At 42.3% G+C, this 57,671-nt stretch carries 53 protein-coding genes and 4 pseudogenes (2 of these 57 only partly in view); 21 read left to right on the plus strand and 36 right to left on the minus strand.

Annotated elements, in window-relative coordinates; genetic code table 11:
• The 5 genes from E7X56_RS05545 to E7X56_RS05565 all read left to right on the plus strand — a co-directional run.
• Positions 1–343, plus strand: the end of a protein-coding gene (locus E7X56_RS05545; RefSeq protein ID WP_135605638.1) for a serpin family protein. 938 nt of this gene lie to the left of the window's left edge; the window shows 343 of its 1,281 coding nt (coding positions 939–1,281); its start codon lies beyond the left edge, outside the window; its stop codon occupies positions 341–343.
• A 273-nt stretch (positions 344–616) separates the two neighbouring features.
• The gene (gene modA / locus E7X56_RS05550; protein WP_167879454.1) at positions 617–1,468 is read left to right on the plus strand and encodes a molybdate ABC transporter substrate-binding protein; all 852 of its coding nucleotides are present in this window, start codon (positions 617–619) and stop codon (positions 1,466–1,468) included.
• Between the two features lie 48 nt (positions 1,469–1,516).
• Positions 1,517–2,305, plus strand: coding sequence for an ABC transporter permease (locus E7X56_RS05555; protein ID WP_135605642.1), 789 nt, complete (start codon positions 1,517–1,519; stop codon positions 2,303–2,305).
• Between the two features lie 19 nt (positions 2,306–2,324).
• Positions 2,325–3,368: a tungstate ABC transporter ATP-binding protein WtpC gene (gene wtpC, locus E7X56_RS05560; RefSeq protein WP_135605644.1), complete on the plus strand. Its 1,044-nt coding sequence runs from the start codon at positions 2,325–2,327 to the stop codon at positions 3,366–3,368.
• Between the two features lie 137 nt (positions 3,369–3,505).
• The gene (locus tag E7X56_RS05565; protein WP_167879455.1) at positions 3,506–4,210 is read left to right on the plus strand and encodes a phosphoribosyltransferase; all 705 of its coding nucleotides are present in this window, start codon (positions 3,506–3,508) and stop codon (positions 4,208–4,210) included.
• A 103-nt stretch (positions 4,211–4,313) separates the two neighbouring features.
• On the opposite strand, the gene E7X56_RS12305 is transcribed toward E7X56_RS05565, so the two are convergent.
• Positions 4,314–4,499 carry a B12-binding domain-containing protein gene (locus E7X56_RS12305; protein WP_135605769.1) on the minus strand — a complete coding sequence of 62 codons (186 nt, stop codon included), beginning with the start codon at positions 4,497–4,499 and terminating at the stop codon, positions 4,314–4,316.
• A 347-nt stretch (positions 4,500–4,846) separates the two neighbouring features.
• Here E7X56_RS12305 and E7X56_RS05575 point away from each other — a divergent pair, with 347 nt between their 5' ends.
• Positions 4,847–5,296, plus strand: coding sequence for a universal stress protein (locus E7X56_RS05575; protein ID WP_135605646.1), 450 nt, complete (start codon positions 4,847–4,849; stop codon positions 5,294–5,296).
• Between the two features lie 22 nt (positions 5,297–5,318).
• Here the strand turns inward: E7X56_RS05575 and E7X56_RS12310 are convergent.
• The 12 genes and pseudogenes from E7X56_RS12310 to E7X56_RS05630 all read right to left on the minus strand — a co-directional run.
• Positions 5,319–5,498: pseudogene (locus E7X56_RS12310) on the minus strand (hypothetical protein); the annotation flags it as partial.
• 199 nt (positions 5,499–5,697) lie between these two features.
• A complete protein-coding gene (locus E7X56_RS05580) occupies positions 5,698–6,474 on the minus strand; it encodes an ABC transporter ATP-binding protein (RefSeq protein WP_135605648.1) in 777 nt (258 codons plus the stop codon).
• A gap of 1 nt (position 6,475) precedes the next feature.
• Positions 6,476–7,591, minus strand: a complete 1,116-nt coding sequence (locus tag E7X56_RS05585) for an iron ABC transporter permease (protein WP_135605650.1) — start codon at positions 7,589–7,591, stop codon at positions 6,476–6,478.
• Positions 7,592–7,626: 35 nt separating this feature from the next.
• On the minus strand, positions 7,627–8,898 hold the full coding sequence (locus E7X56_RS05590) for an ABC transporter substrate-binding protein (protein ID WP_135605652.1): 1,272 nt from the start codon (positions 8,896–8,898) through the stop codon (positions 7,627–7,629).
• Positions 8,895–9,506 carry a hypothetical protein gene (locus tag E7X56_RS05595; protein ID WP_135605654.1) on the minus strand — a complete coding sequence of 204 codons (612 nt, stop codon included), beginning with the start codon at positions 9,504–9,506 and terminating at the stop codon, positions 8,895–8,897. The genes E7X56_RS05590 and E7X56_RS05595 overlap by 4 nt, the downstream gene beginning before the upstream one ends.
• A gap of 56 nt (positions 9,507–9,562) precedes the next feature.
• The gene (locus E7X56_RS05600; protein ID WP_135605656.1) at positions 9,563–10,324 is read right to left on the minus strand and encodes a helicase HerA domain-containing protein; all 762 of its coding nucleotides are present in this window, start codon (positions 10,322–10,324) and stop codon (positions 9,563–9,565) included.
• Between the two features lie 4 nt (positions 10,325–10,328).
• Complete coding sequence (locus E7X56_RS05605; protein ID WP_135605658.1) at positions 10,329–11,165, minus strand: class I SAM-dependent methyltransferase; 837 nt, start codon at positions 11,163–11,165, stop codon at positions 10,329–10,331.
• A gap of 136 nt (positions 11,166–11,301) precedes the next feature.
• A complete protein-coding gene (locus tag E7X56_RS05610; protein WP_135605660.1) occupies positions 11,302–12,534 on the minus strand; it encodes an ABC transporter substrate-binding protein in 1,233 nt (410 codons plus the stop codon).
• A 46-nt stretch (positions 12,535–12,580) separates the two neighbouring features.
• Entirely contained in the window at positions 12,581–13,426 is an 846-nt protein-coding gene (locus E7X56_RS05615) for a class I SAM-dependent methyltransferase (protein WP_135605662.1), read from the minus strand.
• Positions 13,427–13,439: 13 nt separating this feature from the next.
• Positions 13,440–14,264, minus strand: a complete 825-nt coding sequence (locus tag E7X56_RS05620; protein ID WP_135605664.1) for an ABC transporter ATP-binding protein — start codon at positions 14,262–14,264, stop codon at positions 13,440–13,442.
• A 5-nt stretch (positions 14,265–14,269) separates the two neighbouring features.
• Positions 14,270–15,346: an iron ABC transporter permease gene (locus tag E7X56_RS05625; RefSeq protein WP_135605667.1), complete on the minus strand. Its 1,077-nt coding sequence runs from the start codon at positions 15,344–15,346 to the stop codon at positions 14,270–14,272.
• Positions 15,347–15,385: 39 nt separating this feature from the next.
• Positions 15,386–16,582, minus strand: coding sequence for an S-layer protein domain-containing protein (locus E7X56_RS05630; protein ID WP_135605669.1), 1,197 nt, complete (start codon positions 16,580–16,582; stop codon positions 15,386–15,388).
• A gap of 347 nt (positions 16,583–16,929) precedes the next feature.
• Between E7X56_RS05630 and E7X56_RS12090 the strand changes: the two are divergent.
• Both E7X56_RS12090 and E7X56_RS05635 read left to right on the plus strand, forming a co-directional pair.
• A pseudogene (locus E7X56_RS12090) lies at positions 16,930–17,127 on the plus strand (ISH3 family transposase); the annotation flags it as partial.
• Positions 17,128–17,276: 149 nt separating this feature from the next.
• A complete protein-coding gene (locus E7X56_RS05635; RefSeq protein WP_244603418.1) occupies positions 17,277–17,918 on the plus strand; it encodes a class I SAM-dependent methyltransferase in 642 nt (213 codons plus the stop codon).
• A 728-nt stretch (positions 17,919–18,646) separates the two neighbouring features.
• Here E7X56_RS05635 and E7X56_RS12180 read toward each other — a convergent pair.
• From E7X56_RS12180 to E7X56_RS05660, 5 genes are all read right to left on the minus strand, one after another.
• Positions 18,647–18,772: a hypothetical protein gene (locus E7X56_RS12180; RefSeq protein WP_256360047.1), complete on the minus strand. Its 126-nt coding sequence runs from the start codon at positions 18,770–18,772 to the stop codon at positions 18,647–18,649.
• Positions 18,773–18,822: 50 nt separating this feature from the next.
• Complete coding sequence (locus tag E7X56_RS05640) at positions 18,823–19,641, minus strand: Mrp/NBP35 family ATP-binding protein (RefSeq protein ID WP_135605671.1); 819 nt, start codon at positions 19,639–19,641, stop codon at positions 18,823–18,825.
• A 59-nt stretch (positions 19,642–19,700) separates the two neighbouring features.
• Positions 19,701–20,480 carry a zinc transporter ZupT gene (gene zupT / locus E7X56_RS05645; protein WP_135605673.1) on the minus strand — a complete coding sequence of 260 codons (780 nt, stop codon included), beginning with the start codon at positions 20,478–20,480 and terminating at the stop codon, positions 19,701–19,703.
• Positions 20,481–20,751: 271 nt separating this feature from the next.
• Positions 20,752–21,510 (minus strand): metal ABC transporter ATP-binding protein, encoded by a 759-nt coding sequence (locus E7X56_RS05655; RefSeq protein WP_135605773.1) that lies wholly within the window; start codon positions 21,508–21,510, stop codon positions 20,752–20,754.
• A gap of 258 nt (positions 21,511–21,768) precedes the next feature.
• A complete protein-coding gene (locus tag E7X56_RS05660; protein ID WP_135605677.1) occupies positions 21,769–22,389 on the minus strand; it encodes a NifB/NifX family molybdenum-iron cluster-binding protein in 621 nt (206 codons plus the stop codon).
• Positions 22,390–23,150: 761 nt separating this feature from the next.
• On the opposite strand from E7X56_RS05660, the gene E7X56_RS05665 reads away from it, so the two are divergent.
• Both E7X56_RS05665 and E7X56_RS12315 read left to right on the plus strand, forming a co-directional pair.
• Positions 23,151–24,083, plus strand: a complete 933-nt coding sequence (locus E7X56_RS05665; protein WP_244603419.1) for an ATP-binding cassette domain-containing protein — start codon at positions 23,151–23,153, stop codon at positions 24,081–24,083.
• A gap of 287 nt (positions 24,084–24,370) precedes the next feature.
• Positions 24,371–24,826: an ABC transporter permease gene (locus tag E7X56_RS12315; RefSeq protein WP_210409163.1), complete on the plus strand. Its 456-nt coding sequence runs from the start codon at positions 24,371–24,373 to the stop codon at positions 24,824–24,826.
• A gap of 136 nt (positions 24,827–24,962) precedes the next feature.
• On the opposite strand, the gene E7X56_RS05675 is transcribed toward E7X56_RS12315, so the two are convergent.
• From E7X56_RS05675 to E7X56_RS05700, 6 genes are read right to left on the minus strand one after another with little or no spacing between them, the layout of a single operon-like run.
• Positions 24,963–25,628, minus strand: a complete 666-nt coding sequence (locus tag E7X56_RS05675) for an MBL fold metallo-hydrolase (protein ID WP_371413351.1) — start codon at positions 25,626–25,628, stop codon at positions 24,963–24,965.
• Between the two features lie 54 nt (positions 25,629–25,682).
• Positions 25,683–25,784 (minus strand): DUF1847 domain-containing protein, encoded by a 102-nt coding sequence (locus E7X56_RS12320; protein ID WP_371413356.1) that lies wholly within the window; start codon positions 25,782–25,784, stop codon positions 25,683–25,685.
• Positions 25,785–25,818: 34 nt separating this feature from the next.
• Positions 25,819–26,679 carry an ATP-binding protein gene (locus tag E7X56_RS05685; protein WP_091688606.1) on the minus strand — a complete coding sequence of 287 codons (861 nt, stop codon included), beginning with the start codon at positions 26,677–26,679 and terminating at the stop codon, positions 25,819–25,821.
• Positions 26,680–26,696: 17 nt separating this feature from the next.
• Positions 26,697–27,527, minus strand: a complete 831-nt coding sequence (locus E7X56_RS05690) for an ATP-binding protein (protein ID WP_135605679.1) — start codon at positions 27,525–27,527, stop codon at positions 26,697–26,699.
• Positions 27,528–27,557: 30 nt separating this feature from the next.
• The gene (locus E7X56_RS05695; protein ID WP_244603420.1) at positions 27,558–27,917 is read right to left on the minus strand and encodes a NifB/NifX family molybdenum-iron cluster-binding protein; all 360 of its coding nucleotides are present in this window, start codon (positions 27,915–27,917) and stop codon (positions 27,558–27,560) included.
• Between the two features lie 45 nt (positions 27,918–27,962).
• Positions 27,963–28,376: a NifB/NifX family molybdenum-iron cluster-binding protein gene (locus E7X56_RS05700; RefSeq protein ID WP_135605683.1), complete on the minus strand. Its 414-nt coding sequence runs from the start codon at positions 28,374–28,376 to the stop codon at positions 27,963–27,965.
• A 177-nt stretch (positions 28,377–28,553) separates the two neighbouring features.
• On the opposite strand from E7X56_RS05700, the pseudogene E7X56_RS05705 reads away from it, so the two are divergent.
• Together E7X56_RS05705 and E7X56_RS05710 are read left to right on the plus strand one after the other, a co-directional pair.
• Positions 28,554–30,638 (plus strand): annotated as a pseudogene (locus tag E7X56_RS05705) (vitamin B12-dependent ribonucleotide reductase).
• A 9-nt stretch (positions 30,639–30,647) separates the two neighbouring features.
• Positions 30,648–31,142 (plus strand): cob(I)yrinic acid a,c-diamide adenosyltransferase, encoded by a 495-nt coding sequence (locus E7X56_RS05710; RefSeq protein WP_135605685.1) that lies wholly within the window; start codon positions 30,648–30,650, stop codon positions 31,140–31,142.
• On the opposite strand, the pseudogene E7X56_RS12325 reads toward E7X56_RS05710, so the two are convergent.
• Positions 31,119–31,330 (minus strand): annotated as a pseudogene (locus tag E7X56_RS12325) (ISH3 family transposase); the annotation flags it as partial. The gene E7X56_RS05710 and the pseudogene E7X56_RS12325 sit on opposite strands and share 24 nt — an antisense overlap.
• Before the next feature lie 362 nt (positions 31,331–31,692).
• Positions 31,693–32,844 carry a glycosyltransferase family 4 protein gene (locus E7X56_RS05715; protein ID WP_167879273.1) on the minus strand — a complete coding sequence of 384 codons (1,152 nt, stop codon included), beginning with the start codon at positions 32,842–32,844 and terminating at the stop codon, positions 31,693–31,695.
• A 178-nt stretch (positions 32,845–33,022) separates the two neighbouring features.
• Here E7X56_RS05715 and E7X56_RS05720 point away from each other — a divergent pair, with 178 nt between their 5' ends.
• The 3 genes from E7X56_RS05720 (at position 33,023) to E7X56_RS05730 (ending at position 37,284) form a co-directional block, all read left to right on the plus strand.
• Positions 33,023–34,960, plus strand: a complete 1,938-nt coding sequence (locus E7X56_RS05720; protein ID WP_091688595.1) for a glycoside hydrolase family 15 protein — start codon at positions 33,023–33,025, stop codon at positions 34,958–34,960.
• Positions 34,961–35,469: 509 nt separating this feature from the next.
• Positions 35,470–36,732 carry a diaminopimelate decarboxylase gene (locus tag E7X56_RS05725; RefSeq protein ID WP_135605688.1) on the plus strand — a complete coding sequence of 421 codons (1,263 nt, stop codon included), beginning with the start codon at positions 35,470–35,472 and terminating at the stop codon, positions 36,730–36,732.
• A gap of 162 nt (positions 36,733–36,894) precedes the next feature.
• Complete coding sequence (locus E7X56_RS05730; protein ID WP_135605690.1) at positions 36,895–37,284, plus strand: DNA polymerase ligase N-terminal domain-containing protein; 390 nt, start codon at positions 36,895–36,897, stop codon at positions 37,282–37,284.
• A 5-nt stretch (positions 37,285–37,289) separates the two neighbouring features.
• Here the strand turns inward: E7X56_RS05730 and E7X56_RS05735 are convergent, their stop codons facing one another.
• The 5 genes from E7X56_RS05735 to E7X56_RS05755 form a co-directional block, all read right to left on the minus strand.
• Complete coding sequence (locus E7X56_RS05735) at positions 37,290–40,478, minus strand: tetratricopeptide repeat protein (RefSeq protein ID WP_135605692.1); 3,189 nt, start codon at positions 40,476–40,478, stop codon at positions 37,290–37,292.
• A 253-nt stretch (positions 40,479–40,731) separates the two neighbouring features.
• Positions 40,732–41,025 carry a carboxymuconolactone decarboxylase family protein gene (locus tag E7X56_RS05740; protein ID WP_135605694.1) on the minus strand — a complete coding sequence of 98 codons (294 nt, stop codon included), beginning with the start codon at positions 41,023–41,025 and terminating at the stop codon, positions 40,732–40,734.
• Positions 41,026–41,071: 46 nt separating this feature from the next.
• Positions 41,072–41,725 (minus strand): RibD family protein, encoded by a 654-nt coding sequence (locus E7X56_RS05745; protein ID WP_135605696.1) that lies wholly within the window; start codon positions 41,723–41,725, stop codon positions 41,072–41,074.
• A gap of 418 nt (positions 41,726–42,143) precedes the next feature.
• Positions 42,144–42,932 carry a GNAT family N-acetyltransferase gene (locus E7X56_RS05750; RefSeq protein WP_135605698.1) on the minus strand — a complete coding sequence of 263 codons (789 nt, stop codon included), beginning with the start codon at positions 42,930–42,932 and terminating at the stop codon, positions 42,144–42,146.
• A 63-nt stretch (positions 42,933–42,995) separates the two neighbouring features.
• Positions 42,996–43,865, minus strand: coding sequence for a DMT family transporter (locus tag E7X56_RS05755; protein ID WP_135605700.1), 870 nt, complete (start codon positions 43,863–43,865; stop codon positions 42,996–42,998).
• Positions 43,866–43,994: 129 nt separating this feature from the next.
• On the opposite strand from E7X56_RS05755, the gene pncB reads away from it, so the two are divergent.
• From pncB to E7X56_RS05780, 5 genes are all read left to right on the plus strand, one after another.
• Positions 43,995–45,206 carry a nicotinate phosphoribosyltransferase gene (gene pncB / locus E7X56_RS05760; RefSeq protein ID WP_135605702.1) on the plus strand — a complete coding sequence of 404 codons (1,212 nt, stop codon included), beginning with the start codon at positions 43,995–43,997 and terminating at the stop codon, positions 45,204–45,206.
• Positions 45,207–45,632: 426 nt separating this feature from the next.
• Positions 45,633–48,164, plus strand: a complete 2,532-nt coding sequence (locus E7X56_RS05765; RefSeq protein WP_135605704.1) for a bifunctional aconitate hydratase 2/2-methylisocitrate dehydratase — start codon at positions 45,633–45,635, stop codon at positions 48,162–48,164.
• 245 nt (positions 48,165–48,409) lie between these two features.
• Positions 48,410–48,781: a VOC family protein gene (locus tag E7X56_RS05770; RefSeq protein ID WP_135605706.1), complete on the plus strand. Its 372-nt coding sequence runs from the start codon at positions 48,410–48,412 to the stop codon at positions 48,779–48,781.
• Positions 48,782–48,821: 40 nt separating this feature from the next.
• Positions 48,822–50,546: a 2-oxoacid:acceptor oxidoreductase subunit alpha gene (locus tag E7X56_RS05775; RefSeq protein WP_135605708.1), complete on the plus strand. Its 1,725-nt coding sequence runs from the start codon at positions 48,822–48,824 to the stop codon at positions 50,544–50,546.
• A gap of 1 nt (position 50,547) precedes the next feature.
• Positions 50,548–51,402 carry a 2-oxoacid:ferredoxin oxidoreductase subunit beta gene (locus tag E7X56_RS05780; RefSeq protein WP_135605710.1) on the plus strand — a complete coding sequence of 285 codons (855 nt, stop codon included), beginning with the start codon at positions 50,548–50,550 and terminating at the stop codon, positions 51,400–51,402.
• Between the two features lie 116 nt (positions 51,403–51,518).
• Here E7X56_RS05780 and E7X56_RS05785 read toward each other — a convergent pair whose 3' ends face one another.
• Together E7X56_RS05785 and E7X56_RS05790 are read right to left on the minus strand one after the other, a co-directional pair.
• Positions 51,519–52,166, minus strand: coding sequence for a LysE family transporter (locus E7X56_RS05785; RefSeq protein WP_135605712.1), 648 nt, complete (start codon positions 52,164–52,166; stop codon positions 51,519–51,521).
• 100 nt (positions 52,167–52,266) lie between these two features.
• Positions 52,267–53,100 (minus strand): hypothetical protein, encoded by an 834-nt coding sequence (locus E7X56_RS05790; RefSeq protein WP_135605734.1) that lies wholly within the window; start codon positions 53,098–53,100, stop codon positions 52,267–52,269.
• A gap of 114 nt (positions 53,101–53,214) precedes the next feature.
• On the opposite strand from E7X56_RS05790, the gene E7X56_RS12185 reads away from it, so the two are divergent.
• Complete coding sequence (locus tag E7X56_RS12185) at positions 53,215–53,346, plus strand: hypothetical protein (RefSeq protein ID WP_256360048.1); 132 nt, start codon at positions 53,215–53,217, stop codon at positions 53,344–53,346.
• A 635-nt stretch (positions 53,347–53,981) separates the two neighbouring features.
• Here E7X56_RS12185 and E7X56_RS05800 read toward each other — a convergent pair.
• The 3 genes from E7X56_RS05800 to E7X56_RS05820 form a co-directional block, all read right to left on the minus strand.
• Positions 53,982–54,293, minus strand: a complete 312-nt coding sequence (locus tag E7X56_RS05800; protein WP_135605736.1) for a hypothetical protein — start codon at positions 54,291–54,293, stop codon at positions 53,982–53,984.
• 1,245 nt (positions 54,294–55,538) lie between these two features.
• Positions 55,539–57,410 (minus strand): CBS domain-containing protein, encoded by a 1,872-nt coding sequence (locus tag E7X56_RS12330; protein ID WP_371413352.1) that lies wholly within the window; start codon positions 57,408–57,410, stop codon positions 55,539–55,541.
• Positions 57,411–57,526: 116 nt separating this feature from the next.
• Positions 57,527–57,671, minus strand: partial view of an HPP family protein gene (locus tag E7X56_RS05820; protein ID WP_135605738.1) — the end only. It continues 650 nt past the right edge of the window; 145 of the gene's 795 nt are visible here — the last part of the coding sequence; its start codon lies beyond the right edge, outside the window — the gene reads right to left on this strand; it ends in the stop codon at positions 57,527–57,529.

Here is a 57,671-nt window from a genome sequence, read left to right on the forward strand (position 1 = left end):
TACAAAAACCGAATTATCAGATACACTGAGAAATATGGGAATAGTAGATGCTTTTACAAACAACGCAAATTTCTCAAGTATTTATGATAGCCAGAAGGTGTCAGGTGATTACGTTTTGTCCATAGATGAGGTAGTTCACCAAGCATTTATCGAAGTGAATGAAGAAGGTACCGAGGCAGCAGCAGCAACAGCCATTGAAGCAGTTGACAGTGCACCGATGCCTGGACAGATAATGGAATTTAAGGCAGATCATCCATTCATGTTCTTCATCGAAGATAAAAGAACAGGCTGCATTCTCTTCGTGGGAAAAGTTGAGAATCCTGAATATGAGGAAATGTCATAATGACATTTTCTCTAATATAATTTTCATCTCCTTCGTATTCAGTTCAAAATCCTATTCCTTTACTCATTGACCGATAATTCGTATCGTTGACCGAAAAATACCCTATTTATCGGTCAAAGCGGGAATTGTAGAAATGTATTTATATCAAACATAACAAGAATGTACCGTTATGTTTCACTAAACATAACACTTCAAACATCGCTACTTCGAATGATGTTGTGCTCAATAGAGCATAACATACATTCTGCCTTTTTACATGTGGGAGAGGATTGGATGGTAAATAAAAAACTGAAGATATTTTCAATATTGCTTTGTTGCATCCTCTTTCTTGGTTGTGTCGATTCCACGGAGAATGCAGTTACAAACCCGGATGTAGTGGATGATGATGTTACTTTAGATGAACAGGCCAGCAAGGCCCCACTTCTGGTATATTGCGGAGCAGGAATGCGTAAACCAATGGATGAGATAGGGGAATTATTTGAAGAAGAATACGGCATTTCCGTGCAGTACAATTATGCAGGCGCCAATACACTCCTGACACAAATGGAACTCACAGGCGAGGGAGATGTCTACATGCCTGGTGCAACCTATTACTTTGAAGTTGCTTCTGAAAAGGGATTAATCGATAATTTCAGCAAGGTCGCGTACCATATACCTGTGATAATCACACCAGCAGGGAACCCTGCAAAAATCAGCACGCTTGATGACCTTGCAAATGATGATGTAGATGTGATACTCGGAGACCCTGAAGCAGTAGCGATCGGTGTTCTCTGTCAGAAGATGCTAACAAACAAGGGAATCTATGAGCAGGTTGAGGAAGATGTCATTGCTAAAGGCGCAACTGTGAATGAACTTGTCACCTACCTTTCCCTTGGACAGGCAGACGCATCAATAGTGTGGGAAGACCTCGTAAGGGACAATGAAAATTTCGATGTGATAGAGATATATGATGAAGATAACATCATCAAGATAATACCTATTGGTACCCTCAATTCCTCTGAAAATGAAGAAACTGCCGATGATTTTGTACAATTTGTAGTTTCGGATGCAGGCAGAGCAGTTTTTGAGGAATACGGATTTACGCTCTATCCTGATGAAAAGTATGCATATTTAGAGAACAACTGAACAGATCAGAGAACATAAATTATACTAAAACCAAGCAGGAGCAGTTGCATGCAAAAAATGGGATTCAAGCAAACAACACTGTTCCTAATGCTTCTGCTCACTCTTTTCATTTTTTCATTGATACTTGAGATAATCACTCACACAGACCCTGCCAGTCTCATTACCAATATTGTATCTCCTGAAATACGATTTGCAATAAAACTCAGTCTGCTAACATCCATAGCATCCACGCTTATGTGCATATTTCTGGCGATACCAGTTTCCTATGCACTTTCAAGGCATGATTTTCCCGGAAAGACACTTATCAGCACCATACTTGATATGCCAATGGCATTGCCTCCTATTGTAGCAGGACTTGGCCTGCTTTTGATCTTTGGGACATCTGCCGTAGGTACTTATCTTGCAGACGTGGGGCTGAAATTCGTATTCACACCTCTTGGGATAGTGATGGCCCAGTTCACCGTGAATATCTCACTGATGCTCAGGATAATGCGCTCAACCTTTGAAGGCATAAATCCGAGATATGAGCATGTGGCTCAGACCCTGGGTTGCACTCCTTTTCAGGCTTTCATAAAAACAACATTGCCTCTTTCAAAGAATGGCATACTGGCAAGCTCTGTGATAACCTGGTCGAGAGGAATGGGAGAATTCGGGGCGGTACTGATGCTTGCGGGTGCCACTAGAATGAAAACCGAAACACTGCCAATAGCCCTCTATCTGAACCTATCTTCAGGAGAACTGGATCTTGCAATTGCAGCCGCAACGATATTGATATGCATATCAGGTATCACTCTTTATTTGTTTGAACGTAAGGGAGGAATCGCGAAACTATACTGATCTTGCGATTTGAATGAATATGATAGAAGTAAAGAACCTTTCAAAGAAACTTGGTGATTTTACACTTGAGGATATAGAACTGAGTGTAAAGGAAGGAGAATATTTCTGCATATTGGGTCCTACAGGTTCCGGTAAGACTATACTTCTTGAAACGATTGCAGGTATATATAAACCAGACACTGGCTCCATAATTATTAATGGAAATGATGTCAGCTCCCTGCTTCCGAAGGACAGGAACATCAGTATGGTCTATCAGGATTTCATGCTCTTCCCGAATATGGATGTCAGAAAGAACATTGCATTTGGATTATACTATAACGGGTTTGATAAATCGCAAATCCCGGAACTTGCCGAAGAGACTGCTGAAATGCTGGGAATACGTCATCTCCTTGACAGGCATCCTTCAACGTTGAGCGGTGGAGAGAAACAAAGAACCGCAATCGCAAGGGCGATAATCACTGAACCAAAATTACTGTTGCTCGATGAACCGCTTTCTGCCCTTGACACAGGAACAAAGATTAAACTGAGGCAGGAACTCTCACGGATACATCAACTAAAAAAGACAACCACTATCCATGTCACACATAGCTTTGAAGAGGCATTTGTTCTCAGTGACCGCATAGCTGTCATGCATGGTGGAAAAATTCTTCAGATTGGTACGCCTGATGATGTATTCAGGAAACCAAATTCCACGTTCGTTGCCGACTTTGTAGGTGTAGAGAACCTGTTCCACGGGAAAGCAGTTATTCAGGGGGATCTTGCCGAGATATCTGTCAATGGACTCAAGGTAGTTTCAAGTACCTTGAAATCAGGGAATGTGAGTCTTTCTATTAGGCCGGAAGATATCCTGATATCGAAAAATCCAATTGAATTCAGTGCAAGGAACTCGTTTTCAGGGGTTCTTACTGAAGTGAGCAGGATGAAGTCAACTGTCAAAGTGGTGATAGATGCAGGAATACCTTTCAAGGTCGTACTTACAAAAAGAGACTATGGGGATATGGGACTTTCAATCGGAAAGAAAGTTTATCTTACATTCAAGGCATCTGCAACGCATATTATCTAAAACGGTACAAAAGAAGAAAAAAGAAGTTTGAATCCAGCAGAGACTATTATGATGTTAGGATATTAGTAAGGTCAAAACTAAGTATAAATATCAATATTCGAAACATTTTTTACAGAATAAGAATATATTCTATGTCAATGGCAACTGCGAATAAATATCCACCTGCTGATCGCTCCTCATTTAAATGTGAGTTGATGGGTTTTAGAGAAACGCACAGTCTTTCTAAGATACTTGTTAAAAAAATAAAAGATTCTGGATATTTACCTGACATCATAATTGCGATAGGCAGAGGTGGGTATGTACCTGCCAGGCTCGTATGCGATTTTCTACTTTTTGATGACCTGACAACAATAAAGATCGAGCACTACAAAATGGCAGCAGACATTCAAGAGACGGCAAAGCTCAAGTTTCCACTCTCCGTTGATATTCATGGTAAAAAGATCCTTGTTGTGGATGATGTTACAGATACGGGTAAAACGCTAAGTCTTGCCGTAGAATACCTGAAATGCCTTAAACCGGCAGAGATCAAAACGGCAGTCCTCCAGCATAAAATATGCTCGGATTTCGTGCCGGATTATTATGCCAAAAAGATAGTTAAATGGCGCTGGATCGTTTACCCATGGGCTGCTTACGAAGATCTCGTAGGGTTTACCGAAAAGATAATTGCTGACAGGACTTTAACCCCCAAGCAAATTTGTAACGAGTTTGATGCCTGCTACAGTATAACTATAAAACAATCGGATCTGATAGAAATACTTGAAGACCTGAATGAGAGGGGAAGTATAGAGTGCATTGATGATAAAGAGAATATGTTATGGAGAAAAGCAAACGTTTCGAAGTAAACCGTGGATAAGTAGATTGCAAGTTCTTTGATTTGTATAAAAAACAAGTCGGAAACGTATATAATTTTCACAACTTCAGTAGTTCGCTAATTTCAGTTTAAACTCATATAAACGACATCATAACCTGTGGAAGAAATATTTCGCCGTCTTCGAACCTTGAACCTACTTCCAGCATCCCTGCAGAAAGGCCAGATTCGATAATTTCTACCGGAGCTATTCCTGCAGTAATTTCTTCTTCAATTGCTTCTTTAGCTGCAGTTTCATCATTATTTACTATGAATCGCTTAATTGTTTCAAAATTTGCTCTTTAGTCATTTTATGCCCCCATTTTCCAAATTTTGGCCATGTTTTGTCTGCTAAAAGCAAAACAATTAAGAAATAGATTTCTCTTAATCAGTATTTAGTCATTTTGATGAATTTGTGCAATATCACAATACTCTATTTGAAATGAAGTTTTAATATTATTATTGTTATATATTATATATCAATTGACAAATCACTTATATAGGATATGTCCAAAGTATATATTTAGGATAAGTTTCAGTTGTGTAAATTGCATCTATCAAGACTCATGAGTTAAAATGCTACAAAATGAGTCTATAAACTGTTTCTATTAGCTTATGGGACAAAAGGGGAGTGGATAAGACGAAAGGGAATATTTGTAAGAAAATTATGATTGCAACCGACGGTTCAGATAATGTCAAAAACGCAGTTTCTTATGGTATTGAAATTGCAAAAGGGACTGGGGCTGAAGTTTATGCAGTATATGTTGTTTCTGATGAGTATGCCCTGGTTGCACGAAGGGGTATAAGCTGGGCGAAGGGAATTGAAGAAAAATTAGTTGATAGGGGAGGGCGTGCAACTGCATATGTAGAAGAAGCTGGAAAGGAAGCTGAAGTTCAGGTGGAATCTGTATTGCTCAAAGGCAGACCAGCTGAAGAGATCATCGATTATGCAGAGAAAAATGATATTGACCTGATAGTGATGGGCACACTTGGTTTGACGGGAATTAAGAAGTTCTTAATCGGTAGTGTAGCAGAGAATGTTGTTAGACATTCCAAGGTACCGGTGCTGGTTGTGCGATGATATGTGGGATCCTGAAAATCGGTTAATTTTCATATGTAAAAACTGTTGCAGAATGGATGAATATATCAAATCTGAACAAGTCACTTTCGGTAGTATGAGGACCTCTTTTATCAATTGTAAAATGTTTTCTTTGAAGTGTCACCCACACATTTTTAAGAAGAAATGAAACCAAAGCATAGAAATATCGAATTGAAGAGGCTTTCTTTTGCGATTGGAAATCCATGCGGAGGGAATTTTACCGCATATAAATGTATCGTATGATGTCGTTTATATGAGTTTAAACTGAAATTAGCGAACTACTGAGTATATGTATTATAATCTACCAATTGCACTAAAAATATGGTTTCAACATATACCAGATATGCCCATATTTTCCATTATTTTCATTTCCTCCTTCGATTTTATCTTATAGAACTTATGGGAATAATATACGGCCTTCCCCCGTTGCTATTAATCACTTCGGCGTTAACACCGTAGACATGGGCTATATCTTCACACGTAAGCACTGAGTCAGGTTCTCCTATTGAGATTATTTCTCCATTTCTCATCATAATTATCCTGTCTGAATATCTGGATGCCAGATTCAGGTCATGTACAACCATAATGGCAGCCACGTTCCTTTCTTTAACAAGTTTCCTCGTGATATCCATTACATCCAGCTGGTGCCGGATATCCAGATTGCTGGTAGGTTCATCGAGCAGTATAACACCAGTGTCCTGAGCCAGTGCCCTTGCGATGAGGACTTTTTGTTGCTGGCCTCCACTAAGTTCGTCATACATGGTAAGCGCCAGATCCTTGATCTCCAGTTCATCAAGCACTTCCCATACTTTTTCTTCATCTTCTTTGTTACTGAACCATCCCTGGTGGGGACGCCTTCCCATAAGAACCGTTTCAAAAACAGTATTCGAAAAAACTCTTTTTGAGCTTTGAGGCACATAGGAAATGTTTTTGGCAACCTCTAGTCTTCTCATTTCATGAAGGTTTTTTCCGTCAAGGTACAGGTCTCCCGAATCAGGAGTCAGGATGCGGTTGATGCACTTTAACAGCGTGGATTTCCCGGCACCGTTAGGCCCCACAATACTTACTAGCTCTGAGGTCTGTATATCAATTGAAACATCCTCAAATATAGGAGTGCTGGCATATCCGAAACTCATGTTTTTTATCTTTAATTTGACCATATCACCAGAACTCCTTTCTTTTCTTTTTTAGTATCAGATACATGAAAAACGGCACTCCTAGCAGGGAACTTGTGATTCCGGTAGGGATGATTGTTGGTCTTATTATGTTCATTCCTATTGCATCGGCGGAGATTAGGACCAGCGCTCCCATAATTCCTGCTGCGGGGAACAGATACTTATGATCCGAACCAATGAGCATTCTTGCCATATGTGGTGCAACCAGCCCTATGAAAGCGATCGTCCCTGTAAAACAGACAATCGTTGCGGTAAGCAGGCTTGCTAATAACATACCAAGCATCCTAACCCTGTTTGCATCGATTCCCAGACTTTTGGCATTTTCATCTCCGATTGTCATAATATTGAGATCCTTGGCTTTCAGATAGAGAAGGGGAGTACAAATGAGAAAGATCCACAGGATTAGATGGAAATTGCACCAGGAAAATGCCGAAAGGTCACCCATTCCCCAGCTTACCATTACACGCAATTGCTCATCTGTTGCAAAATATTGGAGCAAGCTGCTTAGCGAATTGAAGAGATAATTCAGGGCGATCCCTGCAAGGATCAGGGTTTCGGAAGTTGCCCCTTTAAAACTTGAAAGTGCGATTATGAATACGGCGCAGAGCATCGAAAATACAAACGCGTTCCCGATAAGCAGGTAAGGTCCGCCTATGACCCCGACACCCAGTACTGCTGCAATAGCAACTCCAAAATGAGCACCTGCAGAAATCCCGAGTGTAAAAGGGCTTGCCAGGGGGTTCTTGAGTACAGCCTGCATTACACAGCCGCAAATCCCTAATCCGAAACCGGCCATTAAGCCCCCTATAATCCTTGGAAGACGAATATTACAGACGATCTGTGACGGCAGTCCTGTAGTGTCGAAATATCCCGGTAAAAATTTTGCAAGCAGGATCTGATAGACTTCAACTACTGATATTTCCAGAGGTCCCAGTGTAACTATAAATGCCGTAAGGAAAATTACCAGAAAAAGAAGAAAACCCACCATAATGAGCTTTCTTCCAATGTAATGCCTGTATTCGGCCTGATGTTGATCGGGTAGGTCTTTGTTCTTTTCAGGCATTTTAGTCTTCAGAAGAATTTCCAGACGTTTCACTATCATTCCTCCCGATATGTGTTATGTCACGCATATACATATTAGTAGACCTGCTTTGGGAATGGCTGGTATTCAACAAGGGCAGTAAATACTCCGTCCGCACCAAGGATCTCTTTATAGATTTCATTTCCCTCAGCTTCCAAGTCCATGCCTTTGAACTCTTCAGGATGGAGACACTTTGCCATGTAGAGCATGTTCAGAAGGCTGCGGTCTATCGGTCTTCCACGGCAGTAGGGGTAGAAGCAATCATAAACCTGATTGTTTTTGACCGCAGGAATTTCCGAGAGTTCGGGTGTATCCATGACAAATTGCACTCCGCTGACCTCAACGGAGGTACTCCTGGCAACGAAAATGTAATCCGGTTCCCAGACTACGATCTGCTCTGGACCCACATTGATTTTGTCTCCGGTACAGTCCTTTGCAACATTGTTTCCACCTGCAATGGTCAGGGGTTCGTAGATTGCTTCAGTTCTAGTAAAGTCCCTCCCTTCCACAGCATCATAAAAGCCTTTCTTTGCACCTCTTGGAGCAAAGTAAACCGTAGGGATCTCGCTTTCGTCAAGCTGATCTGTTACTGATTTGACCATATCGATCTTGGACTGGACAAAGTTTTCGATTTCATCGGCTTTTTCCTGCTTATCGAGTATCTCGCCCATAAGCTGCATATGATCGAACATTTCCTCAAAGGTAAAACCAGCCCCAGCGTCCACACAAGGACAACCCACCTTTTCTTCAACCGCATCGCCTCTGCTGTACCACAGAGTGTCGATCACCACGTCAGGTTTCAGGATTGCCATTGTTTCGTAATCGATCTCCTTGCGGGTATTTGTCTCTGGAAGGTCGTCAAGCTGTCCACCGTCGTGGATCTGGAGGGATTCCCATGCTTCCACGGCGATCTTTTCATCATTTATATCTCTGTAAAGCACACATCCCGAACGAGTACACTCATCGGTTGCTACCATTTTATCCAGATCGCCAAGGGCTATGATCATTCGTGAATTATCTGGGTTTGTTGTAATGATTCTTTCAATTGGTCTGTAAAAGGTAACCTTACGATCATGTTGGTCTGTTATTGTCTTGGGTTTTCCATCCCAGAATTTATAGATGTATGCTGCATCTCCGACATCATCAAGGGAATATTTACCTTCTCCAAGCATATAGTCACAAACCGCCTCAGATAGATCATCTTCAGAGATGTACCCGTCACCCCCTGCACATGGGAGACTTGAATCCATAGCAGCAGCGGTAGTAGCAGATAAAACAATTCCTGTGAACAGTATAAAGATACCAAACATAAGAGCGGGATATTTCATTTATTGTTCCCTCCATTTAAATTGTTTTTAGATATAAGCAAGCAGGCAAGTATTGCAATTGAAGAAAACACTGCTCCAAAACCGGGTGTTTTCGGTTCCGTACTTACAGGGATGTTTTCCTGATCTGATGCAAATGAAGACATGCCTTTATTGGGGCTGGATGATGTAGGATCGATCACAGGTTTCCAGCGTTCTTTGCCTTCATTCAGTTCAGGAGTCTGCACAAGCAAATCCACCCAGTATCCCGTAAAACTGGCCTTTCCATTGGAAGGAGCGATTACCTTGTAACTGATCTCTTTTTCGTCCATTACGGAAAATACGATCTTGCCCGTTTTCCGGTCTACCTTGAAATGTTTGACATCTGATATGTCCGAATCTTTTTTAGGGAAACTGAAACCTTCAGGAATGTTTTCCACTAAACCTACCATTATCGGGGCATTTCCCTCGATTGTCAAGGTTATTTCTATTTCCTCGCCTGCAGCAAAATTCGCAGGTGCACTTCTTGTGACATCTGTAACTTCCGCCTGATTGGCAAGGGTCAGAGGTGATACCATTATTCCTGCTACTGCGAGCACCAATAGTATCATTGCTATTTTTTTTACGTTCATATTCTCACCTTGTTTTTATGTATGCCTTTGTTTCAGGCAAATTATTGTTCAACATTTCACTGCTGTTGTTTTTCTAGAAATTCGGAAATAGTTTCGATCTCCAGAATATTAGTCTGGAATTCCGTTCCGAGGAGACCAGCTCTGAAAAGGGATTCTAATATAGGGATAGTTGCAAGTACCCGGTTTTCGGGAACTTTCGAGCACATGATCTCTTTACTGTCTCCTTCGGCCCTGTTTAATATGAAATAGAGTTCTTTACCTGCAATATCTGCAAGTTCACTGACCTTTTCTGAAAGACGGATCGATTCATAGGAAGGGTCAATCACCATAAGAAGCATATCACAGCCCTCTTCCACACCCCTGCCGAAATGTTCGATCCCAGCTTCGGTGTCCACAATTACAAAATCGTTCTCAGATGTATCAATATTTTTCAACAAATGTTTGGCAAGGATACCCATTGGGCAGGCACATCCTTCACCGACTTCATGGATCTTGCCTACAGCCATCAGGTTCAGGTTTCCTTTTCTGATTACAAATTCATCGGGGATGTCAGTGATATTCCATCGATGTTCGAAGAATTGACTTTTTTCTCCTTTCTGGAATGATTCCCTCATTTTTCCAATGAGGACTTTTTTGCCTCCCATAAAATTCAAAAAATCTGCAGGAAGTTCCATTCCAAGCTGTCGGTGAAGCCCAAAATTGGATTCATCGTTGTCTATTACAAGCACGTTGAACCCTTTTGCTACCATGGATTGGGCTATTAGTGCCGTCAATGTACTCTTCCCGCTTCCGCCTTTTCCGCATATCAGTACTTTCAATTGATCACCTCTTCTCCCAGAATATTTTCACACGGGTCGAGAATCCTCTGTTCACAAGCAGTTCGTCTTCCTTTTCAAGCAAGCCCTGCAGGTAATCGTGCAGGATAGTTTCCTGTTGTTGCGTGTCGATCTCATAGCGGGATCTAAATTCGTCAACAGCTTCATCTATTGAGGAAAAGCGGTTTGTGTATTCCAATGGGAATACATGCATGTCTGGATAAATGCCCATATTGTAGAGTACATTGTAGAGTACATCGCATTTCGGGCCGGCAACATATTCCTTCCCGTATAAGGCAGGGTGGAGGATACGGGAATGGTATTCCCAGGGTGACTCACCTGCAAACCAGTACAGGCAGATATACTTTGAGGAAGCAGCTTCCATTTTTCGTATTGCATCCTGTATATCTGGCATTCCCAGTGAAAATGATGCGATCACCACATCATAGGAGCCGTAGAGGTCGTTCTCAACATCAAGGTCTTCCCAGCGTTCGTTGACACAACTAATGTTATCTATGCCGTACGTTTTGATGTTCTCCTGCAGGACATCTATCATTCCTTTTGCAGGCTCGACAGCAGTTACATGGAATACTCTTTCGGCCAGGGGAATAGCTAGGCTCCCCGGTCCTGCTCCGATGTCAAGTATCCTTGAATCGGCTGTTATGGGAAGTTCATTTATGGTCTTTTCTACTCTTCCCCTATTTTCCAGTGATCTTTTCCAGAAGCGCTCTGCGTTTTCTTTACTGTCCCATAGACTGGTATGGCTGCTTTTGTGATTGGAGCTTTGTTGGCTATCTACAAGCTTTTTCCAGATCTCATTCCAGTCAATTATATTTTCATTCATAGTTAGTCCTCATATCGTTCATACTCCTTACTACGTGCACATGCCGAGGTAACCCTCGTCAGTGAAAACCGCTCATGATTCATGCTAAAAAATATTGAGATCCATATCAAATTTCAATTGATATGGATTCGAGAATTTAATTGCAGGTGGGACAATCCTCGAGAGTCCAGTCCATCCACTGGGCTGAGCGCAACTCCTTTGCGGTATCGAGGTCCACACCATAGACGTTCTGGTAGAAGTCCAGCAACCACTCCGCGAGGTTAATGTCCTCAAAGCGCTCCGGATATGTTCCCTTTGCGATCACCATTACATCGATCGGGTATTCAAGCCGTTTTGCACAGTTGCAGGGTGACCATGGTAATGATACAACCCATCTGTTCTTCACGGCATCCAGTTCCTGCAGGTTCTGGTAGTAAGGTGCCTCATAAAGTTCAAGTGGTGGGTGGTATCCAGATGCAGTGCAGAGCACAATCACATCAGGGTTCAATGCCAACACATGCTCGCCGCTCACTATCTTGAAGTTCCCATCCTCCTGGAAACCATTCCTCGCATGAACGAGGTCCTGAATAAAGAACGACTCGATCGTATCAAGCCCAAAGACCTGACCTGCCCCACCAGCACTCCGGGCTCTTGGTGATGCGCCAAAGATTAATACATCAGGTTTTTCCTCATCAGGAATATCTTTTGTCCGCTCATTTATGAAGTCGACCTGGCTTTCAAGATATTCTGCGAGTTTGGTAGCTTCGGCCTCTTTGTCAAATACCTGGCCAATGATGCGAATTTCATCCGAGATGGTAGACACATCTGCATCATCATAGCAACTTGATCCGTATAAAACGACCAGCGGTATTCCAAGAGATTCGATCGTTTCGATGCTTTTTTGTGTACCTTCATCATCAATGAACCGCAGTGAACAGCTACCCAGACGGACGATCACCACATCGGGCTCAAGGCTTGCAAGTGTTTCGTAGTTCACCGCAGAACCGGACTTTGCAAAGCAAGGGAGGTCCATGATCCCGGGGTTCAGATAGGTGACCGGATTCATTCCATCCTCATAGTTAAATGTCTCCCCGCCTACGGTCTCGTAGGTATAGTTAAAGTTTCGCTGCAAACAGCTGGACCCTATGCCCACAAGAGTATCCTGGACACCGATTGTGGTCATAACCCCTTCAATCAGTCCATCATCGATTGTGGCCACCTTTTCAATCTCTATTGGTACCTGCACAGCAACTCCGCGACTATCGACAACTGTCCGGTACTGCTCGTGGGATACTGCGGCATCATCATTCGCATTTCCCATACATCCTGCACTCAGTAGGACGCTCAACAATACAGTAACAAGAACGCAATACTGTAAATTAGATTTCATTTTTATATCCTCTTTTTTGATATAATGTATAAATAAATTTAAGTAATCACTCGCCTGTCTCTTTTTCCCACCACATCTTCACAGAAGTATATGATCCATTCATGACCAGGGAATCATTATCCTTTTCAAGAACGGTTTCAAGGTAATCCCTAAGAACCGATTCCTGATGGTCTGTAGTGATATTGTAGTAGGATCTGAAATGTTCAACAGCCTCTTCAATAGACTGAAAACGGTTGAAATGATTAACCGGGAAGACCTGCATATGGGGGTAGATGCCCATCTGATAGAGCATATTGTAGATCACATCGCAGTTTGGGCTTGGGTGATAATCGCCCTCATGGAGGGAGGGCCAGAGTGCCTTATAATTGCTGTCCCACGAAGGTTCCCCGGCAAACCAGTATAAGTAGACGTATCTCGAGGAGACGTCCACCATCTTCAGGATCGATTCCCTGATGTCAGGCATACCTAAGGAATAAGAGGCTATGACCACATCATAAGGGCCGTCAAGGTCGGCTTCTATTTCAACATCTTCCCACCGCTTCTGAACACAGGTGACATTGTCGGCATCATACTCTGCGATATTGTCCTGCAGCACACCCATCATACCTTCAGAGGGTTCTACTGCAGTTACATGAGTTACCTGAGTGGATATCGGAATCGTAAGTGTTCCCGGCCCGGCACCAATATCCAGTATTCGAGAATCCGGTGTGAGCGGAAGTCCCTCAATGGTCTTCTGGTTTTGTTCTTTGTTATTCTGCACCGCCTTCCAGTATTGCGTCGCTCGTTCCTTATTATTCCATACTCGGGCACACTCGACGGCACACTTCGATTCAATGTTCTTTAGCATCTGGTTTTTCCAGACTTCATTCCAATCAATCGTATTTTCATCCATGTAATTCATCCGTTTATTCTACATCTCTCCGAAGCGCCGGCATCTGTCTTGACGTCCCGTCTTTCTCTTTGACTGCCACATCACGAGGCAATACCATATTAGTCCCATCCAGACTCCTGACTGTGCACATACCCTGGTAGATTTCATCGAGGACGGGCTCTGTGATCACATGGTAGGGAGGACCCTGACCAATGATCCCATTTTCATTCATAACCACCACGTCGTCGCAGAACCACGAGACATGATTCGGGTCGTGACTGCACGCCAGGATAGTAATTCCCTGATCAGCCACCTTGCGCAGTAGCTTCCAGATTTTTAACTGGTTGCTAAAATCAAGAGCAGAGGTAGGTTCGTCCAGGAACATCAGTTTTGTCTCCTGGGCTATTGCCCGTGCTATCAACACCATCTGGCGCTGTCCGCCTGACAACTGGTTGTAAGGTTGTTCTGCAAGATGGGAGATATCCAGCAGTTCAAGTGCGTCCAGTGCTTTTTCTTTATCAGCACGTTTGACGCCAAAAAAACCTCCAAGATGTGGTGTTCTTCCCATCAATACCACTTCCTTTACCAGATATGGAAAGGGGGGTTTATGCTCCTGAGGAACGTACGCCACTACTTTGGCCATATCCTCGATCCTGCACTCATTGATGTCCATACCATCCATGATCACGGAACCCTTATGGAACTTTAAAAAATTCATGCAGCATTTGAAAAGTGTGGTCTTTCCGCATCCGTTTGGACCAAATAACCCGCAGAGCTGTCCTTCTTCAACATTAAAAGAGATGTCTTTAAGGATCTGAGTAGATCCATAATTAAAATGGATATCTTTTACCTGTAACATGAGAATCACCCAAGTAACGAACGTCCTTTGTTTCTCAAAAGATAGCAAAGATATGGTGCACCCAGAATTGACGTGATGATCCCGACTGGAATCTCGGAAGTCGTGAGCGTACGTGCCAGTGTATCACAGACGATAAGATAGATCCCGCCAAGCATTGCCGCAGAAGGTATCACAAATCTGTGATCAGGTCCAAGGATCATTCGCGTTGCGTGGGGCATCATAAGACCAACCCATGCGATAATTCCAACAGTTGAAACTGCAACAGCTGTAACAAGTGTTGCAAGTGCGACCACGATAATCTTGGATTTTTCCGGGTTGATACCCAGTCCCCGGGCTTCTTCATCCCCCATTGAGAGAATATTCAGTTTCCAGCCATACATCCACAGTACCAGAAAAGACAGACCCACAATTGGTACGGTAATGACAACGTCATTCCAGGTGGCATAGTAGAACCCGCCCATCAACCAGAACACGATCTCACGTAATGAAGAATCATTAGCCGTATATTTTAGGAGGGAGACCATTGCTGAAAAAATAGAACCAATGATGACACCTCCAAGTATGAGAGTGATGATCGGGGTCTGACCTCGCGTTCTTGCCAGCGTATAGGCAGCCATAACGGCAAGTGAGGCAAAAACAAAGGCCGATATCTGGATAGAGTAAAAAATATGGGGATAAACAATCCCCAGTGCCGCCCCGAACGCCGCCCCGGAGGAAACACCGAGAATATAGGGCTCGACCAGTGGATTCCTGAAACATCCCTGGAAGACCGCACCAGATGTTGCAAGAGCAGCACCTACTATAATAGCTAACAGGACTCTTGGCAACCGTATGTTCCATATTATGGTATTATGTAGATTATTGATACTGGATGCATCCCGAAGGGGGCTGAGGTTAGCGATGATAGTTGCATATACATCTACAAAAGAGATATTATATGCACCAAGTACCATGGCGATGGCTGCTGCAAGGCCCAGCACCACAAAAAGGATGCAAAGGATTGCGAACTTTCTCATATCCGAGAAACCATCTACATCCTGATTGTTTATCCTTTCCTTAATCTGTTTTAAGGTTTCAAACATTATTGATACTCCATATTTGAGTTCACTGTTGGAGATTATTTATTTTCTTTTGGTAAAGGATAAAACCGCAAGAATTACTGGAATTGTGAACAATGCTCCAAAACCTGGTGTTTTTTCAGCAGGAGTTTCAATAGGGTTTTCAGCGGACTCTTTGTTCGATTCTCCTACTGTTTGTCTATTTGTGACCTCTGAGTTGGGTGCTGCTTTGGCAACCCCTAAAGTTTCAGCTGAATTTGATTCAGAAACTGACTCTGGTACCTCGACTTCGACTTCTTCCGTAACTACTTCCGGCTCTGCTTTATCCTCAACGATTATCTTCATTGCAGGGTAGAAAAGATAACCACCGTCCGTACCTTTACCTGCTTTTGATACCCTGAAGTACCAATCGTCTGTGAAGTAGACGGTATCGCTCATTTCAAGGGTTATCTCCTGATCGTTAGATAATGTGATCCCATCTACTGATGTTTCAGTACACTTCAAGGCCCCGAACTCATCGTTCACTTCAATGCTTGTAATATCATCTTTATCAACAAGCCATGTATACTTGAGAATTACAAAACAATCAGATGCACCTTTAAATGCCTCATCTACATAGGTTACAAAGTAGACAGCATCTTCCTTGCCGGCAAAATCATCTTTTGCGACAAATGTTCTTTCATCATCTGCACCATCTGTGCTCAGAATCTTAGAATCCAATTCAGCTCCATCCTTGTAAAGAGCTAACCATACCTTTCCTCCGTCAAGATCTAGCTGCTTAACCGTAAGACTGTAGCCTTTACCCAGATCCCAGGATTCACCTTCTTTCAAGGTCTTTTCGGAACCGCCACCCTGTTCTGTGATGAGCGTTGTCATTTTACTTGCATCATCATTAACAGCGATGTATTTTTTACCGAACAAAGGTATAATAGAATACGTAGAGACAGCAGTGGCATCAGTTTTTGCACTTAGTTTAAATTTTTTATTGTATGTATGCGTTCTATAGATGAGTTCATTTTCATCAATAACATTGTTATCAGGTGTTGCACCAATAGCAGGATTTTCAGGATCAACATTCTCATAGCAAAGTGATTCCGTATTAGAACCTGCATCATTCAATGCAAAATAAAGAGCACCCCAGTTCGAACCATCCCATTCTATTGAAGATACATTTCCACTGTCAAGAATAGTTCCACGTACTTCAACCGAGTCTGCAGAGCAGACACCGACAGCAAGAATAAGTGATATGAACACCAACATTGCGATATTTACCTTTTTAGCTAGTTTAATCTTAATAGATCATTCCTCCTTTTTTAATAAGTAGACATTCATTAATAGCGGTAAGTATTATTTTTATAAATAATCGTTATTTTTAGTGTTATTTATTTTCAAAAAATACATACAAAATATGTATTATATATATATTTGTATTAACACTGTGACGCTAGAAATTTGTGGAACAGGTATCCATGCAGCGAAATGAAAATAAATTCAGTAGTTCGCTAATTTCAGTTTAAACTCATATAAACGACATCATACGATACATTTATATGCGGTAAAATTCCCTCCGCATGCATTTCCAATCGCAAAAGAAAGCCTATACTACTCGATATTTCCATGCTTTGGTTTCATTTCTTCTTAAAAACGTCTGGTTAGCATTGCAAAGAAAACATTTTACAATTGTAAAAAGAGGGCTCCATACTATCGAAAGTGACTTGTTCAGATTTGATATATTCATCCATTTTGTTGCGGAATGGGTGAGACAGAAGCTAAAACCGATGTTAACAGTTGAATGTTGTAGATAAATGAGGATTAATATGGAAGGAGTCAAATATTAGTGAACTGCTGGAATTAGTTATGGGGGTTACTACAAAGCCGAATTTTGAAATGGGCTTACAATAAAATTTATCACCACTCTATTCTATTCTTAACAAGAGCATCATTACGAGGTTGAATGTCTTCCATGCCAAGGATCGAAACCTTTGAAAGGTACACATCTAGATATGAAAACTGGTTCGAGGAGAACAGACCTGTCTATGAATCAGAGCTTGGGGCACTGAGGGCTAATATGCCACCATATGCAAGAGGACTCGAGATCGGTGTTGGATCAGGCAGGTTTGCAGTTCCATTGGGCATTCTTTTTGGTGTGGACCCATCTCCCAGAATGGTAAATATCGCCCGCAACAGGGGTATCCAGACGGTCTATGGTGTGGCTGAACAACTACCTTTTGCAGATTCCAGTTTCGACCTTGCACTGATGGTCACAACTATCTGTTTTCTGAATGATATTAAATCTGCATTTAGAGAAGCGAAGAGGATCCTGAATCCTGGTGGTTCTTTTATTATAGGGTTTATAGATAAGAACAGCGCTGTTGGCAGATCATATCAGGAGAAAAAGAAGAAAAGTGTATTCTATGAAATTGCCACTTTCTATTCTGTGGAAGAGGTCGTGGAACTGCTTAAAAGTTCGGGTTTTGACGACTTTTATTTCACCCAGACCCTCTTCAGGGACCTGAAGGCTGTACAGTATTTGGAGCCTGTAATGTCAGGTCATGGAAAAGGATCTTTTGTGGTTATCAGAGCTGTAAAACAATAACTACTTTTTGAAATGGCCTGACTTAGAAGCCCTAGTACATTGAGCAGATTGCCCAGTCTCTTGATATTGATAAAAGTGATTTGTCTCCAATAATCGAGAGATTGGTTGGTGAGGGAGGACAATCGAGATCAAATCTGAAAATGGTAGGTATTACAGGGCAGCATACTTTTTAGAAAAGTTCTATGAAATTTTTTAGCTATCAGGCGATATGGCTAACAATATTGGGAGTTAAAAAAAAGAGTGGGTCTAGATATGGAACATTAAAAAGATGTTCGAAATGTAATTCGGAATTGAAAGTGAACAGTGAATGCATACAGTTTTGTACTGTTTGCAAATACTGGACAAAACAAGGTATTGCAAGGCTTGATTCGATACTAATTTTCACATGAGGTGGGACTGTGGAAAATATTAATCCACAATTATGTAATAAGTGCATTTTCTGTCAAATGTAAGCCACAGACACCTCTGCCGATATGAAATGTTTGTAATGTGGGTGTAGATTTGGAGTCTTTGGCTCTGTATGAATCCTACCAAAATCAACCACAGGAGAATCAAGATTATGTTATAACATGCAGTATAAACATGTTCATTAGAATTATTATTTGTTATTTTAGAGCCTTTCTACAAAGGCTAATATTCTAATATTTTCAAGTGTAGATAGAAGAGCATAAGAACTTGATTTGAATTGAGTTAACTAACTGCACGGTAATATTTTTCATTCTCCGCGGTTATCTCCACAATATTTTTTCCCTAAGCAACTCTTCGATAATAACTGCAAGATCTTTTGCATCGATTCCAAGTGAGCGCCCAAGCCTTCTTGAAAGGACTGGGCCATAGATAATTTTCGACTTCATGATGTTGATTCATTGGTGTTAGATGATTATTAATTTTCTTTTTTCCTTTTTTACATCTTTAGAATTTTACTAACTATTCTCTCAAAAGTCTTCTTTGCAGGTGAATCGCTCTCCTCAAAAGCCAGCGGTTTACCGCTATCGCTCCCTTCTCGAATGCTCTGCTCCAGCGGAATCTCTCCCAGAAACGGAACCCTTTCCTCCCTAGCTAAATCTTCGCCCCCTCCCTGACCAAAGATATACGCTTTTTCGCCACATTTTCGGCAAATAAAATAGGACATGTTTTCAATAACACCCAGTATTTTGAGGTTTGTCTTTTTTGCCATCCTCAGGGCTCTGCATGCAACTTTTGAGGAAACATCCTGAGGTGTTGTGACGATAATTATGCTCATATTGGGAAGGAGCATTCCCGAAGTGATCGCAACATCTCCCGTGCCTGGAGGTAGGTCGATTATCACATAGTCAAGGTCTCCCCACAAAGTTTGGGTCAAAATCTGTTTGATTGCTTTATGAATCATCGGACCCCGCCAGATAACCGGCTGATTTTCCTTGACGAAAAACCCCATTGACATTACTTTTATTCCATGTTTTTCAAGGGGCAGGATCTGATCCTCAGCAATTGCTTTAGGCTGTCCGGTGATGCCCAGCATTTTTGGGATGGTGAACCCATAGACATCAGCATCGAAAATACCCACCTTAAAACCCTTTCTGGCAATGGCTGCAGCTATATTTACCGCTACCGTGGATTTTCCAACTCCTCCTTTCCCACTGGCGACAGCGATAAACTTAGCAGATGATTTTATATGTATCTTAACTTCTTCTTTTGATGATGTATTATGCCTTTTCTTATTCTCTGGAATTCCCTCTGCCATTCCAATTCCCCCTTTAATCTCAATCTTATTTTCTTAAATAAATAAGTTTGTTAATAACATCAACCTAATAGATGGAGGCTTAGAGCCATTACTGCCATCCCTGAAAGTAAACCCGAAAGCATCAAATGCTCATCCCCATATTTTATGGCAATGGGTAATAGTTCATCAAAACATATGAAAACCATAATTCCACCAACAAAGGCAAGAATTATGCCCAGTAGGGTTGCAGTTAAGAATTGAAAGATCAATAAATAGCCAAAAGCTGCCCCAACAGGCTCAAATAGTCCAGATATGAAAGAGTAAGCAAAAGCTTTTTTCCGATCTTGGGTGGCGTAATAGATAGGCACTGAAACTGTGATCCCTTCTGGGATATTATGGATTGCTATGGCAACAGCTAGTGACATGCCAAGGTATGGAGAACTCAAGGATGTTGCCATTACTGCCATACCTTCTGGAAAATTGTGCATAGCAATCCCGATTGCTGTAAATATACCTGCTTTTTGGAGTCTCTTCTGACGGCTGTCAGGTAAAGTATCTAAATGGACATGGCTGTCAGGTAAAGTATCTAAATGAACATGCTGAATTGTACGATCCAAGAAATAGATCACAACCATTCCAAGGAAAAAGGCGGTATTTGCCACGAGAAACCCCACATTTTCTATGGAAGTTGATAAAAGTTCTACAAATGAGATATATAACATGGCACCTGCTGCAAATCCAAGTAGGATAGATAAGTACGTCATTTTTGGTTTTGGAATAAAGAAGGCTATCAGACTTCCTATACCTGTTGAAAGTCCTGCAAATGTTGTAAGGATAAAAGCAGCAGTTACAGTTTCCATGTTGTTTCACCTTATAATGCAATTATGTTGTGTGCTCGGCTGCCAATACCTTTTACCAACGAAAATTGTGTAGGCACTGCAGACATGACAAAAATCATGGCCTGAGACTACATTAAACAATACGAGAACCATGCCCTGCCACCGATAAAAATTATCTTTTGAACCATTGCATAAACTCCGATGATGCAGCAGGTGATATTGGTAAGTATCCCAGCAATGGTGGCATTTCTTACAAATTCGTACTGTAATAGCTCCATCATGCAAAAACCCTTCAATGCTTTTTCAAAACCCTGTGTGGAATGCCGTGAGCAATCAACTCTATCGGGTATTGATAAGCAGCTTTCAAATCCTCTGGAAGTAATTCTTTTGAGTTGTGGTAATACAACTTACGGTTTAAACAGGCAATCTTATCAACATGGACAGAAACGGCACTGATATCATGTGATACTATAATAATGGCCATTTTTTCTTTGAGTTTTTCTAACAATTCATAGAATTCTTCTTGCCTTATAATATCTACACCTGCTGCAGGTTCATCCAGCAGAAGTAATTTAGGGTCAGCTGCCAGCGCCCTGGCTATGAAAACCCTCTGCCGCTGTCCACCTGATAAAGTCCCAATCTGCCGATCCTTATAATCGAACATGTCCACTATCTTAAGAGCATCAAGAGCCTTTTCTTTGTCGTCCTCGCCATATCTTTTTAGCAATCCGATGTGACTTAAGCGACCCATCAACACAACTTCCAAAACACTTATCGGAAAATTCAGGTCGATAAGGCTGTATTGAGGAACATATCCAATAAACTTCCTTGCTTTTTGAGGAGTTTCTCCGAAAACTGAAACAGTCCCTCTGCTAGGCTTTATCAATCCTAAAATAACCTTAAGTAGAGTACTTTTCCCTCCTCCATTAGGTCCTATGATAGCAAGAAAATCGTGCTCTTTTACAACAAGATTTACCTCTTCAAGTATTGGTATGTCATTATAATGGAACCAAATGTCCTTAAGAACGATAGCTTCATCACTCATATTCATATCAAAGTTGAACAAATTTGTTTGAAACTTGAATTAGATCATTATATCTTCTGTCAGAAGCTCTATCGGTGCAACATAACTTCCAATCTCTTTTGCTATATCTCTGCACTTTTATGATTGAATCAAGACAGACAAAATAACCTGATGTTCTTTTCTTTAGCAGCTCCAATCAACAGACTACAATATGTATACCTATCATGTATCCCCTTAAGCATCCTCCGATCTTTGACCGAAAAATAGATTGGATAAACCAATCTATTATTTAGCTTCTTCAGATAGTTCTTTCAACCTTTCCTTCACATCTTTTAGCTCGTCTTCCAAGGATTCGAGCATTTCTTTAATATGAGCAATTTCCTCTTCCCTAGAAGGCTCTGTATAAGGAACTTCATAAGGAACTTCGTAAGGAATGTATGGTTCAGGCATATGGTAGGGTACTGGCATATGGTAGGGTACTGGATGTGGATACCATCTGCACCAAAAACCTCTGCCACGCCCCATTCCTCGCCCTCTACCTCTACCCATTCCAAAGTAAGCAGGCGTAGTCGGAACAGTAGTTGGTTTCAGTGCACCTTTTTTATACTGTTCGATTGCGTCTTTAACCGAACCACTGGTGCCTGTTACCACTTTTATGCCAGCATTGGAGAGGATTGGTAATGCATTGGGACCAATGTCTCCTGTTAGCAATACATCAATGCCTTTGTTCACTATAGCCTGTGCCGCCTGAATCCCCGCACCACCTGGCGCCGAGGCACTCGGGTTTTCAAGCGCTTCGAATTCCATTGTCTCAGAATCGACAATAATAAAATATCGGCATCTCCCAAAGAATTGATCCACAGAAGCGTCTAAACTCCTGTCTGTAGCTGTTACACATATTTTCACTGATTTTCCCCCAATATATTGTTAAAATGCTTTGTACAGGTTAAATTGACAAACCTTAGCATCAAATATTTATTATCATTTTTCTTCGGTTTTAAGTTTTTCTAGATATTATTTAATTTCTTCAATCTGACCTTCTAAAGTTTTTTACCTCTTCTAACATCCGTCGCTCTTCTGCCACTGTCATCCGGGAATTAAAACCGTGCCATGGACTATACCTAAATCGCATCATTCTGGAAGACCCGTTGCCCGATACCACCATCTATATCCACGTCCCTATCCGTATGCTATATTTTATCACTCCCTTTATTCTACCCAAAGAGAGACGCTGTCGTTTGCTTTTCAAGCCGTTGGCTAAATATTGGTATTTGAAATGTAGCCCCCTGTTAGTTCTCCCCTTGGTATTCAACAAGACTGTAAAATATTGTAGATTAATTTGAAATCGCGTGTTTCCCTTTACAGCCCCATATATAATGTAGATGGCTTTATTATAAGAAGTTTCTGTTACGTTAGAATATCATATATATTTTCAAAAATATTCGGTTCCAACGATATAAATAATGATTTTTGTTTTTTAAACTCTATAAAAACCTACTATTGACTCTCTTTTTTCTATTAAATTTCGATTCAAATAAAACGATAGCAATAGAAAAGACCACTTTTGATCAAATGTCTGTGGAAAGTATCATATAATGCAACGATACCAAATAACATGTTTCATCTAAATCCATTCATAATCTCTACTATTAGTTGATTATTCCAGGATGCTTAGGCACATGTTTGCAATCCAAGTAAAAAATATTAAAAAGACATTTGAAAATATCATTGCTGTTGATAATGTCAATTTTAATGTTGAAAAAGGAGAAATTTTCGGTTTTTTAGGACCTAACGGAGCTGGAAAAACCACTGCCATACGGCTACTTACAGGAATCTTGATGCCAGATTTTGGCAATGTGTTTATTGAGGGGATTGATCTGGTAAAGAATCCGATCAAGGCAAAGATGATGATGGGTGTGATACCTGAAATTGGAAATGTCTATGCGGATTTAACGGCTAAACAGAATCTGTATCTGGCAGGTAAGTACTATGGCTTGTCAAAAAATACACTTGAGAAAAAGTCTGAGGAACTTCTTTCAACTCTTGGACTTTATGAGAGAAGAAACGATCCTGTTAGAACCTTTTCAAAAGGGATGAAACAACGAGTTAGCATCGCATGTGCAATAATTCATGATCCACATATACTTATCTTGGATGAACCTACAGAAGGATTAGATGTTCAAAGTCGAAGACTGGTAATTGAAACGATAAAACATATGAATGGAAAAGGGAGCACTATCTTTCTAACAACCCATAATATTGAAGAAGCAAATAAATTATGTCAGAGGGTCTGTATCATCAATAAAGGAAAGATTGTAGCCATAGATAAACCTGAGATATTAAAAAGTACCTTTGAAAAGACCCAATCCATAGAGATATCCTTTGACCAAAAAATAAATAGAAATTTGTTCGTGTCCGATTTCATATCTAAGATCGATCTTTATGGGGATAAATGGCGATTATACACAAATGATCTAGATAAAACAATCAAACATGTTGTAACTTTGGCGCAAAAGAATGACTTAAAAATAATCTCTATGAAGACATATGGACCGAGTCTTGAAGAAGTGTTTGTCAGACTTACTGAGGTGGATAGATGAATTATTCTGTTTTTATACGAGGTGTCGTAGTCACCACTGAAAAAAACATCAAAATATATTATAATAAAGCTCCAGTAATAATATATGGTTTATTGTTACCTCTTTTTCTATTCTTTGCTTTTTATATAGGGAGAAAAATCGACATGTCTATCTTCTTCCCTGGATTTCTTGCTATGGCTTTGTTTTTTACTGCTTCATCCGTAGGGCCGCTGATCACCCCATGGGAAAAGCAAGCAGGAACTTATGAAAGGTTATTATCTTAGCCAGTAACCATCAATACTATAATTTTGGGAGATGTTGTTGCAGGCTCAATCTTTGGATTGATTATTACCTCCATAGCTATAGTAGTCAGCGCTATTTTCCTGAATATTGTGATTACCAGTATTACATTATTATTGATTGCTATAATTTTAGGATCTCTGTGTTTTGCATCATTAGGTGTTCTTTTGGCATCTCCATCTACTCATTCGCCTTCTCACATAATGATGTTTTCTAGTTTGGTGCGTTTTCCATTAATTTTTATTAGTGGTATTTTCATTCCTCTACCTGAGCTATCAGGATCCGGAAAGGTTTTATCATACATTTCTCCCCTTACATATCTTGTAGATATATTTCATGCAAGCTTAAATGGAACATCGTTTTTCCCCTTGACAATTGATTTACTAGTTTTAATCGTCTTTACTTGTAGTTTCTTGTTTATAGCAAGCTTATTCCACAAAAGGAATATGAGAAAGGGATTATGATAAAAGAGATTCACCAAACAACGATCTCCAAAAAGTTACCATGCCTATCATAACACAAAAATTAATCCATTACGTCTTGATTCTCATTTGAAATGGGAATTCTACAGAACCTTCTTTTGTCATTCTTATTAGTTTCTCACAATTCCAGACTAAGACCTGCCCCAATCTCTAAAAACGCATCTGGAAACTTCCTGGCAATCTCTTTTTTATGAGCAGTGCAGTGACCTGCCCCAATCAGGTTCAACCCTTTGAGCAGATCGTACTCCGTGCTTCCATGCAACCCTCCGATTATACCCACTACTGTACCAAATTTTGATGCCGTGCCCATGATTTCAGTGAGTCCCGGGTGAGAACATCCGGTAATGACGTATAAACCGCTGCCTGAATCCACAATGAGGGACTGTTCCCTCACACCGCTGCCGAGTTCACCTGTGGTATAGATATTGCGGCAAATTTCCTGTGCCTCAGAAACCTCAATCAACCTTGCTTGTGAAGCTATTTCGTTTTTCAGACGTTTCGAGAACGAGACAGGTACATAGACCTCAATTTCTGGATTTGTATTCAACAAAGCAAAGAGTCCCCCGGTGTGGTCTCCATGCTCATGAGATAATATTACTTTTGTAATCTCCTGTGAAGAGATGTCGAGCACTCTCAGATTATGAAGCAGTGCTCTGCCATCTCCACCAGTATCGAAAAGGATATTCTCTTCTTCTGTCTTGATATAGCAGGAAAATCCCCAACCTCTGATGAGGCCCTCTTCTGCTTCGTTATCATAAACTATTGTCAATTTCAGCTTTTCCACTCCCTATTGGATCTGTTTTTAAGATAATAATCGGGATATAGTGCGAACAATGGATTATGTGCAAGCAATTCCATCTTTAGCCGCTATAGTTGTCACAGGTGCATCCGAGTGTTGAGTAAAAAGGGCATCATGACCAATACACAATCCAAGTATGATATAAGTCGGTCCTTTATTTCCTCATTTGAACATATCATGTAAGCTTTTCCCTGACATTTTCCCAGATATTTTTGACCTTGTTCGAAAACTCACCATCAGAATATTCTATAACAGTCATCTCTTGAATCATAGCTTTGGTTGGTGCATCGTCATAAGGCAGTTTACCCACAACCTCAATTCCACGGTCTTTGCAATACTCCTCGATAATAAGAGAGTTCTTCTCGTTTATATCGTATTTATTTATACAAACCACAGCCGGAATATTGAAATGATCTGCCACATCCAGTATTCGTTCAAGATCATGAATGCCAGATACACTCGGTTCAGTAACGACCAGAACCATATCGACACCAGCAATAGAAGCAATTACAGAGCACCCGGTTCCTGGAGGGCCATCTATGATAATCAGATCTCTATCATATTTTTCTGCAAGCTTTCTGGCATTGTCCCTAACAACTGCGACCAACAGGCCACTTGCCTCCTCTGCAATACCAAGCCTTGCATGTGCCATTGGCCCGAATCTTGTTTCGGAATTATAGGCATCTCCTGCTTTTCTCTCGATCATACTGATTGCTCTTTCCGGACAGACATATGCACAGACACCACAACCCTCGCATCCGTAAATATCAATCCTGATATCATTGGTTATTGCATCGAACCTGCAGGCATCCTTGCAAATGCCGCATTTGATGCAGAGTGTTTCATCAATAGACGCGACTTTTAATCCGCTAAAATCGATGGTCTCAATTATTTCAGGCTGCAAAATAAGATGCATGTCTGCAGCATCCACATCACAGTCAGCAATCACAGCATTTTCTGCAAGCGAGACTAATGCCGCTGCAATAGTCGTTTTGCCGGTGCCACCTTTTCCACTTATTACCGTAAGCTCTTTCATATCCCTGCCTCTATGAGTTAAATCTGTGCCTGTATCTTATCTAATAGCTGTACAAATTTTACCTTCCACTCTGGCATCCTGTTAACAAAAGGGATTCCTTCAGAATACAACCGCGCAATCTTTCGATCATGTGGTATCTTCATAAGAACAGGAATTCCCTCCGTATCGCAGTAGTTCTCCACCCTATCATCACCGATGTCGCAGCGATTGATTATTATGCCAAAGGGAATTTCCAGTTTCCTTAAAACATCAATAGCAAGCAGCAGATCGTGGAATCCAAAAGGCGTTGATTCGGTAACAAGAATGCAGTAATCCGCACCTTGGACAGAGCTAATAACCGGACACGCTGTGCCAGGCGGCGCATCGAATATTGCAGTTTTGCTTTCATCGACATGTTTCTTCAAAGCTTTGATAACAGGAGATGCCATCGCTTCTCCGATATTTAACACTCCGCGATAGAACTCTATGTTCCCACCTTTGGATTTTTCAATTACTCCTATGCTTCTGTTCTCATAAACGATTGCGTCTTTTGGACAGACCATGGCACATCCACCACATCCATGACAGAGTGCAGGGAATACAAGTACATCTTCTGGCAGTACAGCGATTGCATTGAACTGGCAAAACTCAGAGCACTTGCCGCAGAAATCACATTTGGTCTTGTCCACGACAGGTGTTAAAATATTTATATCTTCAACCTTCTCAAGATTAAATCCCAAAAATAAATGACAGTTAGGCTCCTCCACATCACAATCAAACAGCTGCACATTTTCAATTGAAAGGACAAAATTAACAGCTACCGTTGTTTTCCCTGTCCCACCTTTCCCGCTTGCGATTGCAATTTTCATATACTTAACCCTCAATTTTTTTTGGTTGATTTACTCTGTAGGTGATGTGAGTGTACTCAACTCTGAAATCTTCCCCACAACCTTTTCAACATCTTCCACTGCCTCCGGCATTTGGAGCATCTTCACAAAACTATCGCGAAGCGTGTGGAATGGTCCCTCGCCAATTTCGCCCACGATTACGACATTGACACCCCGACTTTTCAGAAACTCTGCAGTCTTCACACCCCTTTTCCTATCCAAACCAGCAGCAGGGCTCTCGCTGACATCCCAGCTTTTTATTTTATCACCTTCAAGCTCTATAATGATATAATACGGTGCTTTGCCAAAATGCTGAACAACGAAATCTTCTAAACCATTTTGTCCCACTATAGGAGTAACTATTTTTATCAAATAACAGATTTAATTAATTGAAATTTTGTAGACATTGGTATTTTTTTATCTGCGACTACCCATTCCTCGGCCTCTGCCACGCCCCATTCCTCCACCTCTGCCACCAGCATAGGCAGGTTCAGTTGGGCCAGTGGTTGCTTGCAATTCACCTTTATTGTACTGTTCGATTGCATTTGCAACCGAACCACTGGCTCCTGTTACCACTTTGATACCAGCAGCAGAGAGGATTGGTAATGCATTGGGACCAATTTCTCCTGTTATCAATATATCAATGCCTTTGTTCACTATAGCCTGTGCCGCCTGTACTCCTGCACCACCTGGTGCTGAAATACTTGGATTCTTAAGAGCTTCGAATTCCATTGTCTCAGAATCAACGATGACAAAATACTGACATCTTCCAAAACGCGGGTCAACGACAGCATCTAAACTGCCAGCCGTAGCTGTTACACATATTTTCACTTATTTACCCCCAATGTATTATTCAAGTAGTTTTTGTTATAGTTTTTGATTGCCACCTACCATTGTATTGAATTTTGGTTGTCATTTATAGAGGAATTCTACAGAGCTGAAGTCTCCTAACAATATAATGGGAAAATATTTAATTGGAACATTTATCTATTCTAATTGGGATACGAGATGGAAAAGATAAGAAAAAGGGACGGTAGAATCGTAGCCTTTGACTCTGCAAAGATTACTTTAGCAATACAGAAGGCCATTTTGGCGGTGAGGGAAAAGAACGGCGACCTGGCCAGGAAAATATCCCGGCAGGTGGTGGAGGTTCTTGAAGATAAGTTCAAAGACCGGGTTCTTGGTGTAGAAGATGTACAGGATATAGTTGAGGAGATTTTAATCAGGAATGGATACGCCAAGGTGGCCAAAGCCTACATTCTGTATCGCCAGAAAAGGACAGAGGTGAGGGAAGCAAAGAAGCTTTTGGGAGTGGAAAAAGATGAGCTCAAGCTTAGTGTCAATGCCATTAGGGTACTGGAGAGAAGATATCTACTGAAGGACGAGGAAGCCAACATCATAGAGACCCCTGCCGGGATGTTCAAGAGAATGGCCAAGGCTGTAGCCTCAGTTGATAAAAGATACGGAGGGGACGTGAAAAAGACAGAAGAGGAGTTCTACAGGATGATGGCAGGTCTGGAGTTCCTGCCCAACACTCCAACCCTGATGAACGCTGGTACGGACCTGGGGCAGTTGAGTGCGTGTTTCGTGTTGCCTGTGGAGGATTCCTTGAAGAGCATCTTTGGGGCTTTGACTAACATGAGCCTAATACACCAGTCGGGGGGTGGAACGGGCTTTTCTTTTTCGAGATTAAGGCCCCGGGGGGACATAGTAAGGTCTACCAAGGGCGTGGCCTCGGGGCCGGTGTCCTTTATGAGAATCTTTGACTAGGCTACTGAAGTGATAAAGCAGGGTGGGAAGAGGAGGGGGGCTAACATGGGAATCCTGAGGGTTGACCATCCGGACATAATCGAATTCATAATCTCTAAGGAAAAGGAGGGTTTCTTGGACAACTTCAATATCTCCGTGGGCATTACAGACGAATTCATGAAAGCGGTTGAAGAGGACGGGGAATATAATCTCATAAACCCTAGGACGGGAAAATCCACAGGAAAGCTGAGGGCTAGGGATGTTTTTGACTTGATAGTAACCATGGCCTGGCGTACTGGGGATCCGGGGATGGTCTTTTTGGATGAGATTAATCGAAAACATCCCACCCCTCATGTTGGTATCATTGAAAGCACCAATCCATGCGGTGAGGTACCCCTCCTTCCATACGAATCCTGCAACCTCGGGTCTATCAATCTGTCCAAGATGGTAAGGGACGGTGAGATTGACTGGGAGAAGCTAAGGGAGACCACGAGGTTGTGTGTGCATTTTCTGGACAACGTGATTGATGCCAATAGGTATCCCTTGAAAGAGATTGACAGGATCGCAAAAAATAACCGTAAGATTGGCCTGGGTGTGATGGGGTTTGCTGAGATGTTCGCCATACTTGCAATACCCTACGATTCGGAGGAAGCCATAAACACCGCCGAAAAAATTATGAAGTTCATCAGGGACGAATCGGTGAAGAAATCAGTGGAACTTGGTGCGAAGAGGGGATCCTTTCCGAACTTCAAGAGTAGCATGTGGGAGAATGATTACAAGGCCATGAGAAATGCCACTGTAAATACCGTAGCTCCCACTGGGACCATAAGCATAATTGCCAATACGAGTTCCGGTATAGAACCCATCTTTGCCCTATCCTTTGTAAGAAATATCATGGGGACGCAGTTGCTGGAAGTAAACCCGGTGTTCGAGAAAATCGCAAAGGAGAGGGGATTCTACAGCACCGACCTCCTGATAGAGATATCCAAAACAGGGTCTATTAAGAACATCCCGAAGATACCCGAGGATATTAAGCGTGTATTTGTCACATCTTTGGACATTGCCCCGGAATGGCATGTCAGGATGCAGGCGGCTTTCCAGAAGTATGTGGACAATGCTGTTGCCAAAACAGTTAATCTGCCAGCCAACGCCACCCTAGAAGACGTCAGAAAAATCTATATGATGGCATATCAGCTGAAGTGCAAGGGAATCACGGTCTACCGCTACGGGAGCAAGACCAAGCAGGTTTTAGTGATAGGTGGTTTAAGAAAAGATAAGGAGGAGGGAATTGTGGCGGATTCAGAATTCTCTGGAGATTGTATTACCGGGGAGTGTCCCCTCTGAGGTGTTTAAGTGGGTAAAGGCATGGTATATCTTTACACAGGGGAAGGTGAGGAGAAGACCACAAGCGCCTTTGGATTGGCTCTTAGGACGGTGGGCCACGGGTACAAGGTCATCATTATCCAGTTCATGAAAGGTAGAAAATACATAGGGGAGTGCAAGATAAAGGATAGATTGTCACCAGAGTATGAGATTCACCAGTTCGGGATGAAGGAGTTCATAAACTTCAAGAATCCTGATCCTGAGGACTATAAGCTGGCGGCAGAGGCCTTGGAATTCACAAAGAAAGCCATCAAGAGGGAACCTAGGCTCTTGATACTGGACAAGATGAACCTTGCGGCCCACTTCGGAATTCTGAAGACTGAAGACATCCTCAAACTGTTGGAGGATATCCCGGAGGAGACAACACTAGTTCTGACAGGAAGGAGGGCTCCCAAGGACAGTAGTTCACCAATATTCAACCCCTTATATAATAATCCTCCTTTATCTACAACATTCAACTGTTAACATCGGTTTTAGCTTCTGTCTCACCCATTCCGCAACAAAATGGATGAATATATCAAATTTGAACAAGTCACTTTTGATAGTATGAGGACCTCTTTTATCAATTATAAAATGTTTTCTTTGAAGTGTCACCACACGTTTTTAAGAAGAAATGAAACCAAAGCATAGAAATATCGAATTGGAGAGGCTTTCTTTTGCGATTGGAAATCCATGCGAAGGGAATTTTACCACATATAAATGGATCGTATGATGTCGTTTATATGAGTTTAAACTGATATTAGTGAACTGCTGTAATTGTCTTGAGTTTATTGTGCAGTTTCACTTTCTCTACAATTCGATGATGGTTGTTTGTTGTGATGGCTCTTCTATCCTTTTTGTACATTTCTGCTCCGAGATGCTTGTGTGGCAATCATATCTGGTTCGACATTAGGTGCGAGTGGGAGAGATTTATCTGGGTTTCGTATGCAACATAGAAAGAGTGAATCTAGAGGCACATGTGCGGATCGAATCCATGATAGGTTAACATTGAGTACATCAAGAGCAGACTCTGGTTTTAATTAAGTGCCTGCCGGTATACCTCTCCAGTCTTCTTTGCTATATCTTGCCAGTCAAATAATGATATAACCCTCTCACGCCCCCATTTTCCCATCAGGCACCTCCTTTCCGGATCATGATATAATCTATCGATCGCTTCTGCGATACTTGCACCGCTTTCCGGCTCCACCAGAAGCCCGGTCCTGTTGTGGTCAATGATATATGGTATCCCTCCGACCCGTGCCCCAATGCACGCGGTCTCACATGCCATGGCCTCCAAGAGCACAATGCCGAAAGGCTCGTAGATGCTGGGCAGCACGAACACGTCGGAGAGAGAGTATAATTTAATGAGTTCATGCTTCCCCACATGCGGAAGGCAGAGGATATGCCTGTCATGATATATATCCGGCTGGCCAACCATGACCAGCATTATCTCAGGAATGTGTCTCCGGAGCTTTCGCACGGCATCAACCAGATACCTCACACCCTTTTGCGGATCAGCCCTTCCAACAAACAGCACAACGAATCGGTTATCAAGTTTGTATTTTCTGAGGATGTCGTCCGCATTCTGGTGTTTGAATGTCTCAGTATCCACACCGTTTGGAATGATCGTGATCCTATCATGTTCGATTTCAAATGTTTGCTCAAGTTCTTCTTGTATGGACTTTGATACTGCAATGAACCTGTCCACCATACCCACCACATTTTTCTCCATCATAACACTCAGCCCGTCTGGCTTCGTTCTGTTGATATCTATACTGTGAGCTGTCATCACCAGTGGCAGCCGGGTGCTCTGCTTTGACAATGCAGCAGCTAACTGGATCAAACCACCATGCGAGTGCAACAGATCCAGACTGCCATTTAAAAACTGTTTCTTCACCATCGCAGCCACATTGATGTTGGTCAGTATCTTTTTATATACCGCACTGAAATCATTAGATGCCTGATAATGAAGTCCTAGTGGTCCATGTACCCATAAATTTCTGATCAACTGTTCGTTCAATCCCTGTACATTGGATGTAAACACATGTACCTGATCATTTCCGATTGCAAGACTTTTGGTTAGCTCATCTACATGGATACCCACTCCACCAAAAAAATTTGGCGGATACTCATAAGAAAGGATACCTATGTTCGCACCAAAGTCGGGCTTTTTTAGACTAAAACCCATACTTATACCCCCACACTTCATTCTGTTATAATATCACAGCTAATTGGATATCTTGACCCTTAAAATTAGAACCCCGATAATTTAATGGCGTCATTTCTCGTTTCCCATAAAGCAGGAAACTACTTTAGCTCATGATGTACATTTATACGTGTGAATTTATGTTAAAGGTGATGCTCAAATGCCTAAACCACTCGTTGTTGGAAACGGATCACTGCTGGTGAATCTTGATATGAATGCAAGCATCCGGGACATGTACTTCCCCCATATAGGAAATGAGAACCATGTGAATGGACGACATTGCAGGGTAGGGGTGAAAGTGGAAGGAAAAAATCTTGGTATGGTCTCTCTGATCGGGGATGATTGGAGCCACAAACTTGGTTACCAGAAAGATCGGTTGGTAACTGATACCTACTATCGCAATGATCGTCTTGAAGTTGAGTTGAGGCTCAACGAATGTGTACACCCTTTTGAGAATGTATTCATTCGAAAGATAGCAATAACCAATACCGACACCATAGATGTGGACCTGAAGCTACTTTTCAGCCATGATATTGCCCTTTACGAGAACCCGAATGGTGATACGGCTATCTTTGACCCTGCATTGCAGTCCATAATACATTATCAGGACTCGCGCTACTTCCTTATTAGTGGCTCACCAAACTTTGACCAGTATGAAGTAGGTCCAAAAGGGACGGATGAATCTGGTGTTATTAAGTCCGGAGAGCTTAACATGAACCCCATTCAAATTGGGGCGGTGAACAGTTTCATCAGTTTCTCCCGGCATCTGGCAGCGGGGGAAACAAAAACGATATATTACTGGATTGCAGCAGGTGAGACCTTCTTTGAAGTCAAGCGACTCAACGAACTTGTCCTTAACAGAACACCTGAAAAGATGATAGGTGAAGCAGGACAGTACTATTATTCATGGGTGAACAAGGAAAAGTACGATTTTTTTGATCTTCCACCAAAAGTGGTAGACCTATTCAAACACAGTCTGCTTATTATAAGGTCACAGATCGATAACGATGGCGCGATCATAGCTGCCAATGACAGTGATATTCTTGAAAGGTTCAACATGGATTCATACAGTTACATGTGGCCGCGGGACAGTGCATTTGTCGCCATGGCACTGGACATAACACGTTTCTCAGGGATTGTGCAAAAATTCTTTAAATACTCCCAGGGACTTCTCCATGATCACGGATATTTCCTGCAAAAATACAATCCTACAGGTACCCTTGCAAGTGGTTGGATGCCTTGGGTAACACCTGATGGACAGATCCAACTTCCGATACAGGAAGATAGCACAGCACTTATTATCGTGGCTTTGTGGAATCATTATAAAATTACAAGATCGATCGAGAACATCGATCCGGTTTATCACTCAATGATAATACCGGCTGCCGAGTTCATGACCAAGTACAGGGATCCTTCTACTGGACTCCCCAAACCCAGTTATAATCTGTGGGAGGAGAAAAGAGCGGTTCACAGCTATACATGTTCAACAGTGTATGCGGGGCTCATATGTGCTGCCAAGTTTGCAGCAATGTATGGAGACAATAACCTCGCAGAGAGCTACAACAAGGCTGCCATGGAAATAAAACGGGGGATCGAGAATCACCTGTATGATAAGGAACTGGGGAGGTTCCTGCGAAGCATCAACCCTAGGGATGAGACCGTCGATGCCAACCTCTACGCCGTATCCCAGTTCAGGGTGCTCCCCCCCGACGATGCCAGGGTGGTTAGCACTATGAAAAGTATAGAAAGCATACTATCGGTGAAGACTGAGGTAGGGGGTATCGCTCGCTTCTATAAGGATAAATATCAAGAAGTTGCGCAATACGATCCGGAGATCATTCCAGGTAATCCTTGGTTCATATGTACCTTATGGGTAGCACAATGGTATATACAGATGGCAAAGAGCATCAGTGACCTGCAAAAAGCAAGGGAGATAATACTGTGGGTCACAGATAGAGCCACAGAGACCGGTATGCTGGCAGAGCAGCTGAATCCGTTTGATGGGAGTCCTTTAAGTGTGAGTCCTCTCACCTGGGCACATGCCACTTTTGTACTAACTGTCATGGCCTTTGTCGAGAAAGCAAGATCACTGGAGTAACGACAGAGTTAAGCATCGATTTCCGAGAATTAATGGAAATAAGCTGGATATTGGAATCTTTAAATTGCTTTTAGGATTATTATATAATAGACCAAATATTAGTGTACTGCTGACATTGAACTCTGGTAAGGTTGCCCCACCTTTCACGCTTTGCCGTCTCTCTTCCGTCCCGTCCGAGTCGAACGCTGTTCGACAGTCATTGAACGACAGTAAGGAATCAGAATAATAGGTATTTCTTAGATTCGGTGAACTGAGATCTCTATTGAGAATCTTGAGAAAATCGAAGACATGAACTCGTTTGGACCTAAGACATGTCAGAGTTGTGGTTTTGATTTTGGTCCTTTATTGTCTCCAACGGACTCTTCATGTACTTTTTAAAAATGGTTTACCTTCTCGCTATTTGAAGGGAAAATGTTCAAATGGTTTGCCGATACATCTGGAACGTCGCAAATAGTATTAACTTTGAAGTTACTAGAGTACAGCAGAACCCTATCAGGAGAATTTAAAAAATGGTCTCAAAGGCACTTCCGTTCACAAAAGAACAGATCCTGGAAATAAAAGAGCACTACCCAACTCCTTTTCATGTCTATGATGAGAAAGCTATAAGGGAGAATGCAAGAAAGCTCAAGGATGCTTTCAGTATTCTCGAGGGATTCAAGGAATTCTTTGCTGTCAAAGCATTACCAAATCCGTATATCCTGAAGATACTGGAGAGCGAAGGCTTTGGTGCAGATTGCAGTTCATTGCCTGAATTGCTTCTTTCTGAGATGTCCGGTATTGTTGGTGAGGACATAATGTTCAGTTCAAATGACACTCCTGCGGAAGAGTTCGTCAAAGCAAAAGAGCTTGGTGCGATCATTAATCTCGATGACATCAGCCACATCGAGTTCCTTGAAGAGACAGCAGGACTTCCTGAACTTGTATGTTTCAGGTTCAACCCCGGTACCCTAAAGAAAGGCAATGCTATCATTGGAAACCCGGAAGAGGCTAAATACGGTTTCACAAAGGAACAGCTCTTCGAAGGCTACAGGATGCTCAAAGAGAAAGGTGTCAAACGTTTTGGACTGCACACAATGGTGGCATCCAATGAACTGGATCCATCTTACTTCATAGAGACCGCAAGGTTGCTTTTCGAAACAATTGTTGAGATCTCAAAGGAGCTTGACATCCGCTTCGACTTCGTGAACCTTGGTGGCGGTATTGGTATCCCTTACATGCCGGATCAGGAAGCTGTTCCATACGATGTCATTGCAAAGGGTGTCAAAGAGGAATATGATGCAAAGATCAAGGCTAACGGACTTGACCCGCTGAAGATCTACCTTGAGTGTGGTCGAACCATCACAGGTCCGTACGGCTATCTTGTGACCGAAGTAAGGCATCTTAAGAACATCTACAAGGATTACGTGGGAACAGATGCCTGTATGGCAAACCTCATGAGGCCCGGTCTCTATGGTGCATATCACCACATAACCGTTCTTGGAAAGGAAGATCAGCCTGAAACACACAAGTATGATGTCACAGGTTCCCTTTGCGAGAACAATGATAAGTTTGCCATCGACAGGATGCTCCCTGAGATCACACGTGGTGACTTGCTTGCAATTCACGACACCGGTGCCCACGGTCATGCAATGGGATTCAATTACAATGGAAAGCTCCGCTCGGCTGAACTTCTGTTAAGGGAAAACGGCAGTTTTGTCCAGATAAGAAGAGCAGAAACAATTGAAGATCACTTTGCAACCCTTGATCTTGAAGGTCTCGGGGATTTCAGCTAAGTAATGAAGTTAGTCAAACAAAAAAACTTCCAATTTGATGGGACATGTTTTGGAACGGAAATATCCTTTCAAAACATGCTCTTATATTTTTCTTACAATTAAGCTGCTTATACTATACTCCAGACTGAAACTCTTATAGTTCAAGGTCCCATTTTATTATTAATGGCTGATAAGGACGTTCCTATATTTGTAATACAGAAACACCATGCACGCAATCTTCACTACGACCTGCGTCTTGAGATGGAGGGAGTTCTCAAAAGCTGGGCAATACCCAAGGAACCTCCAACTGTAGAAGGGATCAAGCGACTTGCAATACAGACCGATGATCATGCAATTGAATATGCTGATTTTGAAGGCACGATACCTGAAGGCAACTATGGTGCTGGCAAGGTCGAGATATGGGATCATGGTAGCTTTGAACCCGAGATCGTCAAAGAAAAAGAGATCGTTTTCAGTCTCTCAGGTGAAAAAATGAAAGGCAAGTTCGTCCTGGTAAAGACGAACTTCGGGAAGGCTAAGAATAGCTGGCTTTTCTTTAAGAAAAAGGAATGAATCCTTTATTTTCTGTTATTCGGAGTTGTTTTTATCGTGTTGCTCTCGGTGTTATCATACCACCTGTCAGGAAGCTTGTATGTAATAGTTGGATCATACTCCTGAGGCATGAAGAACTTTGTTCCCCTGTCATCAAGTGCTTCCACAAATTCCGGATCAATGGCTTCCAGCTTCTTCTTCTCATTTTCTGCTGATACCGATTCTCCGATCCTGTAGTGTGCAAATCTCTTGTTATAAAGTACAGAAGTTGACGTTGGATCTATCTCCAGTGCTTTTTCATAGTATCCAACTGCTTCTTCCACATTTCCAAGGATATTAGCAATAAAACCTCTGTTGTACCATGCAGATATAGAATTGGGTTGCAGTTCAAGTGCCCTGGCATAGAAGTCTGATGATGCAACATAACTGCTTGTCAGGTAGGCAGCAGTTCCCTTATTGTACCATGCAGCGGCATTATTTGGTTCGATCTCAAGGACCTTGTCATAATGGTACATTGCACCATTATAATCCCCGCTCATATAGAGGGCGAATCCCTTCATGCTAAGTGCTTTTGTGTCCACAGGATGGTTTATGAGTATAGCATCATAGCATCTGATAGCATTCCCGTAAAGTCCCAGTTTCTCATATGCTTCCCCGAGTTTGTAAAGGGTTTCAGTGTCCTTGATATCAGTAGTCAGTATCAGGCCATAGGATGTGATGGCTTCTTCAACCTGGTCATTTCCTTCGAACGCAAGAGCCTGTGCAAATATGACTTTCACATTCTCCGGTTCAACTTCCAGTACTTTTTCATAGGATAAGATCGCAGCTTCGTAGTTTCCAAGTTTGTAGGATGTTTCTCCGCGATAGTACCATCCTTCAAGGTTTTCGGGTTCTAGTTCCAGAAGCTGATCATAAGAAACCAATGAACTTTCATAGAGCTCCAGATTATCGTATGAACGTGCTCTCATGAACAATGAAGTTGTATCCTGTGGTTTGATCCTGAGAACATTGTCATAACATTCAATCGCATGATAATGATCTCCGATGTTGCTATAATCCTGTGCAAGATAGAACCATGCATCACTATTATCAGCATCCAGTTCCACTGCTGTCCTGTAATTTTCAATGGCTTCAACTTGTCTTTTCAGCATATCAAATGCTCTACCCCTCATGAGCCACATATTGCTGGAATTGGCATCTATGAGGATGGCTTTATTGTATGAGCTTAAAGCAGCTGAATAGTCACCGGCATTTAATAGTGCATTTCCCTGTGCGAACCATGCATCTTCGGCATGAGGTTCAACACCTATTTGATCGGCATCCGGAGAAGCAACATCATTGGCAGCAATTGATTCATAGTAGCCGTTTCCATTTTCCAGATCGACGATCTTGAACATGTCCATTAAGCCTGGTCCGATAAATGAAGTTTGAACGGTCGGAATACTCGAAGAACTGTTAATTCTTTCCATTCTGCTGATGGTTACCTGCATCTGAGTGTTTACAGCTGAATTTGATGGTTCAAATGTCAAAGCAGTTTGATAACAATCAATAGCTTCCGGATAATGACCAAGTTTTGCCAGTATCTTTCCTTTCCTGTAACAAGCATCAACGAAGTCAGGTTTCTGTTCGCTGACCATTTCATAAGATCTGATAGCTTCATCGTGTTCTTCGAGATGATCAAGGTCAAGTCCGAGTGCATACCATGCGAGAGTGAACTCCGGTTCTATCTCAACCGCTTTTCTGTAGCAATAGACAGCTTCGTCATACCTGTTGAGAGCGTCAAGATCAAAACCCTTCTGGTACCATGCCTCTGAACATGATGAGTCTTTTTTCAGGGCTGCCGTATAGCATTCTACGGCTTCGGCGTGCATTCCTAATTCATCAAGAGCGATAGCTTTGTTGTACCAGACAGAAGGGTGCTTTGTTTCAAGTTCGAGTGCTTTGTCAAAACTCTCAACGGCCTTCTGATACTCTCCCTGTTTCAGGTAGATCGAACCTTTATCGAACCATATTTTCGTGGAATCCATGCTAAAATCGGGCGTTTGATCATAGCAGTTTTCCTCCCTGCTCGTATTCAATCGTGCGATAGCTGGATCCTGTAAGTATATCTTTGCAATTGTATCGGGATCTATGCCTAAGGCTTTATCATAGCTAACAATGGCTTCATCATATCTTCCAAGAATTTCAAGGATCATCCCTTTATTTTGCCAAGCCTTTGTATTATCCGGATCAAGCTTGATCACTTGGCCATAACTTGTCAATGCTTCCTGATATGTCCCAGTTGATCCATATGCCTCGCCGAGTTTGAACCATGCATCGACATTGTACGGGTCAAGTTCAACAACTTTTTTATAAGCTACTATTGCTGGTTCTGTTTCGTCAAGGTTCTCATAAGCCTGTGATCTGCTCCACCATGCATTAATGGTCTCAGGTTTGAACTCGATCACCATATTATATGCTTCAATTGCCTTTTCATATTCTCCAAGACCATCATATGCATGGCCTTTGTGATACCATATGGTAGTATTGTCCGGATCGATCTTTAGAGCTTCATCATATAGTTCAATAGCTTTGGAATTCTTGCCTTCTTCTGCACAATCTATAGCTTCCTTATATATGTAAGATGAATATTCCATCTGGAGATCAAGGAAGCTTCCATAGATCTTCATTGCTTCATCATGTTGTCCAATATTGTCCAGTGCCTGTGCCTTATGGTAGAGTACGATCGCTTCTTCTGAGCTCATATCATATGTCATCTCAGATGCTGGCATGTCAGTATCTATAATGCTGGAATTGTTTGGTCCACTGGTTTTGGTCAGGTATTTTTCTATAGACACAAGTGCCTGATCATACATCGAAATAGCAGATTTGTAGTCCCCTTTTTTAGAAAATGCCATACCCTTTTTGGTAAGCGTTAGTACATGATCAGGTTGAAGTTCCAGCATCATGTCATAATATTTTATTGCTTTATCGTACTCTCCAAGAAGGTAATATGTTGATGCTTTATTATCAAGTGCTTCCGTGTAATCAGGCTCGATGTCAAGGGCCATATCATATTTGACCAATGCTTTTTCATAGCTACCGTTCAATGTAAAAGTAGCTCCTTCTTCATTGAGTGCTCTGGCCTCAAAGCTCAGACTTTGAGCCTGAAGGCTAAATCCTGAGATCAGGACGATAACAATCAACAAGTTTAGAATGGATCTTTTTACCACCATATTTTAACCCATTAAATGATTTTTAATTCAAAAATAAATCAAATTTCTGTATTCAGAAAATTTAATATCGTTTTTTTATCGCATAAATTTTTGTTTTTATCCGTAAGTTTAATCCCTCTTCTCTTTTTTCATTCTGAGGTCTTACTTAGATTGAAGCTATTCACTAACTTTTATGCTAACATAGGAGATAGCTCCAATACAAATAAACTTTTCCATTAATCGATTTTCTTGACTTCGATTATATATTCATTTATTAATCCGAACCGTCAAAGATATCGTCATAAGCATCTGTCCAGTGCAACTGTGATCCACCTGCAATGAACATTGCTACTGCTATAGCTTCAGCGATCTCTTCCTCTGTCGCACCGTTTTCCTTTGCTCTTTCAGAATGTATCTTCACACATTTCTCACATCTCATGAGAACTGAGGATGCAACTGCTATAAGTTCCTTGACTTTCATGTCAAGTGAATTTTTCCTGAATATTGCTGAACGCATGTCTCCAAAAGCTTTAGCGGCTTCTGGTAAATTATCATCTAAAAATGTCATTATATATCTCCATGGTCTGTTTTATCGAATACAATTGCACTATCACTTATTTAGAAGAACGCTTAACTTTGTAGACAAGCCATACATGGTCCTTCTCCAGTTTTTCGCATTTTAACAGTTCAAGTTCGATAGGTTCGTTCTTCCCGAAATTCACAAACAAGGTATCGGTTCCTTTCCCTGTCAAAAGGGGCATCATGATCAGGCTGATCTCGTCCACAAGATCCTCTTCGAGCAATGCTCCGTTAAGGCTGCTTCCACTATCGACCAGAACTGTTCCGGCTTTGTACTTTTTGTTAAGTACTTCGAGTGCTTCTTTAAGGTCAACGTGTTCTTCACCTGTTACAATGAAGTCGTAATCCCTTTCTTGAAGGTATTCCAGATAATCCTCTGGCGTTGATCCTGATACAAGCACGACAACATCACGACACAGCTCGAACCTTCGAAATACATGAAGTGAACCTTTTAGTGTGCCTTTTGAGTCAACGAGAGCCCATATTGGTATCGTGTTTTCCCTTTCCGGCTTCCTGAGGTCGCTATCTTCTTCCGGTGGAACTCCGCCAAACATCTCGATCCCGGTCTTTGCAGTGTTCGCTCCTACCAGATGAATGTCTTCTCCAAAGCTTGCCGCTGTTCCATAATGGATCCCCATATCGACCTCGATGTCCCGGAATGAGCCATCGAGGCTAATGGAATTATGCATTATTATCTTTGGACGTGAAATGCATATGCCCCCCTAACTGAATACTCTTCTTTTATCTAAAAACTTGTTGTGTAGCAGAGCGTTTCTTCAGCAAAGATAATAGTAATTAAAATGTTCAGGACTTTACGGAAAACTTTATTGCTCTCACCATACTCCACATTGATTACTATATTGATCTTCACTGCTACACATTACAGGGTGATAGAATTAAACTTCAAAATGGTTTTCCATTACTTGAAGAATGGATCGAGAACTGCCCCTAGCTTAAAGGGACATAGAATTTCTTGAATGCATGAAATGTGAGCACTTCACAAAGCTGGATTGTATCTTCATTGTCTGTGGATACCGAAACAGGCACACCAAGCGACGAAAGACATATCGTGATGCCGAAACAGACGAAGAGGCCATCAGGTGTGATTTATCCTGAGATATCAATGCCTTTCCCTTTGAGAAGTTTGACAATATCCTTTTCTACACCGCAATTGTAGGTAAGGAACTCGCCGTCAAGCAGCACGCAATAGGTTCCAAAAGGGTGGATCCCATTGTTCTGTACTTCATCACAGGTATCCAGTTGCTTGATAGTTACCGGTATTCCTGCTTTTTTAGCGACATTCTCAACGATCCTTACTGCATCCGGAACATAAGGACATTGGTCAGATCTCATTATGGTTATTCCTTTTTCTCCTGTTGTTTTCCCAACCGGATTTATCTTTGGAAGTTCCACATTCTCAGAGAACCGCTTTGCATAAAGTTCGATAACCGGTGGTATTTCATCTGCTTTTTCAAATCCGTGCTTGATGAACAGCTTGCTGGCGGGTAGCCAATTGCCTTTAGAAGTAAGTACAGCAACTCCTTTCATCCCTTCTGAATCCTTTATGCATTCTTCAAGTAATTTCGATCCATAGCCTTTATTCTTGTTCTTGCCAACGACCCAAATGCAGTGGATGACCATGTATCCTTTTGCATCGATACCTCTCCATGCATATTCACCGGGTATGTACTCGATGAATCCCCGGGAGCGGTATCCTGCTTTTCCTTCGTTGACCAGAAGCAGCTTGATATGCATTCCTTCGTTGAGGCGTTCCCTGAACCATTTTTCCTTTTTCTGGTAACCTTCTTCCTTCTTTTTGGACTTTTTACAGAACAGGTCATATTCATTAAGATTGCTCTCGTTAATGTCAACTATCATGAAATCTGGTTCTGGCATCGAAATTCCCCCGCTATTAAGTTTATATTTGTCATAATAGCTGAAATATTTTAGCGAAGGAGGTTAGTTCCGCTCAGAAAGATAGACACCTGCAAGAACAAGCACTGCACCGATCACCACATAGATATTCGGTACATTCCCGATTATTATGCTATCCCCTAAAATCGTCACAAGCGGCATCAGGTAGATCCCGTTAGTTGTAGTGCTTGAACCTGCAAGTTGTATAGCTTTGTTCCAGTACAGGAATCCCAGTGCTGAGCAGAAGACACCAAGGTAGAGGAGAGCAGCGATGACCACCAGCAGGTCATTTTGAGAGAATATGTCTATCCTCAGATTCTGTACCTCATAAAGTGCAAAGGGCAGGAGCAAGAGCGTACCTGATAATGTAAGATCTCGGGAAACAATGAGCATATTCCTTGAACCCATACGGTCGATGATCATGGTGTAGAAGACCCAGGAAAACACCGATCCGAACATAAGGAAATCTCCCAAAGGGTTCAGGTTGAGGTTGAACTTTCCGTTCAGTATCAACAGACCAACTCCGACAAAAGCGATGAAGGCTCCAAGATACTTTGCTGGTTTTGAAAATTTCCTTCTGAGAGCATCTACAGTGAACAGGAAGAATACCGGTACAGTAGCGCTTATGAGGGAGGAGTTAGTAGCTGTTGTGAATGTCAGTGCCACGTTCTCGAACATGTAGTAACAGGTGATCCCCAGGAAACCGGCGAATGCAACATATTTGGTATCTTCCCGGGTGTATATCTCCCTTTTCCTGCAAATCGCGAACAGCAGGATGGTGGCAATGAAAAAGCGAGTGAATCCGATGGTCGCAGGATCAAGGTAATCAAGCAGTACTTTTGTGGCAACGAAGGAAAATCCCCAGATGGCAACAACCATCAACATGTAGAGAATTCCTTTTGTACGATCTTCCATTTTTGCCACCTTTTAAGAATAACAATGTCAGGACTGCATTTGTGAGCCTGTATTTTTATATATTGGTTTCGATATCTACATTCATATAAGGCAATGATATAAGTCAATGCCTAAAAAGGAAGAACTCATGTGATCCGATCGATACTGGACAATGACCTTTACAAGTTCACAATGCAGATGGCTGTGCTGGAACTTTTCCCTGAAGCACGGGCAGAGTACCATTTCATAAACAGGGGAGAACAGCGCTTTACTGCTGAATTCATAGCAGAACTGTGGCGAACTATCAATGAGGATATCGTTGGACTGGCATTGACCGATGAGGAATATTCCTGGCTTAAAATCAATTGTCCGTTTTTCAAACCTTCTTATCTTGAATATCTGAAAAACTTCCGTTTCGATCCTTCTGAAGTGAGATTATCCCTTACTGATGAAGGTGACCTCGACCTCTGGATCGAAGGTCCCTGGCATAGCTCTATTCTCTGGGAGATCGTTCTCATGGCGACCATCTCGGAACTCTATTTCACCATTGTGGAAAAGGAATGGTTGAACAGGTTCGCATCCAACGGTGATGATCCTGAGATCACTTTAATGAACGAGTATGGCAGCCTGATGAGCGAGATGGGTGAAGAGCTCAATTCAAAAGGTTGTATCTTCTCAGAATTCGGAACCCGTCGACGCAGGGGATTCAAATTGCACGACAAGGTAGTTGACGTTCTGCACAGGCTGGATTCATTTGCCGGCACGAGTAATGTCTATCTTGCTAAAAAATATGGTGTCCGTCCGATAGGTACGATCGGTCATGAATGGATCATGGGTAACTCTGCTCTTGTGGGCCTTCGAAATGCAAACCTGTTCGCGTTTGAGAACTGGATAAAGGTCTACAAAGGTGATCTGGGTATTGCACTTAGTGATACATTCGGATCAAAGCCTTTCTTCAGAAATTTCGGTCTTGAGCTTGCCAAGCTCTATGATGGGGTCCGCCATGATAGCGGTGATCCCTTTAAGTTCGCAGATGAAGTTATTGAGCATTACAAAAAGCTTGGCATTGATCCGATGAAGAAGTCACTTGTATTCAGTGACTCACTTCATGTCAAGGATGCTGTCAGGTTAAAAGAGCATTGTGAAAGTCGGATCAATTGCAGTTTCGGTATTGGCACAAGCCTGACGAACAATTCGGATTTCTTTAGATACAGCCCACCGCTCAATATGGTGATCAAACTGCACAAGATAGATGGCATACCTGTGGTGAAACTGAGCGATTCTGCTGAGAAGGCTACAGGAGACAGCGATGCTTTGAGGGTGGCCAACTATATTTTCGGCAGGAAAGGGCTAGACGATTAAGTATTATTTTTGAAGTGGCTTTTCCGTAATAGCTTCGGATAGCTGGAAGAATTTGCGGTATTTTTAGTGGGATCAGAATTAGAATCTTAGATTAAAAAACAAGAATAAAATCGAATAGAAAAAAGAAAAGAAAAAGGAGATATCTTACTCTCCCCTGACTGTGTCCCTTAGGAACTTGTGTAGAATACCGCCGTGCTTGCAGTAATCGATCTCCAGCGTGAAGTCTTGGAAGTTGCACTCTCATTTTCGGCTCGGATCATTCACTAATTATATTCATTTGTTGCCCCGTTAATGTCATATACAGCAAACACGATAATCAGCGTCATATCCCTTGCAATCAAATGCTTTTTTTCAAGGAAACCAGACAAGAAAAAGCTACACAGTTGCCAATGCAGCCGAAAACGCAATTTCTCATGGAGGAAAAAGATGATCGAAGCTTATCTAAAACACGAAGAAGAGAGGAAAGCTCAGGGAATTCCCGCACTTCCTCTGAATCCGGAACAGACTTCTGAACTTTGTGAGTTGTTACAAAATCCTCCTGCAGACCAGGAAGAGTTCCTGCTCCACCTGTTCAGGGAACGGATCTCTCCTGGTGTAGACCCCGCTGCAAAGGTCAAGGCAGATTTCCTTGGTAATATACTGGCAGGAGATGTCTCTTCGCCGCTTATAGACAAAAAGGAAGCGATCAGGATCCTGGGAACCATGATCGGCGGCTACAATGTCAAGTACCTTATCGAAGCACTCGGGGATGATAAGGTAGCAGATGAGGCTGCCTGTGCGCTTTCAGGCATAACCCTGGTCTACGACGCTTTTGACGAAGTACTGGAACTGTCAAAGACAAATGAAGCTGCCGTAAAGGTTCTTGACAGCTGGGCTAACGCTGAGTGGTTCACAGGCAGACCAGAGATCTCTGAGACCATCACTGTCAGGGTATTCAAGGTTGACGGCGAGATCAACACCGACGATTTCTCCCCTGCCAGTGATGCATGGAGTCGCCCCGACATACCTCTTCATGCACTGGCAATGGGCACTACCCGCTTCCCGGGAGGCATTGAAGAGATAGCAAAATGGCGCGGGGAAGGACACGAAGTTGCCTTTGTCGCTGATGTGGTAGGAACCGGTTCCTCCCGCAAATCCGCCTGCAACAGTGTGCTCTGGCACATCGGCAAGGACATACCATGCGTTCCCAATAAACGCCGTGGCTGCGTGATCATCGGCACTGCCATAGCTCCTATCTTCTTTAACACAGCCGAAGACTCAGGTGCCCTGCCTCTGCAAATGGATATCAGCAAGTTCAGTCACGGCGATATCATCACCATCAACACCGCAAAGGGCGAGGTAACAGATGAGGAAGGCAATGTTATCTCCACTTTTGGCCTCACGCCCAACACCCTCCCGGACGAATACCGCGCCGGCGGTCGCATTCCCCTCATAATTGGTCGGTCGCTGACTACCCGGACCCGCGAGGCACTGGGTATGCCTGAAACAGACATATTCGTCAACCCCGATAATCCGGAGCCTGAACCGGGACAAGGTTACTCTCTGGCACAGAAGATAGTTGGTCGCGCATGCGGCGTAGATGGAGTTCTGCCTGGCACCGCCTGTGAGCCGATGATGACCACTGTAGGTTCCCAGGATACCACAGGTCCTATGACCGCCGACGAACTCACAGAACTTGCCTGCCTCAAGTTCCAGGCTCCCATGTTCATGCAGTCATTCTGTCACACCGCAGCCTACCCCAAGCCTGCGGACGTGAAGATGCAAAGGACACTGCCGGATTTTGTTTCTGAGCGTGCCGGTGTCTCCCTGCATCCCGGGGACGGGGTTATCCACAGCTGGCTTAATCGCCTGTTGGTTCCGGACACCGTGGGTACCGGTGGAGACTCTCATACCAGGTTCCCGATAGGCATATCATTCCCGGCAGGTTCCGGGCTGGTAGCCTTTGCAGGAGCTCTGGGTTTCATGCCTCTGGATATGCCCGAATCCGTGCTGGTACGTTTCAGTGGAGCGCTTAACCCTGGCATCACGCTGCGTGATGTGGTCAACGCCATACCATATTATGCTATCAAGCAGGGTCTGATGACCGTGCCAAAGAAGAACAAGATCAATATCTTCAACGGACGTATCCTCGAAATAGAGGGACTCCCCGACCTCACAGCCGAGCAGGCATTCGAGCTGACGGACTCTGCCGCAGAACGCTCAGCTGCAGCCGGTTGCATCCAGCTCGGTGAGAAGTCCGTAGCCACCTATCTGCGCTCCAACCTGGCATTGATGAAAAAGATGATCGAGAGCGGGTACAGCGATGCACAGACTCTCCAAAAGCGCATAGAAGCTGTTGAGGAGTGGCTGGAAGACCCGAACCTGCTCAAAGCGGATCCGAATGCAGAGTACGCCGCAATCATAGAGATCGATCTTGCGGACATCAAGGAGCCGATCCTTGCATGCCCAAATGATCCTGATGATGTCAAGCTGCTTTCCGAAGTTGCAGGCACCACGATCCAGGACGTCTTTATAGGCTCATGCATGACAAACATCGGGCACTTCCGCGCCGCAGCCGAGATCTGGCGTGACCAGAAATTCAACCCTGATGTCCGTACCTGGATTTGCCCCCCTACCCGGATGGACCAGACAAAGCTCAGGGAAGAGTCAATTTTCTCAGTGTACAGCCAGGTCGGTGCCCGCATTGAGATAGCGGGATGCTCACTTTGCATGGGGAACCAGGTTCGTGTACCGGATGAATCCACAGTGTTTTCCACCAGCACCCGTAACTTTGACAACCGTATGGGTGACGGAGCCCAGGTCTACCTTGGCTCAGCGGAGCTTGGAGCGGTTATCTCCAACCTTGGCAGGATGCCCACGGTCGATGAGTACATGGAAGTTTACAGGGAGAAGATCGAGCCAAAACAGGACGAGATCTACAGGTATCTTCAATTCGATGAAATGGAAGACTACCTGTAATACAAACTGTAAAACCACCTGTAGAACACTATTAAATGCGTAACTTTAAAGCGCATTTAGCAATAATGGGCACACAACGCCCATTCTCCACATTTTTATCCTTCGTCCCTTATTTCTATAAGAGTCCATCAAAGTAGAATGGGAGGATTTCTGAGCTAATTTGATGGACTCGATGTTAATACTTCATTTTCTACCTAAAACTTAAATCAGTTCAAAGGCATATTTAAACCGGGAGTGAGAATTGTATGCCAACTATTACACATTTTGACCTGCCAGCTGATGATCTTGAGCGGGCAAAGAAATTCTACACCGAATTATTTGACTGGAAGATAGAAAAACTACCGGGACCTCTGGATTATTATGAGATCGAGACCACATCCCTTGAAGGGGAACCTGGTATCGGTGGTGGCATGGGTCTTCGCGGCAGTCCTGAACAAAGGATCACCAATTTCATCGAAGTAACTTCGGTGGATGAATACTGTGATCGTGTGAAGGAACTCGGGGGCATGGTGCTCCAGCCAAAAATGCCTGTCCCGGGTTGGGGTTATCTTGCAGTTTGCATGGATACTGAAGAAAATACCTTCGGTCTGTGGGAAGTAGATGAGAACGCAGAGTAAGATCACATTTGATTTGACCCTGTATTAAAGGGGAACCAAAATGAATACAGATCTGGTAATAAAAGTAGGCGGAGCCGCAGGTCAGGGCTTGCAGACCATTGGGGTTGTACTTGCAAAGACCTTTAAGATGAGTGGTTTCAATGTTTTTGCCACCCAGTTCTACCTTTCAAGGGTAAGGGGTGGACATAATACATTTCAGGTACGAGTAAGCGATGAGCCGATCAGGGCAATGACCGAGAAAGTGGACATCCTAATAGCTCTTGATGAAGCTTCCATTGAGGAGCATATTGAGGAAATGTCTGATGGGATCGTTATAGTTGATAAAGATGTCATTAAGATCGATGACATGAATGACTCTTTTTTCCATGTTCCAATGCTGAAGATCGCAAAAGATGTTTGTGGGAACAAGATATATTCTAATTCCGTTGCAAGTGGTACTGCCCTTGGTCTGATGTGCTTTGAATTTGATTATCTTGCAAAAGTCCTGACTGAAACTTTCAAAAAGAAAGGCGATGAGATTGTCGATAACAATATCAAAGCAGCACGTGCAGGTTATGATTATGCAAGAGATAATTCCCCTTCAGGTTGCAAGTTCGCTGTAAGTGAACCTTCGGATAAGGACGGAAGGATGCTCATTGCAGGAAACGATGCTGTTGGATTGGGCGCTCTTGCTGCGGGAGTGCAATTCCTGGCAGCATATCCGATGACACCATCTACCGGGGTTCTGACCTATGTAGCTGCAAATGCTGATAATTTTAATGTTGTAGTTGAGCAGGCAGAAGATGAGATTGCTGCCCTTAATATGGTTCTTGGTGCCTCCTTTGCCGGTGCCAGGGCGATGACAACAACTTCCGGCGGCGGATTTTGTCTGATGTCTGAAGCTCTGGGACTTTCCGGCATCACAGAGACACCTGCTGTAATATTCCTGTCCCAGCGTCCGGGGCCTGCTACCGGTCTTCCTACCATGACCGAGCAGGGTGATCTCCAGTTCGTACTGACCGCAGCACAGGGAGAGTTCCCCCGTTGTGTGCTTGCTCCCGGAACACCCGATGACTGCTTTTACATGACAGCTGAAGCGTTCAACATTGCTGATAAATTCCAGATTCCGGTCTTTGTCATGAGCGACCAGTATCTCGCAGATTCACTTTTCACATGCAAGAGGTTTGATCCATCGAAGGTGAAGATCGAAAGATACCTTTTATCAGATGAAGAGCTGGCCGGGAAAGGTGAATATAAGCGCTATGAACTGACATCAACAGGAATATCTCCACGTGCAATACCCGGACAGTCAGGAGTAGTGGTGGTTGCCGACAGCGATGAACACAATGAATATGGTCATATTGACCAGACCATAGAAAACCGCATTCTTATGAATGAAAAGAGGATGAATAAACTCGATCTTTTGGGAGAGGATATGGAAGCACCACGTTTGTATGGACCCAAGGATGCTGAAATAACACTTGTTGGATGGGGTTCTACATATGGTCCTCTTATGGAGGTAGTAAATATTCTCATAAGTGAAGGTCATTCGGTAAACCACGTACACTTCACTCATGTTTTCCCTCTGCCTTTAGAGGATACCAGAAAAGTTCTTGGAAATTCGGGAACTATCGTCTGTGTGGAGAACAATGCAACGGGACAGTTTGCAAGGTTGCTTGAATGTGAGACTGGCTTGCATATTTCTGAAAAGGTCCTGAGGTCGGATGGAAAGCCATACAGTCCTGAATCAATAATACGTTCCATGAAGGAAAAGGGGGTGATCTGATATGGTCAGTGTGGAAGATTATGGTGAATTTGAAACGGAATGGTGTCCCGGTTGCGGGAACTTTATGATACTCAAGGCGGTTAAGCGTGCTCTTGCAGAACTTGATAAGTCTCCGGATGAGGTATTGATCACCTCAGGTATCGGGCAGTCAAGCAAATTGCCACATTACCTGAAATGCAACGTCTTCAACGGACTTCATGGCAGGTCCCTGCCTCCTGCAATAGGAGCGAAGGTCGCTAATCATGAGCTAACTGTACTTGCAGTTACAGGAGATGGTGATTGCTATGGGGAAGGTGGGAATCATTTCCTGCATAATATCAGGAGAAACCCAAATATCACCCTGATCGTTCATGACAACCAGATATACGGCCTTACCAAAGGACAGGCTTCACCTACAAGTGAGCTTGGGATGAAGACAAAGGTGCAGACCCATGGTGTATTTAACACTCCGCTGAATCCATTGTCGCTTGCAATTTCCCTTGACTGCTCATTTGTAAGCAGGGGTTTTGCAGGCGATGTTCCTCATCTTACAGAGCTTATCAAAAAAGCTATACAGCACAAGGGTTTTTCCCTGGTGGATGTACTTCAGCCATGTATTTCCTTTAACAAGCTTAACACTTTCAGCTGGTATTCAGAAAGGGTCTATAAGATAGAAGATGAGGGTTACAGTCCTGATGACAGGGTGAAGGCATTTGAAAGATCCCTGGAATGGGGGGAACGGATCCCTCTTGGTGTTTTTTACGTTAATGAGAAACCAACTTTCGAGGATAATCTTGATGTTCTGAGATCCGGGACATTAGTAGGAAATAAAAGTGATCCGCGACAAGTGGATGAACTTCTCGACAGGTTCATCTGAACTTCCTTTTTTGTACCCTTTTTGCCATATTTTCTATTTTTCTGCTCTGTAATTTTAGGAGATATCATCCTGCCATTTTTTGCCAAACCGTTTTGCTGCCGGCTTCAATGCCAGTATCATAGCATTGTGGAAAGATTGTTGTAATTAAAAATAAACCAGATACCGAAGATCATCATGAAACTTCCACAGAAGTACAATACTAGTTTGTGGTTTTTCCGGGATATGAATTCTTTTCCTCTGGATGTAGATGATGATACTGTAACAAGGAAACCAAGATCTGCCAGCCAGTGACCGATGACAAATGCGATTATGGCAATAGTCCCTATAAGGTACTCCTGAAGTATTATGGCACTGCCTGCTGTAAGCCACCAGAGTATATATGTGGGATTAAGTGCAGAAGTAAGGATTCCTGCAAGGACCGGACTCTTTGATATCCTTACCTTACTGGCTGCTCCGTGTATGTCCATTGTCGAAACACTTTTTGCGCTTTTTAAGATTACCAGCCCAAATAATATCATTATAATACCACCAACAATAGACATGTATGCAATGGTACTTCTCCCGATAAAGGATGAAAATCCACCGATTATCAGGAGTATTATTGTGATCTCTACCAGTGAGTGTCCAAGAAAAATAAATGGTCCTGTGCGCCAGCCTTTTTCAAGGGATATTCCTATTGTGGCGAACATCATCGGTCCTGGAATAAGTGCAGCAGAAACGCCAATTGTAAATCCCAGGGCAAGTGCTTTGATAAGTTCGATCATAATATCAGGGTCCGATTATACAAATCATTTATAAAAAAACCCATATATATAATCTATGTCGTAGCATTCCGATATTTTTGCTTCAAGTCTCAATATGTATTCAAAGTTCAACAGTCTTATCTCCGATAAGAATACGATATAAACCAATTCCTGCTGCAACACACCATAGAAGAGGCCAGAGATGAGCATATTCGATATCTATTAAAAGGAAAAGTATTGCAGTTATCAGGAACAATATTTTCCCCATTTTCACTCTTAATGTATCAAGAGATTCGCCAGTCATGTCGCCTTTGCTCATCAGTTTCCTGGATTCAAGGATAGAAGGAATGAATAGTATTGTCATGGAAAGCAAGGCAGTGGTTTTCATTAATGAGATATCTGCAATTGCAGTATTGTTTACAATGGATATGATGAATAAAGATCCAGCTAACATTAATATTGATGCTATCAGATGAACTTTGTTAGGTGAAGATGCTCTGCTGTCAATAAAATATGCAGTAGCTGTCAGTATTCCAAACATCCAGGTCACCTGACAGGTGAGAAATACACTGAGTAGAAACACAGCTATTGTGTCGAATACTCCTGCTTTTAAGCCGGTTGAACGATCTACTATGCGTAGTACGAGCAGAAGCCACAATAAGGGTAATACTGGATGTATCCCAAACAGTACAACTGGGATAAATGAAAGGATCACAGGAACAAAGGCAGCGATCTCATGATCAGGGTCAATTTCTCTTGAGATAGCCCAGACCAGAAACACGGATATGCCTGCTGTTATACCATATATTATTGAAGTGCTGATGGTATTGTTGAGGCTTAAATGGAATAGTGAAGCAGCTACCAGTACAATTGCAAATATTCGGATCATCAGGCGGTTGGTGGGGTAGCCCGGATCCAGTGGACGAACAATGGATGATATCCTGTAAATGTCCATAGATAAAATGTTACGTTCTTGAATTTTAAAGTTCCTAAGAATGAGAGTGAATGGACTATTATAAAAGTCGAATGCCATCATTTTAAATAGTTTGGATTTCAATGGCTAAACCCTATGGCAATGTCTAAGAAGGATCTGGCAAGGAAGAGCGGAAAGAAGAAAGAAAAACTCGCTGAGCTTGAAAAGAAAGCAGCTGCTGGCGATGCATCTGCTAAGAAGAAGCTTGCAAAAGAGAAAAAGAAGTAAGATTCTTTATTTCTTTTTCACTCTTTTTTTACCACCGTATTTCAAAAACATTTGAATCGCTGCTTTTAAATTTCTATAACTTTCATTCTTATTTTGTGTATTGGTACAATACCAGTATGTTATCGTAACTGAAACTAAGGTTTGGATCAAAATGAGATGTTAGAAGAATTCTTCCCGGAATTTACGGAAAAGCTGGATGAGATCGACAAGTTGTATACCGATAATAGAACCATTGATGAAAAGAATATCAGTTCATCTGCTTTGCTCTTTCCATCAAGGCAAGATCAAAACCATGTGTACTCAAGCATTTCAAAGGTGCTCTTGAGGCCGGGGCTACCGTCAAGGAGCTATCTTACATATTTGCCCTTACAATGAGAGAGGCAGCAGGCGCTGATGACTGCTGGACACATGATGTTATTGGAGACTGGAAGGAGATCCTCAAAGGATAATTAAACCCTTCGGTTAACTTATACCCCCAATTATGGCTATATTGTGCTGTACTAAACAATAATTCGAATAAAAAAGGTAAAATTTCAAATTCAAGTACAGAAGTTAGTGATGCACTGCTATTTGTGAACTCATTAAAAATTGCTGGAAAACGCTCAGTTGCATTAACTGCCGTTGTTTGACTGTTTTTATAATTGTTTCTCTGCCCATATCATAGTTGCCTTACCAATCATTTCAGACCAGTTATCAAATGAGGTATTGTCCCTGATGTACGCGTTGAATTTTTCATCGTTTTTATCGATATCTGAATAAGCAATGCCGATAAGTCCTTCACAGGCATCTATAAATTGTTGAATAGTACTAAATCCAAAGAAGGTGTATGTTCTCATAAACGATTCATCTAATAATTCATCGAGTGATACTCTAGCTGCAATTTTTTTCTGAAACTCTTCTAATTCTTTGTGTAACTTAACTAACTCAACTATGTCAGATTCTACCATAAAATCACTCCCTTACAAGTAAACAATTATTCGTATTTTTTATTTATATACCTAACTTTGCCACTCAAAATAAATATAAGTGTTCTTAGTTTGGTTTGCATGTTTTGATCGACTTAATTTATGATTAAGATCTCTGCGCTGATTCGCGATTGGAAATGCATGAGGAGGGAATTTTACCACATATAAATGTATCATATAATGTCGTTTATATGAGTTTAAACTGAAATTAGCGAACTATTGTATTTGTGAATGGATTAGTTCTAGAAAAGTTTACAGATTAAATATGTTCTGGTGCAGTCTTTACGTATATCGTTTTCCCTTTGTATTTGATTTGAAGTATCCTATGCTATGGTATCATAGTATCTGGAAAAAGCGTAAAGAATAAGTGTCCAATGTTTACTATATTCTCTCCTGAAACCGTTTTTGTATCTCCAGGCACACCCCTGTGGATATACTATATGCTGCATTCGTTTATATCCATGCCTTCTTTCCATTTCAATTCATTAAATATGTCCCTCGGACGTTTTGATTTTATTACATCATTCATAAAATACCTTTCAGAAGGTTTTAATATGTAGATATTAAAAATATTCCAATACAGATTCCCATGCTCTGTTGAATTCCCATCCGTTCCCCTCAATATTAGTTAGGCTAATTTTAAAATAAATAGTTATTGTAGCTGGTTTCTCATTACTTCAAGCCATTGAGTAGAACAATAATGCAGTACGTTGAACATCCTGAGCATAAGTTTGATGGTGATATTGGAGTTATTGAAGCCTGTTTATGTTGTTGGAAGGTATATCAAGAATCTTCTTAATCAATCTTAATATAAAACTTTGAATTATTGTAATAATCGTGTCTATTTCCCTCATTTTAATACTTCCACCTTACATCATTTACCCTTTTAATGTTTGCATCCCCACTACAACATGTACATGCTCTAAAGACATCAAGAATAGTACAACAAATGAGGAAAGGACTTGATTAATGACGATATAGACTAAGTTAAGCATTTTTTAAAAAAAAATAGCTAGGAGGCCACCGTTTCTTATTGCTGACATTTCGGCAGCCTGCCCGATTCGCCTAAGCAAGACAGTCTATGTAGGAAGGTTAAAGTTAATTTTTCAAAGAATTAAGTCATAGGAAACATCATGGTGAACTAGACTACAATGTTACTGCCTCTCTATAATATCACTTGATTCCTGTTCTGTTGGTATTGATTTTTGATAACTTCTTTTTCTATCCTCACCTTGCTGCTCTTATCACATCGATTCTGCTGATTATGCCCACTATATCATCATCTTCTTCAACTGGCAGGGCCGTGAGGTCTTCCTCGATCATTATCTTTGCAGCGTTCACCACCGTCTCATCCGCCTTTACAGTGATCAGGGGGCTTGACATTATATCCTCAGCAACAAGGGGTACCTCCTTTACATATCTGTAGACCTTCTCTCCCGCAGGCATGGGTCGACGTGCCATCTTTATGTTCTTTACAGGAAGCTTTCCTTCGTTATCTTGCATCATGCTCATTGCCAGGTTACTTGCGGATATCATTCCAACGGTCTCGCTCATATCATTGATCACAACAACACGGTTGATCTCGTTCTCATTCATCTCGTCTATGACATGGTTGATCGTGTGATGCCTGTGTACAACGACCACGTCCTCGGTCATGAATTCAGAAACCTTGGTTTCAAGACCATCCTCAGAAATGTTTCTGACAATGTCAGTCATTGTGACTATTCCCACAACATTTTTGCTTACAACAGGAAGGTAGGTGATCTCGTTCTCAAGCATCAGGCTGATGGTTTGTGATATCGTTGCCTCTGGGTAGATGGTTATGGGTGACTCCCTCATGACCATGCTTACAGGGATCTTATCGATGGGTCTTCTTCTCCATACAGGCTCTGCCTGAGCCAGTTTCTTCCCGATATCAGCTTTGTTGACGATTCCGACCATCTTTTCGTTGTCTATGACAACAATGGTGCTTATCTTATGCCTGAGCATCAATCCCCTTGCATGTGATATGGGCTCTTCCGGAGATATTATATAGACCGGTGAGCTCATGATGTCTGCCACCTTTATATTTTCCCTCCTTGCATTTGCCTTGGTGATTTTCTTCGACATTGCCTTGAGGAAATCCCTCTCCGTGATTATCCCGCAAAGGGTACCCTCATCGATTACCGGCAGCGAACCTACATCGTTCTCCATCATGAGGGATGCTGCCTTGCCAAGGTCCATATCTGATGTGGCCCACACAACATCCTTTGAGATCAATGAGCCGATGGGTTCATCAAACGCCTCATGTATGTCACCGGTAACAATCTTGTCGAATGCCTCCCCGTTTCCAAGATAGTGCATAATATCAGAGGCTGTGACAAGCCCCACAAGTATCTCATCCCTGACAAGGGGCAGTCTTCTCAGCCCTTCCTTGATCATTATCTTTGCAGCTTCACCTATCTTCGTGTCCGGGGAAACTGTCTTCACCTTCTTGGTCATATACTGCCCGATGGTCTTGTTGGCAGGAACATCTGAAACAAGTGAGACGAAATCCTTCTCTGTACAGATGGCGACCACCTTTTTTTCACCGTCCACGATGGGTATGCCTCCGACCTTTCTCTCAAGCATCATCTCCAGTGCTTCAGATATCTTTGCATTGTTCTTAATGAAGGCAACGTCATTCTGCATGATCTCATGTACGCTTTCATTGATGGCTACCAGGAGATTACCTTTGTATTTATTCTCCACCAGAAGGTTCCTGTCCCCTCCTCCCAGAAAGTCGATGACATCCACAGATGTGACAATTCCCTCCAGCCGATTTGTCCCTGCATCCGTTATGGGTACACGCCTGAACCCCTTGTTTGTCATTGTCTTGATCGCACCCATTATTGTGGTGGTGGGGGGAAGTGTCACGACTTCCTTTGTTGCAATTGCCATTATTTCCCCTTCATGCTCCGAAGCCCTTGCCTGGGAATTTACAGGTCCAAAGTCCATTGTCCCTGTCATGTCCATCATCTTAGGATCCTTTCTCTGAATGGTCTTATCCTGTGCATTTAGCTTCTCCTGAGCCTTTACTTTTTCATCTGCAAGCTTTGTTGCTTTGTATTGTATGTTCAATTGAACCACCAAACTCCCAAAATATTGATATTATTCTACCCCTTAATTCCCACTTTTCAGTATGATTTCTCTACGAAAAATCGTTAACATTATCTTGACATACGTTTTGAGAGAGATCATTCAGAGGTCTTACCAACAAGACATGCCTTGAGAAGGTCATGCCTTCCGACTATTCCCATCATCTTTGAATCATTTATAATTATCAGCCTGCCTATATCGTAATGTAGTACCATCTCTATTGCCTTTGATATCGAGGTTTCG

The organism is Methanococcoides sp. NM1 (assembly GCF_900774285.1).
GTDB classification, from domain to species: Archaea; Halobacteriota; Methanosarcinia; order Methanosarcinales; family Methanosarcinaceae; genus Methanococcoides; species Methanococcoides vulcani.

Coding starts and splice junctions, on each gene's coding strand:
- E7X56_RS05735 (WP_135605692.1), bottom strand. CDS start 40,478: ATGGTGGTAAAAAGATCCATTCTAAACTTGTTGATTGTTATCGTCCTG.
- E7X56_RS05730 (WP_135605690.1), top strand. CDS start 36,895: ATGGCTGATAAGGACGTTCCTATATTTGTAATACAGAAACACCATGCA.
- E7X56_RS05740 (WP_135605694.1), bottom strand. CDS start 41,025: ATGACATTTTTAGATGATAATTTACCAGAAGCCGCTAAAGCTTTTGGA.
- E7X56_RS05580 (WP_135605648.1), bottom strand. CDS start 6,474: ATGGTCAAATTAAAGATAAAAAACATGAGTTTCGGATATGCCAGCACT.
- E7X56_RS05790 (WP_135605734.1), bottom strand. CDS start 53,100: ATGGACATTTACAGGATATCATCCATTGTTCGTCCACTGGATCCGGGC.
- wtpC (WP_135605644.1), top strand. CDS start 2,325: ATGATAGAAGTAAAGAACCTTTCAAAGAAACTTGGTGATTTTACACTT.
- E7X56_RS05605 (WP_135605658.1), bottom strand. CDS start 11,165: ATGAATGAAAATATAATTGACTGGAATGAGATCTGGAAAAAGCTTGTA.
- E7X56_RS05665 (WP_244603419.1), top strand. CDS start 23,151: ATGCTTAGGCACATGTTTGCAATCCAAGTAAAAAATATTAAAAAGACA.
- E7X56_RS12180 (WP_256360047.1), bottom strand. CDS start 18,772: ATGAAGTCGAAAATTATCTATGGCCCAGTCCTTTCAAGAAGGCTTGGG.
- E7X56_RS12185 (WP_256360048.1), top strand. CDS start 53,215: ATGGCAATGTCTAAGAAGGATCTGGCAAGGAAGAGCGGAAAGAAGAAA.
- modA (WP_167879454.1), top strand. CDS start 617: ATGGTAAATAAAAAACTGAAGATATTTTCAATATTGCTTTGTTGCATC.
- E7X56_RS05785 (WP_135605712.1), bottom strand. CDS start 52,166: ATGATCGAACTTATCAAAGCACTTGCCCTGGGATTTACAATTGGCGTT.
- E7X56_RS05715 (WP_167879273.1), bottom strand. CDS start 32,844: ATGGGTTTTAGTCTAAAAAAGCCCGACTTTGGTGCGAACATAGGTATC.
- E7X56_RS05720 (WP_091688595.1), top strand. CDS start 33,023: ATGCCTAAACCACTCGTTGTTGGAAACGGATCACTGCTGGTGAATCTT.
- E7X56_RS05745 (WP_135605696.1), bottom strand. CDS start 41,725: ATGCATAATTCCATTAGCCTCGATGGCTCATTCCGGGACATCGAGGTC.
- E7X56_RS05625 (WP_135605667.1), bottom strand. CDS start 15,346: ATGTTTGAAACCTTAAAACAGATTAAGGAAAGGATAAACAATCAGGAT.
- E7X56_RS05565 (WP_167879455.1), top strand. CDS start 3,506: ATGGCAACTGCGAATAAATATCCACCTGCTGATCGCTCCTCATTTAAA.
- E7X56_RS05780 (WP_135605710.1), top strand. CDS start 50,548: ATGGTCAGTGTGGAAGATTATGGTGAATTTGAAACGGAATGGTGTCCC.
- E7X56_RS05765 (WP_135605704.1), top strand. CDS start 45,633: ATGATCGAAGCTTATCTAAAACACGAAGAAGAGAGGAAAGCTCAGGGA.
- zupT (WP_135605673.1), bottom strand. CDS start 20,480: ATGGAAACTGTAACTGCTGCTTTTATCCTTACAACATTTGCAGGACTT.
- E7X56_RS05755 (WP_135605700.1), bottom strand. CDS start 43,865: ATGGAAGATCGTACAAAAGGAATTCTCTACATGTTGATGGTTGTTGCC.
- E7X56_RS05635 (WP_244603418.1), top strand. CDS start 17,277: ATGTCTTCCATGCCAAGGATCGAAACCTTTGAAAGGTACACATCTAGA.
- E7X56_RS05770 (WP_135605706.1), top strand. CDS start 48,410: ATGCCAACTATTACACATTTTGACCTGCCAGCTGATGATCTTGAGCGG.
- E7X56_RS05615 (WP_135605662.1), bottom strand. CDS start 13,426: ATGGATGAAAATACGATTGATTGGAATGAAGTCTGGAAAAACCAGATG.
- E7X56_RS05800 (WP_135605736.1), bottom strand. CDS start 54,293: ATGGTAGAATCTGACATAGTTGAGTTAGTTAAGTTACACAAAGAATTA.
- E7X56_RS05690 (WP_135605679.1), bottom strand. CDS start 27,527: ATGAAAATTGCAATCGCAAGCGGGAAAGGTGGGACAGGGAAAACAACG.
- E7X56_RS05555 (WP_135605642.1), top strand. CDS start 1,517: ATGCAAAAAATGGGATTCAAGCAAACAACACTGTTCCTAATGCTTCTG.
- E7X56_RS05655 (WP_135605773.1), bottom strand. CDS start 21,510: ATGAATATGAGTGATGAAGCTATCGTTCTTAAGGACATTTGGTTCCAT.
- E7X56_RS05585 (WP_135605650.1), bottom strand. CDS start 7,591: ATGATAGTGAAACGTCTGGAAATTCTTCTGAAGACTAAAATGCCTGAA.
- E7X56_RS05685 (WP_091688606.1), bottom strand. CDS start 26,679: ATGAAAGAGCTTACGGTAATAAGTGGAAAAGGTGGCACCGGCAAAACG.
- E7X56_RS05750 (WP_135605698.1), bottom strand. CDS start 42,932: ATGCCAGAACCAGATTTCATGATAGTTGACATTAACGAGAGCAATCTT.
- E7X56_RS05725 (WP_135605688.1), top strand. CDS start 35,470: ATGGTCTCAAAGGCACTTCCGTTCACAAAAGAACAGATCCTGGAAATA.
- E7X56_RS05595 (WP_135605654.1), bottom strand. CDS start 9,506: ATGAACGTAAAAAAAATAGCAATGATACTATTGGTGCTCGCAGTAGCA.
- E7X56_RS05775 (WP_135605708.1), top strand. CDS start 48,822: ATGAATACAGATCTGGTAATAAAAGTAGGCGGAGCCGCAGGTCAGGGC.
- E7X56_RS05630 (WP_135605669.1), bottom strand. CDS start 16,582: ATGTTGGTGTTCATATCACTTATTCTTGCTGTCGGTGTCTGCTCTGCA.
- E7X56_RS05620 (WP_135605664.1), bottom strand. CDS start 14,264: ATGTTACAGGTAAAAGATATCCATTTTAATTATGGATCTACTCAGATC.
- E7X56_RS05610 (WP_135605660.1), bottom strand. CDS start 12,534: ATGAAATCTAATTTACAGTATTGCGTTCTTGTTACTGTATTGTTGAGC.
- E7X56_RS05640 (WP_135605671.1), bottom strand. CDS start 19,641: ATGGCAGAGGGAATTCCAGAGAATAAGAAAAGGCATAATACATCATCA.
- E7X56_RS05590 (WP_135605652.1), bottom strand. CDS start 8,898: ATGAAATATCCCGCTCTTATGTTTGGTATCTTTATACTGTTCACAGGA.